This is a genomic window from Amycolatopsis sp. cg9 (genome assembly GCF_041346945.1).
GTDB lineage: Bacteria > Actinomycetota > Actinomycetes > Mycobacteriales > Pseudonocardiaceae > Amycolatopsis.
Map to the genome: position 1 here is coordinate 2194432 of NZ_CP166850.1, position 54235 is coordinate 2248666.

The window sequence follows — 54235 nt, forward strand, 5'->3', positions numbered from 1 at the left end:
GCGGGTGAACACCCGGCCGGCGTGCTGCGCGAGGTACTTGAGCAGCTCGAACTCCTTGTAGGTGAGCTCGAGGGTGCGCTTGCGCAGGCGCGCGGTGTAGGTCGCCTCGTCGATGACCAGCTCGCCGACCCGCAGCTCGGCGTCGACCTGCGCGGAACCGCCGTCGCGGGTGGTGACCAGCCGCAGCCGGGCGTCGACCTCGGCCGGGCCCGCGGTGGGCAGCAGGATGTCGTCGGTGCGCCACTCGGCGCTGACCGCCACCAGGCCGCCCTCGCCGACGACGGCGATGATCGGCGTGGCCGCCTCGTCTTCACCGGCGCCCTTGAGCAGCCGGCAGAGGCTCTTCGCCGAGGCCAGGTCGCTGCGGGCGTCCAGGACGATGACGTCCCGGTGGCCCGCGTCGAGCAGGGCCGTCACCTCGGGGGGCCGGACGCGTACGGTGTGCGGCAGCAGGTCCAGCGCGGGAAGCACCGAAGTGGCGTCGGCTTCCGCAGTCAGCACCAGAAGGTCCAGGCTCATGAGCCGCACCGCCTCCACAAATCGTCGCCGCTCGGTGGCGTTGTTCGGTGCTAAGTGAGAATAGCGGCTCGACCGCCCGGCACCTAACCCTTGCTGGATCGATCACACCTGGAGAAACCCCGGTGGACCCGACGAACAGGAGTACGGACGCGATGGTGAGCAGGCCCGTGACCCGGGACGACCGACCCGGACCGCCGCCGGACGCGCGGCGCCGCGGACGCCGGGCCCGACGCTGGGTGATCGCACTGGTGGTCCTGGTTTTGCTGCTGGTCGGCGCGGATTTCGGCGCCGCCGCGTACGCCGAGCACATGATCTCGCAGAAGGCGCGCACGCAGCTGCAGCTGACCGACGACCCGTCGGTGACGATCCACGGCTTCCCGTTCCTCACGCAGGCGCTCGGCGGTGACTACCGTCACATCAGCGTGTCCGCCGCCGGCCTCCCGGTCGCGGACAAGCTCCAGGACGTCGCGGTCAACGCCGAGCTGGAGAACGTCTCGGCCCCGCTGTCCGACCTCACGTCGGGCAACACGAAGTCGATCACCATCGGCGAGCTGACCGGTTCGGTCACCATCAAGGCCGCCGACCTGGCCCGCCTCTCGCCGCTGGACAAGATCAAGGACCTGCGGATCGAGCCGTCGAGCACCGACTACGTCGAGAACGGCGACTCCGGCCAGAGCGAGCCGACGCCGACCACCACGACCGGCGCCGACGGCCAGCCCGTCGACGAGTCGAGCACCGGTGTCCGCATTTCGGGACACCTTCAGTTCGCGGGCAAGGATCTGGAAATCTTCTGCTTCGCGATGATCGAAGCCGACGCGAAGGGCGGGACGATCAACTTCGTCCCCAAGCGGCTGCAGTTCGGGAACGACCAGGAGACCACGGTCGTCCCCGCGGCGGTGCAGAAGGCGCTGATGCCGAACTTCAAGGCGTCGATCAACACGAAGGACCTGCCGCTGTCGGTCACGCCGACCGGCGTGCGGGTGCAGAGCGGATCGGTCACGATCAAGGGCGAAGCGACCAATGTGTCCTTCGCGGACCTGAGCAAGTAGAGGAGCGGTGCGGTGACGGGGCTCTGGGTGCTCGTGGCGACGCTGGTGGCCGCCGCGGCCGTCGGCGTGCTGCTTCGAGCGCGCAACGGGCGCGTGCGCGAGGCGAAGCCCGCCGCGCGCGCACTGCCCGGCCCCGTCACCGCCGCCCTCGACCCGGCGTCCGCCGTGACGCTGGTCCAGATCTCCACCACCTTCTGCGCGCCCTGCCGGCACGCGAAGGCCGTCCTCGCCCCGCTCGCCGAGCGGACCGACGGCCTGCACCACGTCGAACTCGACGTCACGAACCAGCCGGAGGTCGCGCAGTCGCTGTCCGTGCTGCGGACGCCGACCACGATCGCGCTGACCCCGGACGGCCGGGAGCTGCTGCGCGTCGGCGGTGTCCCGAAAGGACCCGAGCTGCTGGCCGCTCTGCAGCCGCATCTCACGACTCGGACGTCCTGACCAGGGACCTTCCCGCCGATTGGGATTTCTCCCAGAGTGTGAACGTGGTTCCCACTCTGAGGGAGAGCTGGGTACGCTCGCACCCGTGACCAGGCTGAGCACCTTCCTCACGCAGCGACGCGCAGTAGACCTCTGCCGCGTCCGCAGCAGCCTGTGTCGCGCGTCGTCCGACCGGCGCTGAACCACGCCCGTCCCCGCCAGCCCTGATGCCGCTGACGCGTGCCGTTCGCACGTAATCTCCCTGCTCCAGCTGGAGGATCCATGTCCGCCGGACCGGCCGTCGACCCGCGAGGCCCGCGGTTCGCCGCCATCCTGACCACGATCGTGCTCGCGGTCGTGCTGGTCACCCAGTGGTGGCCGTTGCTGGCGATCCAGACCGTCGTGTTCGCCGTCGGCGCCTTCGTCGGGCTCAAGCCGGCGCCGTACTCGGTGCTCTACCGCACCTTCGTGGCCCCGCGCCTCGGCCCGACCGACGAGCGAGAGGACGCGGCCCCGCTGCGGTTCGCGCAGGCCGTCGGGTTCGTGTTCGCCTTGGTCGGCACGATCGGCTTCGCCGCGGGGATCACCCCGCTCGGCATCGTCGCGACGGCCTTCGCGCTCTTCGCGGCCTTCCTCAACGCGGCCTTCGACTTCTGCCTCGGCTGCGAAATGTTCTTGCTCATCAAGCGCTTCACCCCCGCCCGCGCGTCCTGAAAGTTCAACCCCAGAAAGAGAGTCCGTTCCATGAGCCGTGAAGACGTCCTGGTCACCACCCAGTGGGCCGAGGAGAACCTGGACACCCCCGGCGTCGTGTTCGCCGAGGTCGACGAGGACACCACCGCCTACGACGGGGGCCACATCCGGGGCGCGGTGAAGTTCGACTGGCGCAAGGACCTGCAGGACGGGGTGCGCCGCGACTTCGTCTCCAAGGAGGGCTTCGAGAAGCTCCTGTCGGAGAAGGGCATTTCGAACGACGACCGCGTGATCCTGTACGGCGGCAACAACAACTGGTTCGCCGCCTACGCGTACTGGTACTTCAAGCTGTACGGCCACGAGAACGTCCAGCTGCTCGACGGCGGGCGCAAGAAGTGGGAGCTCGACGGCCGTGAGCTGAACTCCGACGAGGTCAAGCGCCCCGCCACCGAGTACAAGGCGCAGGACCAGGACCTGACCCTGCGCGCGTTCCGCGACGAGGTCGTCCAGTCGATCGGGTCGAAGAACTTCGTCGACGTGCGGTCGCCCGACGAGTTCTCCGGCAAGCTGCTCGCCCCGGCGCACCTGCCGCAGGAGCAGTCCCAGGTTCCGGGGCACATCCCCGGCGCGTTGAACGTTCCGTGGGCGAAGGTCGCCAACGAAGACGGCACCTTCAAGTCCGAGGACGAGATCAAGGAGCTCTACAAGGACGAGGGCATCGACGAGGGCAAGGGCACCATCGCCTACTGCCGCATCGGCGAGCGCTCCTCGATCGCGTGGTTCGCGCTCCACGAGCTGCTGGGCTACGAGGACGTCAAGAACTACGACGGTTCATGGACGGAATACGGCTCGCTCGTCGGCGTGCCGGTCGAGTTGGGAGCCAAGTGATGGCGGTTGACGACAGCTGCGGCGCGCCGGTCCAGGAGGCCACGCCCGCGAACTACGACACGCGCGGCCAGGTCGTGCTGGCCGGCAAGGTGACGGGAGCGAACGGGCCGGTCGGTGGCGCGTTCGTCCGGCTCCTCGACGGCGGCGGCGACTTCACCGGCGAGGTGGTCTCCTCGGCCGACGGCGACTTCCGCTTCTACGCGGCGCCGGGCGACTGGACGGTCCGCGCCCTGCACCGCTCCGGCAACGGCGAGGCTTCGGTCACCGCCGAGGGCCCGGGCCTGCACCAGCTGGCGATCTCGGTCGCCTGAGTCCCGTAGTTCGTGACGGCCGCCTCGAGGAACTTCGAGTTCCTCGAGGCGGCCTTCACGGCTTTTCGGCCAGAACGCGGGCGGTGTGGTCCCGCAAGGACGGGCAGGTCTCGATCGGGTGGTCGCGGGGGCAGCGCAGGAAGTGCGTGAGGAACGTTTCCGCGATCGCCAGTTTGCGTTGCCGCTCGGCCAGTTCCGCGATGCGGTCGCGGACGGCCGCGCGCCAGTCGCCGTGCTCCGGGCCGCGCAGGACGGCGGCGATCTCGTCCAGGCTGAGCAAGCCGGTGTCCTGCAGCATTTTCGCCGCGGCCAGGCGGTGCAGCTCGTCGGGCCCGTAGTAGCGCTTCCCGCCGCGACGCGCCGCCGGCGTGACCAGGCCGCGTTCGTCCCAGTACCGCAGCGCGGACACCGAAACGCCCACGGTCGCCGCCGCTTCACCGATCGAAAGCATGCGGAGAGTTGACCTCAAGCCGGGTTGAGGTCGCAAGCTGTTTAGGTGACCCTAACCTCCCCGGCGACCCGCACCGGCCTGCTCACCGCCGTCTTCCTGGGCAGCTTCATGGCCCTGCTCGACGTCAGCGTGGTGAGCGTCGCGCTGCCGACCATGCAGCGGACGCTCGGCGCGAGCTTCAGCGGCCTGCAGTGGATCGTCGACGGCTACACCGTCGCGCTCACCGCCGTGATCCTCTCCGGCGGAACGCTCGGCGACCGCTACGGCCGCAAGCTCGGCTACCTCTGCGGCCTGGGCGTCTTCACCGTCGCGTCGGTCGGTTGCGCGCTGGCGCCGACGCTCGAATGGCTGATCGCCGCCCGGGTCGTCCAGGGCTTCGCGGCCTCCGCCGTGATCCCCGGCGCCGTCGCCCTGCTCGCGCACGCCTTCCCCGAACCCGCCGCCCGGGCGCGGGTGATGGGCCTGTGGGGCACGGTCGCCGGCTGCGCGCTCGTGCTCGGCCCGCTCGTCGGCGGCCCGCTGACCGATGCCTTCGGCTGGCCGTCGATCTTCCTGATCAACGTGCCGATCGGGCTCGTCGCGGTCCTCACCGGGCGTCGCGGGATCACCGAGTCGCGCGACCCGGCGCACGGCGCGCTCGACCTGACCGGGCAGGTGCTCGGCGCGCTGTGGATCGGCCTGCTGACGTTCGCCGTGATCGAAGCCGGCCGGCTCGGCGCGAGCCCGGCCGTGCTGGTCACCGGGGCCGTCGGGCTCGTCGCGCTGATCGCGTTCGTCGTGGTCGAACTGCGCGTGCCGCACCCGATGCTGCCGGTGCGGTTGTTCACGCGGACCCGCTTCTCGGTGGCCATCTTCGCCGCGTGGAGCCTCGGGTTCGCGGCCTACCCCGCCGTGTTCCTGATCGGCATCTACCTGCAGCAGGCGCGCGGCGCGACGGCGACCGAAGCGGGCGTCCAGCTGCTCCCGTACGTCCTGGCCAACGTCGTCGCCGCCTTCACCGCCGGCCGGCTCTCCGCCCGCTACGGCGCCGAGCGGCTGCTGCCGGTCAGCTACGCCGTCGCGGCGGCGGGCTCGTTCGCGTTCCTGCTCCTCGACGCCGCCACGCCGTACTGGCTGGTCGCGGTGGCCTTCGCGGTCGCCGGGGCCGGGGTCGGGCTGTCCGTGACGCCGTCGAACATCGTCGGCCTCGCCGGGCTGCCGGGGCACCGCAGCGGGATCGCGTCGGCGACGGTCAACGCCGCCCGCCAGACCGGCACCGCGCTCGGCGTCGCCGCGCTGGGCGCGCTGCTGGCCGCCGGTCCGACGCTGCCGAGCGGCCTGCACCTGGCCATGGCGGTGGCCGGGCTGGTCCTGCTGTCGGTGACCGTGCTCACCGCGGCGACCCTGCGCCGGGCCGGCTGAGGGCGGGCGGACTATCCTGCGAGGCGTGGAAATCCTGTTTACGACCCTGCTGGTGCTGGCGGGCATCGCGATCACCTGGTTCGCCGTGTACGTCGTCTACCGGCTGTACGCGGACCAGCGCTGACCCATGACCGCCAGCGGCGACGAAGCCATCGCGGCAGCGGAGAAGCGCGCGGAGAGCACCCGGGCGCGCAACCTCCCGCTGTGGGACGACCTGCCCATCCCCAACGACACCGCGAACCTGCGCGAGGGGGCGAACCTCAACGACGCCTGCCTCGCGCTGCTGCCGCTCGTCGGCGTGTGGCGCGGTGAGGGCGAGGTCGACTACCCGACCATCGACGGCCCGCGCAAGTTCGCGCAGCAGCTCACGATCTCGCACGACGGCCGGCCCTTCCTGATCCACGAGGCCCGGGCCTGGCTGCTCGACGACGAGGGCAACGTCATCCGCCCCGCCGCCCGCGAATCCGGGTTCTGGCGGCCGCAGGAGGACGACACCATCGAGCTGCTGCTCACGCACAACACCGGCATCGTCGAGCTGTACTACGGCAAGCCGCGCAACCAGACGTCCTGGGAGCTCGGCACCGACGCGGTGGTCCGCACGGCCACGGCGAAGGACGTCACCGCCGCCCAGCGGCTGTACGGCCTGATCGAGGGCTCCCTCGGCTACGTCGAGGAGCGCGCGATGGTCGGCCAGGAGATGCAGCCCCACAGCTCCGCCCTGCTGCACCGCGTCGTCGGCTGACGGCGTGCGCTGGCGGCGGTGTGGCGAGGACGCCGCCCTGCTCGACTGCGACTCGCTCGACCAGTTGCGGGCCGCGCACGCGACCGTGCTGGCCGCCCGCCCCGCGGGGGTCGTCGACCTCGTGCCCGGCGCGCGCAGCCTGCTCGTCGTCGGGGGCGTAGCCGAGGTGCGGGCGCTGCTGGACGGCGCCGACCTCACCCACCCGCCCGCCGGCGAGCCGCGCGAAGTCACCCTCGACGTCCACTACGACGGCGAGGACCTCGCCCTGATCGCTTCGGACGCCGGGATCTCCGCGGCCGCGGTCGTCGACCTGCACACGAAGGCCGTCTACACGGTCGCGTTCACCGGGTTCGCGCCCGGTTTCGGCTACCTGACCGGCCTGCCCGAACCCCTTCGCCAGCCGCGGCTGGAATCGCCGCGGACCCGCGTCCCGGCCGGCTCGGTCGGGCTGGCGGGCGAGTTCACCGGCGTCTACCCGCGCGAGTCGCCGGGCGGCTGGCGGCTGCTCGGGCACACGTCGGCGACGCTGTTCGACCCGCACGCGGATCCGCCGGCGCTGTTCGCTCCGGGTGACCGCGTGCGCTTCCGGAGCGTCCGGTGAGGCACCTGGAAGTCCTCGACCCGGGCCGGTACGCGCTGGTCGAGGACCTCGGCAGGACCGGCTACGCGCACCTCGGCGTCGCGCCTTCGGGCGCGCTGGACACGGCGTCGCTGCGGCTCGCGAACCGCCTGGCCGGCAACGCCGAAGCCGCCGCGGGGATCGAAGCCCTGCTCGGCGGCCTCTCGGTGCGGTTCTCCGCCGCGGCGACGGTCGCCGTCACCGGCCCGGCGGTCGGGGTCGTCGTCGACGGCCGCTCGTTCGGCTCCCACGTGCCGGTGCCGGTGCGCGCCGGGCAGACGCTGTCGATCGGCACGCCGGTGACCGGGCTGCGCTGCTACCTGGCGGTGTCCGGCGGCATCGCCGTCGAGCCGGTGCTGGGCAGCCGGTCGCGGGACGTCCTGTCCGGCATCGGCCCGGCGCCGCTGCGGGCCGGCGACGTGCTCCCGCTCGGCGCGCCGACGGGGGTCCCGGCGGGCGCGGACGTCGTCGTCCCCGTCCCGGCGCCGGGCGAACTCGTGGTGCCGGTGACCCTCGGCCCCCGCGACGACTGGCTCGACGACGCGGCCGGCGGGCTCTCGGCGTGGTGGACGGTCACCGCCGAATCGAACCGCGTCGGCCTGCGCCTCGACGGGCCGCCGCTGCGCCGGGCGATCGACGGCGAGCTGCCCAGCGAAGGCGTCGTCACCGGCTCGATCCAGGTGCCGCCGAACGGGCGGCCGGTGGTGTTCCTCGCCGACCACCCGACCACCGGCGGCTACCCCGTCGCGGCCGTCGTCCGCGCGGGCGCGCTGAACGCGCTCGCGCAGGCCCGGCCGGGCACCCGCGTCCGGTTCCGGATGTCCTGAAAGTCCGCTACCGCCAGGCGGGTGAGACCGCGATCACGGCGTGCACCCGTCCGGGTAGGGGCTGGAACCATGTCGCGCCGCCACCCGTCCTGATAGTCGTGGAACAGGTGACGATCAGCGGTGGCACGGGTTTCCTCGACGTGAACACGCGGGCGCGGGCGGAGCTCCCGCAGTCGCTGCGGATCGCGCTGGCGACCGGGCAGCTGCGCCGCCCGCTGGCCACCACGCTCGGCCCCGTCCTCGACCTGCTCGTCGACGGCGACTACCGCGTGAGCGGGCCGGAACGGCTCGCCGCGGACCAGGAGCTGACGCCGACCGACACGTGGCCGCCGTCCGACGAAGCCCGCGTCGGGTACTACCGGACCGCCATCCGCACCGGGCACCGGCCGGTCGCGGTGGTGCTGGCCGACGGCGAACGCGAGCTGATCATCGACGGCCACCACAAGATCGCCGCGTACCGCGCGGAAGCGGTCGCGCCGGCGATCGTGCGGATCACTCAGGCGTACTCGCCCTCGTAGGCCGCCACCAGCTCGGCGTACACCGCCGAAGAGTCGGGCAGGCGCTCGCCGTCCAAGGTGTGCACGCGGGTCAGCTTGCGCACGCTGGAGGCCATGAAGACGCCGTCGCCCTCGACGAGGTCGCGGACCGTCAGCGGCTCCACCTTGACCGCCCAGCCCGCCTTCTCGGCGCCGCGGAACAGCGCGGCCTGGGTGGTGCCCGGCAGGATGCCGATGCTCGACGGCGGCGTGTAGAGCGTCCGGCCCTTCGCCAGCACGACGGTCGACGTCGGCCCTTCGAAGACCGAACCGTCGGCGGCGGTGAAAATCACATCTTCGGCGCCGCGGCGGCCGGCTTCGCGCACCGCGGCCATGTTCATCGCGTAGGACAACGGCTTCGCGCCGAGCAGCAGCCAGGGCGCGCGCTCGGCGAGGTCCGGCGGGAAACCGCGGTCGAGGGTGACCGCGGCGACCCCTTCCGCGCGGGCCTTCAAGATCGACGGCGGCACCTCGGAGCCGAGCGCGAACCCGGTCGGTTCCGCGGCGGGGTCACCGTCGGATCCCCTGGTGTACACCAGTTTCAGCGTCATCTCGGGGCCGCCGGTCCACCTTTCGAGCACGGCCGAAACGACCTGCTCCCAGGCGGCGAGATCGGGCTCCGGCAGGTCGAGCATGGCCGCGGAACGGGCCAGCCGCTCGAGGTGCGGCCGCAGCTCACGGGGCTTCCCGCCGACGACCAAGATCGTCTCGAAGACGCCGTCGCCGCGCAGCAGCCCGAGGTCGTCGACCTTGATCTGGGCGGCGTCGGGGTCGGCCGGGGTTCCGTCGAGGAAGACGAGGACGCGCATGCGGCCACGGTACTCACCTAGGCTGGGCGGTATGCCGTACCGCTCGCCGCTGCTGGACGTGCCCGGATCGATCCCCTCACCCGACGACCACCCCGAAGCCGGCGTCCCCTGGCACTGGGGAGACCCGTTCGCCGAGCAGCGCACGGCCTCGCGCGGCGTGGTCGTGATCGACCGGTCGCACCGCGAGTTCCTCGCCGTCACCGGCGAAGAACGGCTGTCGTGGCTGCACCTGGTCATCTCGCAGCACGTGACCGGGCTCGCCGAGGGCTCCGGCACCGAGGCGCTGGTCCTCGACAGCCAGGGCCGCGTCGAGACGCACATGGTGGTCGCGCACGTCGACGGGACCGTGTACCTCGACACCGACCCGGGCACGAGCGTCACCAGCGCGCTCCCCAAGGGCGGCCCCCAGACGCTGCTCGAATACCTCGAAGCGATGAAGTTCTGGTCCAAGGTGGACATCCGCGACGCGACCGCCGAGCTCGCGCTGCTCACCGTGCTCGGCCCGGACGCCGAGCGCGTGCTGAGCGCGGTCGGCGCCGAGATCGGCCCGGAGCCGTACGCGGTGGCGGCGCTGCCGGGTGGCGGCTTCGTGCGGCGGATGCCGTGGCCGGGCCGCTCCAGCGTCGACCTGGCGGTCCCGCGCGCGGCGCTGCTCGACTGGTGGAAGCGGCTCACGGACGCGGGCGCGCGGGCGGCGGGCAGCTGGGTGTTCGACGCCCTGCGCGTCGAGTCGCTGCGGCCCCGGCTGGGCGTCGACACCGACGACCGCACGATCCCGCACGAGGTGGGCTGGGTCGGCTCGGCCGCGCACGTCGCGAAGGGCTGCTACCGCGGTCAGGAGACGGTGTCGAAGGTGCACAACGTCGGCCGCCCGCCGCGGAACCTGCTGCTGCTCCACCTCGACGGCTCGCCGGAGGTCACGCCGGAACCCGGCGACCCGCTGCTGCTCGACGGCCGGACGGTCGGCCGGATCGGCACGGTGATCCAGCACCACGAGCTCGGCCCGATCGCGTTGGCGCTGGTCAAGCGGTCGACGCCGGTGGGCGCGGAGCTGCTGGCGGGTTCGGAGGACAACCTCGTCCAGGCGGCGATCGACCCCGACTCGGTGCCGTCGGAACTCCCCGCCCCGGGACGTGCGGCAGCGGCGCAACTCCGTGGCTGAAGGAAAGCCCCTGACAGCGAGATCACGCTCAACCGGGATAAACTGCGCTGTGATCGAAGTGCGGCCCGGCGGCAGGCGGCGGATCGACCGCGTGCTCGGCCCGGGGTACCTCAGCGGCTTGGGCGAGTTGCCGTTGAAGGTGCTGCGCGAGCGGCGCGACGAAGCAGCGCAGGAAGAGACGGATCTGTCCTACCTGCGCCGGCTCCTCCACGCGCGGATCGACATCGTGCGCGCGGAGCAGACGCGGCGCAGTTCCGGCGGCGAAGCCAGCATCGTCGACCAGCTGGCGACGATCCTGGCCGACAACGCACTGGGCCCGGCCGCGGGTTCGGGCCGGCACCAGCAGCTGGAACCGTCCCGCGCGGGCGAGCACCGCAGGCACGCGGAAGCCCTGATCGGCGACACCGACCTGACCGACGTCGGGTCCCTCTCGGACGAGAAGCTCGCTTCCGCTTTGGACACCTACGCCAGCGAAGAGCTGTCGGTGTCGTCCTTCCGGCGCGAGGTCCAGGGCGTGATGGACACGTTGAACGCGGAGATCGCGAAGCGCTACCAGCAGGGATCGGCCACTGTGGACGAGCTGCTGGAGAGCGAGCGCGGACGCGGCGAGGCCCCGTGACCAACCCGGTCCTCGCCGAAGTCGTCCGTTCGGGGTTCGTCGAAAGCGCCCACCGCGGCGCCCTGGTGGTGACCGGCCCCGAAGGCGAAGCCCGCCTGGCGCTGGGCGACGTCACCTCGCCGGTGTTCCCGCGCTCGTCCAACAAGCCCCTGCAGGCGGTCGGCATGCTGCGCGCCGGCCTGGACTTCGACGGCGAGGACCTGGCACTGGCGTGCGCGTCGCACTCCGGCGAGCCGGGCCACGTGAAGCGGGTCCTCGAGCTGCTGGAAGCGGCCGGCCTGCGCGAAGACGACCTGGCCTGCCCACCGGACTTCCCGCTGCACGTCCCGAGCATGCGCGACGCGGCCGAGCCCCGCCGCGTGATGATGAACTGCTCCGGCAAGCACACGGCGATGCTGACCACCTGCCTCCGCGCGGGCTGGCCGACGTCGGGTTACGAGGCCCCGGACCACCCGCTGCAGCAGGAGATCGCCGCGACGGTGGCGGAGCTGACGGCCGAGCCGATCGCCCACACGGGAGTGGACGGCTGCGGTGCCCCGCTGTTCGCGTTCTCACTGACCGGACTGGCCCGCGCGTTCGGCCGGGTGGCGGCCGCACCCGACGGTCCTGCGCGGCAGGTGGCTTCGGCGATGCGCGCGCACCCGTGGCTGGTCGCCGGCACCGGCCGCGAGGACACGGACCTGATGTCCGCGGTGGACGGTCTGGTGTCGAAGGCGGGCGCGGAGGGCGTCCAGGCGTTCGCGCTCCCGGACGGCTTCGCGGTGGCGATCAAGATCGACGACGGCAACAAGCGAGCGTGCGCCCCCTTGGCGGTGGCGGCCCTGCGGTACCTGGGGGTCGACGTGTCCGGGCTGGACGCCCTCGCCCACGGCTCGATCCTGGGCGGCGGCCGCCCGGTCGGCGAGATCCGGGTGCCGGAACTGCGCGGCTAGTTCGAGCGCTCGCGGCCGGCCAGGTCGCCCCAGAACTCGCGCAGGTCCGAGAACAGCTCGGCCAGCTCCTCCACGTTGCCCGAGCGCAGCGCGTCGAGGATGTCGTGGACCTCGTCCGCCGTGTTGTCGGCCTCCAGGACCGCGTCCGTGAAGAGCTGGACCAGGCCGCCGTAGTCGAGTTCGATCACCGAGTCGGGGTGGAAGTTGTCGAGCCAGCGGCGCGTTTCGAAGAGCACCCGGCCCGGACCGGAGTCGCCGAAGGTCTGTTCCAGCAGCTCGCCGGCCTCGCGGGCGCGGTGCTGGGCGTCGGCGAGCGTCGCGCGCCAGGACAGTTCGCGCTTCGGGTCGTCGCGGCCGGTGCCGAGGACCAGGCGGCGGTCGTCCGGGTCGATCAGCACGAACCAGGGCAGCGGGACCGTCCACGTCGTCGACAGCGTGTGGGCCGCCGTCGTGCTCAGGTCCGCCATCGCCGACTTGGTGCGGGCGCGGATCGTCTCCTGGGTGAAACCGCCCTCGTCGAGGACGACGTTCTTCAGCGCCGGGTGCGCGTCACCCAGGAACGTGACCAGTGCGGCCGCCGAACGGGCGCGCAGTTCCAGCGGGCAGACCAGCGGCCCGGCTTCGGCCTTGCCGTCCGGGACGTCCTCCGGGTCGAGCACCAGGACGTCGGTCAGCAGGCTCGGCGCGGGACGGCCGTCGGCGAGCTCGGCGGGCAGCAACCGCCGCGGGGCGGCGACCTGTGACTTGAGCCACATGGCCTGCTCGCGCGCGCCCGCGTCCGTCCGCTGCAGCTTGGCCGCCGCGACGGCCGCGCGCAGCCGTTCGTCCGGCGGGTCGCCCAGGGCGAGCAGGGGTTCGTACACCCGCAGGTAGGCCACGAAGGGACGGAGCACGGGTAGATCGTGGCACGTCTACCTGCACCGATCGTCACCGACCGGCCGGTAACCGGTGTCCGCCCGACACTGTCACCACCGGCACACCGTGCCACGTCGCATCGAACCCCCCGGACACGGTACGGTGTGACCAGGAAAGAATTGTCGAGACGATGCGGGGCCGCCGATTCCCCCGGCCGCCCCGCCCCTGTGCGAGGGGGTCGAGCCATGGGGCGCGGCCGGGCTAAGGCCAAGCAGACGAAGGTGGCGCGCGAGCTCAAGTACAGCTCGCACGAGACCGACTTCGATGCTTTGCAGCGCGAGCTGTCGAGTAACTCCTCCAGCGGTCATCACGAGGAGTCCGACAGCGAAGATCAAGACCCGTACGACGACGGGTACGACGAGTACCGTCGTTGAGCACGCGTAACCGCGCGAGGGCGAAGCCGGGCAAAACCCGGCAACCGCCCTCGCGCGCTGCGTGCTGCCCAAGAACGGGCCTGCGAAGCGATGAAGGAGTGAACCGGTGGTCAGTCGAGTTGGAGTCGTCGGGGCGGGCCTGATGGGGTCCGGCATCGCCGAGGTGCACGCCAGGGCCGGGTTGGACGTCGTGGTCACCGAGGTGAACCAGCCGGCGCTCGACGCGGGCAAGGCGCGCATCGAGAAATCCCTGCAGCGCGGCGTCAAGAGCGGCAAGCTGTCCGCAGAGGACGCCGACGGGGCGCTCGGCCGGGTCCGGTTCACGACCGACATCGCCGAGTTCGCCGACCGCGAACTCGTCGTCGAGGCGATCCTCGAGCAGGAGCAGGCGAAGGTCGACGTCTTCCGCCAGCTGGACAAGATCGTCGAGGCCGAGGACGCGGTGTTCGCGTCCAACACGTCGTCGATCCCGATCATGAAGCTGGGCATGGCGACGAGCCGGCCGCAGCAGGTGGTCGGCATCCACTTCTTCAACCCGGTGCCGGTGCTGCCGCTGGTGGAGCTGGTGCCCTCGCTGCTGACCAGCGAGGAGACCGCCCGCCGCGCGGAGGAACACGCGACGACGGCGCTGGGCAAGACCGTGATCCGCTCGCAGGACCGCGCCGGGTTCATCGTGAACTCGCTGCTGGTGCCGTACCTGCTCTCGGCGATCCGCATGATCGAGTCGGGCTTCGCCTCGGCCGAGGACATCGACCGCGGCATGGAGCTGGGCACGGCCCACCCGATGGGCCCGCTGCGACTGTCCGACCTGATCGGGCTGGACACGATCAAGGCCATCGCGGACTCGATGTACGCGGAGTTCAAGGAGCCGCTGTACTCGTCGCCGCCGCTGCTGCTGCGCATGGTGGACGCGGGCCTGCTCGGCAAGAAGACCGGCCGCGGGTTCTACTCCTACAGCTGATCGAAGGTCACGGGCGCGCCGAAGGCCGCCCGGCGAGCGGCCCGGCGCAGCACCGCGAGGATGGCCGGCCCCAGCAGGACGATGGCGACGGCGTTGGTGATCGCGCGGCCGGTGTCCCAGCCGAGCGTCGACGTCAGCACGGTGTACACCGCGAACCGGTGGAGGTTCTCCAGCAGCGGCGAGCCGGGCACGAAGCCGAGCTGCGTGCTGCCCCCGGCGAGGAACGGCCACGACCACAGGCTCATGAGGAGCCCGAAGAAGTAGGCCGCGAACACGCCGTACACGACGAGCATCGCGATCTCGGCTTTGCCGCGCGCCCGTGGCAGCAACCCGGCCCCGAGCCCGATGAGCGACGAAGCGAGCATCTGGAACGGCAGCCACGGCCCGACCCCGGCGGTGAGCAGCGCGCTGGTGAACAGCGACGTCGAGCCGAGCACGAACCCGAAGCCGGGCCCGAAGACCCGGCCGGCGAGCACGAGCAGGAAGAAGACCAGCTCGATACCCCCGGTCCCGGCCCCGAGCGGCCGCAGCCCGGCGTTGACGGCGGAGAGCACGCCGAGGAGAGCGAGCGCTTTGGCGTCGATGCCGCCGCGGGACAGCTCGGCCAGGACGACGAGGATCAGCACCGGCAGGGTCGCCATGAAGACGAACGGCGCGTCGGCGGTGTGGGCGGCCGCGGTGGGCTGCGGGTTGGTGAAGAGGGGCCAGCAGAACATGGCCAGGCCGAGGAGGCTCGCGGTGGTGAGGACCAGCGCGGGCCGAGGGGTGAGCCGGATGGTGCGGGGCTTCGGGAGGAAGTCGGTCATGGCGCCGGCTCCGGGGCTCGGGTAGCCCGGCACGAGACGGCGCTCGTGGCCGACCGTGCTCGGGCGCGGCTCGGCGCTCCGGCAGCTCCGGCAGCTCCGGCAGCTCCGGCAGCTCCGGCAGCTCCGGCAGCTCCGGCAGCTCCGGCAGCTCCGGCAGCTCCGGCAGCTCCGGCAGCTCCGGCAGCTCCGGCAGCTCCGGCAGCTCCGGACGAGCGTGCGCCTACGGCCGACCGTGCTCGGGCGTGGCTCGGTGCTGCGATGGGCGCGACTGGGTGACCCGCCGCGCTGGATCGCGCGGGGGCCTGTGGTGCGGCGCCGCGCGGTGCGGCGGCCAGGACCGGCGACTCCGGGGCGACCCTCGTGACCGCGCTGGGGCGCGAGGCGCCGCCGCATCGACCGGGCGCCGAGCCGCCGCCGTGCGTACGTGGGTGGGCGGGGGTCGGCATCGGACCGTCCTGCGTTCTCATGCCAGGGCTTCCGCGACCTCGTCCACCGTCAGCCACCGCTCCGGTGCCAGGATCTTCGCCACCTGGGGAGCGAACGCCGGCGATGCGACGATGACCTCCTTCGTCGGGCCGTCCGCGACGATCTCGCCCTCGGCCATGACCACCACGCGGGTGACCACCGTGGCCACGAACTCGACGTCGTGGGTGGCCAGCAGCACCGCGCGGTCCTGCGAGGCCAGCTCTCGCAGGATCGCGGCGAAGCGCCGTTTCGCGTGGTAGTCCAGGCCGCGGGTGGGCTCGTCGAGGAGGACGACCGGGGGTGCCGCGGCCAGCTGGACCGCCAGCACCAGCGCCAGTCGCTGGCCTTCCGAGAGGTCGCCGGGGTGCGCTTCGCCGGCGATTCCCGGGGACAGGCGGTCCAGTAGCTGCCGGGTCGTTCCCGCCGCCACCTGCGATTCGGTGTCCGCCTGTGCGCACTCGGCGGCCACCGAATCGAGGTACAGCAGGTCCGCCGGTGTCTGCGGGACCAGCCCCACGCGCTGACGGGCCGCTCGTGGCTTGAGCGACGCGGGATCCGCGCCCCCGACGTCGACCTTCCCCGCCGACCTCGGGCCGCTGCCCTGCACCGCCCAGAGAAGCGACGACTTGCCGGAGCCGTTGCGTCCCATCAGCGCGATCACTTCCCCCGGCCCGGCACGCAGGTCCACCCCGCGCACCGCCGAGACATCTCCGTAGCGGACCACCACCCCTCTCACGTCCAGTGCTCGACCGGTCACCGAAAGACTACGACCCACCACCGACAATTTCCGGAGCCGTGATCGCAGGGGGCCCGCGAGACGCCGCGCGTCCCGGACCGACAGGGGCAGCGGGGACCAGCCCGCGAGCCGTCCCAGCTCGGCGATCGGGGGTGCGATCGACGACGTCGCCAGGATCTCCGCGGGCGGGCCGGAGCGCACCGAACCGTCGCCCGGGAGGTACAGCAGGCGGTCCGCGTACTGCGCGACGCGCTCCATCCGGTGCTCCGCGACGACCACCGTCGTGCCCAGGTCGTGCACCAGCCGGGTGATCGCCGCCAGCACGTCCTCGGCCGCGGTCGGGTCCAGGGCGGACGTCGGCTCGTCGAGCACGACGACGGACGGGTGGGCCGTCAGGACCGAGCCGATCGCGACCCGCTGCTGCTGGCCGCCCGAGAGCGTCCGAAGTGGACGGTTGCGGAGTTCCGCGATGCCCAGCAGGTCCAGAGTCTCCTCGACCCGCTTGCGCATGACGTCCGGCGGCACCGCCAGCTGCTCCATCGCGTACGCGAGCTCCTCCTCGACGGTGTCGGTCACGAACCCGGCCAGCGGGTCCTGCCCGACGACGCCGACGACCGAAGCCAGTTCACGCGGGGGATGCGCGGACGTGTCCAGTCCGGCCACGACCACCCGCCCCGCCAAGCGGCCGCCGGTGAAGTGCGGGACGAGCCCGTTCAGCGCGCCGAGCAACGTCGACTTGCCCGCCCCGGTCGGCCCCGCGACCAGGCACAACTCGCCTTCCTCGACCACCAGCGACACGTCCGAAAGCACCGGCCGCGAGGCGTCCGGGTAGGTCACCGTGACCCGCGAGAACTCGATCACCGGACGACCTCCGACAACGACGGCGGTGGCGGCGCGACGAACGCCGGCAGCACCGCGACCAGCACGGACAACGCGTGCACCCAGGAAACCTCCGGCCAGCGCAACGGGCTCAGCGACGGGAACAAGCGGCCGGGGTCGATCCGCGCGGTGGCGAACAGCAGCGCGCACGCACCGACCCCCGACGCGACGACCAGCGTCTCCGGCCACCGCCACGGGTCCGGCCGGTACGCCGTCCGCCGCACGCGCCGCCCGCCGAGGACGAAGCCGGCGACGGCCACGGCCAGGCCGCCCGCCAGCAGCGGGACGCCGAGCCACGACGACGTCCCGTCGAGCACGCCGTAGACGCCGACGCACACCCCGGCCAAGCCGGCCAGGACGCAGGTGGCGATCAGCGCGCGCAGGCCAGGACTCAGGTACGCCCGGCGCCCGTAGCCCCGGGAGTCCATCGCGGCCGCCAGCCGCAGTGACCGGTCCATCGCGTCCTCCAGCACCGGCACCACGATGCCCTTGACCGCCCGCGGCCCGCGAGTCCGGCCCGCCCGCAGCCGCCGCGCCCGCCGGACGCGTTGCACGCTTTCGACGAGCTGCGGCGCGACCGTCAGCGCCACCGTCACCGCCGTGCCCACCTCGTACAGCGCGCCCGGCACCGCCTTGAGCAGGCGCTTCGGGTTCGCCAACGCGTTCGCCGCGCCGACGCAGACCACCATCGTGGCCAGCCGCAGGCCGTCGTAGAAGCCGCCGAGCAGCTCCTCCGCCGACGTCGGTCCGAGCAGGGACAGCCCGGCGGCGAGCGGGATCCGCGGCAGCGAGAACAGCACGTGCCCGCCGTCGTCGCCGCCGACCAGGATCCGGAAGACCACGCGGGAGGCGACGATCAACGCGCCGACGTACGCGTACAGCCGGAACGCCAGCGCCCAGGGCGCGTCAGTCCGCCGGTTCGCGACGACGAACCCGGCGACGGTGATGATCAGGCCGAGCAGCAGCGGGTTCGTCGTGCGGCTGGCGGCGACGGCCAGCGCGAGCGCCCACGTCCACCAGGCGCCGGGGTGCAGCGCCCTACTCGCCACGGCGACGGCGGCGCGACGCGAGGAACACGCCCGCGCCACCGAGGACCAGGATCACGGCGGCACCGATCACGAAGCCCCACGGGAATTCGACGTCGCCGGCTTTCGAGACGTCCGGAGCGGCCGTCGCGGCCTGCCGCACCGGAGCCACCTTCGGCGGCGCCGGCAGGTCGTTCGCCGACTTCGGCCGCGCGAACGCCCAGCCCTCGAACCCACCGGGGGCCGGCTTCGCGGTCTGCGCGCCTTCCTGGCTCGACGTCCAGCTGCCGCCGGCGGAGGCGTGCCAGTAGCTCCAGTACGCCGTGGCCGACGGCATCCCCGCGCACGACTCGACGTCGGGTCCCGGCTGGCCCGCGATCCGGCAGGCCACGGCCAGGCCGTACTTCTGCGAACCGGCGACCTCGACGCCGGCGTCCTGCAGGGCCGCGATGCCGTTCGCCGGCGCGCCGGGGACGCAGCGGATCAGCGGCTGCGGGCCCAGGTCGCCGAAGTCGACGACCACCGTGACGCCGCCGCCCTCCGGGCAGGGCCCGTCCGTGCCCGCCGCCGACGCGGGCGCGGCGCCCACGAAGGCGGCGCCGAACAGGAGAGCGCAGACGACGGCGAAACGGGAGGCGATCATGCAGGCACTTTAGCCAGGACGGCACCCGCCGAAGGTGCGGTTCCGGCGCGACGAGCAACACACCTAGACTGCGGGCCGTGGGACAGCTCATCGCGGACGGACAGCTGCGCGTCGGCCTGATCGGCGCCGGCCCGTGGGCGAAGACGGTGCACGCGCCGGGCCTCGCGGATCACCCCGGCACGGCGCTGACCGCGGTCTGGGCCCGGCGGCCGGAGGCGGCGCAAACGCTTGCGGAGACGCACTGCGCGACCGCGGCCGCCAGCGTCGAGGAGCTGTTCGAGCAGGTCGACGCGGTCGCGCTCGCCGTCCCGCCGTCGATCCAGGCCGAGCTGGGCGTGCGCGCGGCCGAAGCCGGGAAGCACCTGATCCTCGAGAAGCCGATCGCCGCCGACCTCGAGGGCGCGCGACGGCTGGCCGACGCGGTCGCCGCCGCCGACGTCGCCGCGCTCGTCGTGCTGACCCTGCGGTACTCGACGCAGACCCAGGAGTGGCTCGCCGGCCTCGCCCAGGCGGGCGGCTGGGCGGGCGGTGGCGCGCGCTGGCTGTCCGGTGCGCTGCTCGGGGGTCAGTACGCGGCGTCGGAGTGGCGCCAGGACGACGGCGGCGCGCTGTTCGACATCGGCCCGCACGCGCTCGACCTCCTCGACGCCGCGCTCGGCCCGATCACCGGCGTCGTCGCCGCGCGGCGGAGCCCCGGCGACCTCTGGCACCTGATGCTCGCCCACGAAGACGGCGTGATCAGCACCGCCACGCTCTCGCTGCGGCTGCCGGTGCAGCCGACTGTCGTCGAACTCGCCGTCTGGGGTCAGCACGGCTACCGGACGCTCGGCCGCAAACCGGGCTCGGCGCAGGAGTCCTACACCGCGCTCCTGGACGACTTCGCGGCGATGATCGCCAGCGGCACGACGACCCACCCGTGCGACGTCCGGCGCGGCCTGCACCTGCAGACGCTGCTCGACCAGGCCCGCCGGCTCGCCGAGTAGTACACAGGCCCCTTTCGCGCGATTCCGTTGTGGAACAACGGTTTCCGCCACCATCCCCCATTTCTTCCACAGGGTTGTCCACAGTTTCCACTGTGGACAGTGCGCCTCCCGACCGAACCACGGCGGGAGGGACTCCGCCACCGGAAAGATCACCGAATAGTGCGGCTCGCTCGGACTGCCGAGTCGATCTTGCGATGCGAAGGTGATTTTGAGTGGAGGGGTTCCGAGAGAGGAGGCGCATGGAAGCCTTGCTTCGCGCCTTCTGGGGGATGATTCCGATTTCGGCGATCGCGCTGCCGTACGCGCTGGTCGGCTGGCCGCTGCTCGCGGCCCGGCGTCGCCGAAGACTCCCGGTCCGCTTCGCGACCGCGACGGCCGGCGTCGACTGCGCCGCGCTGCTCGTTGCCTTTCTGGTGTTTTGCCTGGTCATCATGCCGGTCGGCGGTTCTTCCGAGAGCACTCTCGACCTCGTTCCCGGCTCCGACATCACCGCGGCGTTCGCCGACGACGGTTCACTCTGGCAGGTGATCGGCAACGTCCTGCTGCTCTGCCCGCTCGGCGCGCTGCTGCCCCTCCGGATGCGGCGGCTGCGCACGCTCGCGCGCATCGCGCTGGCCGCGTTGCTCGCGTCCCTGCTGGTGGAAGGTACGCAATATCTGATCCACTCCGGCCGGGTCACCTCGACCGACGACGTCCTGCTGAACACCGCGGGCGCGACGCTCGGCGCGGCGCTGAGCCGTCGCGGGTGGCGCGCGCTGGACCCGCCGCCACCGGCGCCGGTCGCCATTCCGGCGCAGCGGCGGCGGATCTGCGAGTCGCCCACGCTCCGGATGCGCGTGCCGCGTTCGGTGTGGGACACGCGCTACGCCGCGATCGCCCACCCGGAGCGCCGGTAAACCGGTTGCGGCCGGTGCGAAACTGGGGGTGAAGAGCCCCTTCGAGTCGAGGAATGACCGCCTATGCCTGGCGCCGCGTTCGGCGTCGGCCCTCGCTAGGCCCGACGCCCAGCGACCTGCCCGCGTGCCGCGTCCGGCGGCCGCGGTTCCTTGGCGTGCTTTTCGAAAGGCTCGAATGTCTGCCATCCAGACCTATGTCCGCAAGACGGCGCCGCACGGCCGTGAGACCGAGCGGGTCGGCCCGTTCCTGGCGACCTACTCGCCCGGTACGGCGCACCCGATGCTCAACTACGCGATCCCGGACGACGGCGCGAAGCCGGCCGCGGCCGAGATCGACGCGCTCACCGCGGCGTACCGGCGGCGGGACCTGCTCCCGCGGCTGGAGTACTTCACCGACGTCGCCCCCGACCTGGAGAAACTGCTGGTCGAGGCGGGGTACGCGCTCGAACGGCGGGTGCCGCTGATGACCTGCGGCCCCGCCGAGCGGATCGACCGGCCCGTCCCGGCGGGGATCCGGCTGCGCGCACCGGAGTCCGGCGAGGACTTCCGGCGCCTGCGATCGGCGCAGAACACGGCGTTCGGCGAACCCGCCGAGATCGGTGCCGAAGAGGTCGAAAAGCTGCAGGCCGGCTCGGGTGTCCGGCACCTGCTGGCGGAGGACGTCGCCACCGGGGCGGTCGTCGGCGGCGGCCTCGCGCTCGAGGTCGTCGACGGCACCACCGAGGTGGCCGGGATCGCCGTGCTCGAGCCGTACCGCGGGCGCGGGATCGCCGCGGCGCTCACCGCGCGGCTCACCCGGGAAGTCCACGAGGCCGGTGCCCACACGGCGTTCCTCACCCCCGGTGACCTGGGGATCGGCAACGTCTACGCTCGCGTCGGCTACCGGCCGGCCGGGGAGTGCGTGCACCTGTCCTTGGGTTAATCGTCGAAGCGGCCGGAGCGGCCACGTTTCACGTCGCTCCGGCGCTTCTTCGACGCCAGGCGGCGCTCCTTGGAACCGCGGGACGGTTTCGTGGCGCGCCGCTTGGCGGGCGGCGGCGCTGACGCGTCGAGCAGCAGGTTCGCCAGCCGCCCGCGCGCCGCTTCGCGGTTTTGCAGCTGCGATCGGTGCTCGCTGGCCGCGATGGTCAGGACGCCGTCGACCAGCCGGGGCCCGAGCGCGGCCAGCACGCGGTCGCGCAGGTGCTCCGGGATCGACGGCGACGCGGCGACGTCGAACGACAGCTCGACGCGCGAGTCCGTGGTGTTGACGCCCTGGCCGCCCGGGCCCGACGAGCGCGAAAAGCGCTCGCTGAGCTCGGCCTCGGGGACGACGAACCGGGCGCCGACCACGACGTCCCCGGTGGCCACGGTCAGAACCGCGGGTGGTCGCCCGAGAGCACCGCGCGCGGGCCGTCGACGTCGCCGGCCGGCTGGACGTCACCCAGGATCCACGCCGGGACGTGCCGCGCGGTCAGCATGGCCAGCGCCCGGTCGACGTCTTCGGCGCCGACGATCGCGACCATGCCGACGCCCATGTTGAACGTCTTCTCCAGCTCGGCGCGCTCGACCTTGCCGCGCTGGCCGATCAGCGCGAACACCGGCGCCGGCGTCCAGGTGCCGCGCTCGAGGCGGGCGACCAGGCCGCGCGGCATGACGCGGGCGAGGTTGGCCTCGAGGCCGCCGCCGGTGATGTGCGCGAACGTCCGGACCTCGGTCTCGGCCGCGAGCGCCAGGCAGTCCTTCGCGTAGATCCGCGTCGGCTCCAGCATCTCCTCGCCGAGGGTGCGGCCGAACTCCTCGACGTGCCCGTCGAGCGGCATCCGCGCGATGTCGAGCAGCACGTGCCGGGCCAGGGAGTACCCGTTCGAGTGCAATCCGGACGAGCCGAGCGCCAGCACGACGTCGCCCGGGCGGACCTTGTCCGGCGAGAGCAGCTGCGACGCCTCGACCACGCCGACCCCGGTGGCCGACATGTCGTAGTCGTGCTCGCCCATCAGACCCGGGTGCTCCGCGGTCTCGCCGCCGAGCAGCGCGCAGCCGGCCTGGACGCAGCCCTCGGCGATGCCGCCGACCAGCGCGGCGATCTTCTCCGGGTGCACCTTGCCGACGGCGATGTAGTCCTGCAGGAACAGCGGCTCGGCACCGGTCACGACCAGGTCGTCGACGACCATGGCGACCAGGTCGATGCCGACCGTGTCGTGCTTGTCCAGCGCCTGCGCGACCGCGATCTTGGTGCCGACGCCGTCGGTCGAGGACGCGAGCACCGGCTCCTTCCACTTGTCGAGCTTGAGGGAGAAGAGCCCGGCGAAGCCGCCGACACCGCCCATGACCTCGGGCCGCGTGGCCCGCTCGGCGTGCGGCTTGAGCAGCTCGACGGCTTGGTCACCGGCGTCGATGCTGACGCCGGCGGCGGCGTACGTGGCGCTCGTGGACTCGCTCACGGTGGAAGGACTCCTCTGGAAGGAACTGCTAGGGACGCCGGACGGCGTCTTCGGCACCGTACCCGGCGGGGCTGACCGGGGTCGCCGCGCCATTGACCGAGTCGAGGCTTTCGAGCAGGTGCTTTCCGATCAGCGCGTCCTCCGGGAGCGCGATCGGGTACTCGCCGGAGAAGCACGCCGTGCACAGCCGCGACTTCGGCTGTTCCGTCGCCGCGACCAGGCCGTCCAGGGAAATGTAGCCCAGGGAGTCGGCTCCGATCGAGCGCCGGATGCCGTCGGTGTCGACACCGTTCGCGACCAGCTCGGCCCGCGACGCGAAGTCGATGCCGTAGAAGCACGGCCAGCGCACGGGCGGTGACGCGATCCGGACGTGCACCTCGAGCGCGCCGGCCTCCCGCAGCATCCGGACCAGCGCGCGCTGGGTGTTGCCGCGGACGATCGAGTCGTCCACCACGACCAGGCGCTTGCCGCGGATGACGTCGCGCAGCGGGTTCAGCTTGAGGCGGATGCCCAGCTGGCGGATGGTCTGCGACGGCTGGATGAACGTGCGCCCGACGTAGGCGTTCTTCACCAGGCCGGTGCCGTAGGGGATGCCGGAGCCCTGCGCGTAGCCGATCGCGGCCGGCGTGCCCGACTCCGGCACCGGCATCACGAGGTCGGCCTCGACCGGCTGCTCCTGCGCCAGGCGGCGGCCGATCTCGACGCGGGTGGCGTGCACGCCGCGGCCGGCGATCGTGGTGTCGGGGCGCGCGAGGTAGACGTACTCGAAGACGCAGCCCTTGGGGTCCGGGTTCGCGAACCGGGAGGACCGCAGGCCCTCGGCGTCGATGGCGATGAGCTCGCCGGGCTCGACCTCGCGGACGAAGGACGCGCCGACGATGTCGAGGCCCGCCGTCTCGCTCGAGACGACCCAGCCGCGCTCCAGCCGGCCGAGCACCAGCGGGTGCACGCCGTGCGGGTCACGGGCCGCGTACAGCGTGTTCTCGTCGGAGAACACCAGGCAGAAGGCGCCCTTCAGGGTGGGCAGCAGCTCCATGGCCGCGGCCTCGATGCCCTTGTCGGCGGCGTTCGCGGCGAGCAGGCCGCAGATGAGGTCCGAGTCGCTCGACGAGCCGGTCAGGCCCGCGTGCGGCTTGAGGCCCGCCTCGATGGTGCGTTCGCGCAGCTCGGCCGTGTTGACGAGGTTGCCGTTGTGCGCGAAGGAGAGGCCGCTGCCGGTCTCGGTGGTGCGGAAGATCGGCTGCGCGTTCTCCCAGATGGTCGCACCGGTGGTCGAGTACCGGCAGTGCCCGACGGCGATGTGGCCCTGCAGCGACTGCAGGATCTGCTCGTCGAACACCTGGCTGACCAGGCCGAGGTCCTTGAAGACCACGATCTGCGAGCCGTCGGAGACGGAGATGCCGGCGGCCTCCTGCCCGCGGTGCTGCAGGGCGTAGAGGCCGTAGTAGGTCAGCTTCGCGACTTCTTCCCCGGGAGCCCAGACGCCGAAGACGCCACACTCCTCACGGGGTTCCGGTTCGGGCTGGTCGGACACGACTTGCGGGTCGGAAACCACCGAGGAGCTCCTGGGAAGACGTGGTCAGGCCGGTTTCAGTGTAGACGGTGCGGACATGAGTCAGGCCCCGCCCGGAGTGGTTCTGACCACTTCGGACGGGGCCCGCAAACTTGGGGTTCTAGCACGCATCCGGCAACGCGAGGATCTCGGAGAGCACCTGTGCGCCTTCGCCGCGGCGGCGCCAAAGCCACCGCTCCGGCTCGAAGATGTTGTCTTCGGTGCCGGGCATCCGGGTCGCCTCCACGTCGTCCTCGGCGTTGAGCCGGACCACGTCCACCACGTCGTCGTGCACCCGCACGCCGACGACGGCGAGGACCTCGCCACGCTCGTCGGCGGGGTGGACGAACTGGTAACCGCGAGCCACCAGCTCCTGCAATCCGGTCTCGATGTCGAAGACGGGGGCGACGACCTCAGCCGAGGACATCGTCGAATTCACCGTCCTTGGCGCCCGCCAGGAAGGCCGCCATTTCCGCGCGCGTATACACGAGCGCCGGGCCGGTGGGGAAGCGCGAATTGCGCATCGCGATCTCGCCGTTGGACAGCGGCGCCACCTCGACGCAGTTGCCGTAAGCGCCACTGTAGCTCGCCTTGCGCCACTGGGCGCCGGAGAGCCGATCGGCCGGGATGCCGTTCTCGAATTGCTCTGCCACGTTCCCACCTCTCGAAGCGGATTTGCCCCGGGCGCCGCATCTGCATGTGCATTTGCCCGCGTATCGAAGGCTAGCACGTGTGCCTGCAACGGTAAATGCACGTGCAGAAGTTCTTGCAAAGTTCTCGGACGGTAAAGAATCACCTGGTCACGGTTAACCTATCGGGTGATAGGCAGCTTCCCTTTCGGGTTAACCACTACGAGTAGTTACCGGTCAGCGGAGCACCGCACGAGAGCGAACTCCGGAGAGTGACGACGAGAAGCGGCGGCGAGGGGTCAGATCTCGGCGCGGCGCTTCGCCAGCAGGGCGCGGCTCCGCTCCGGCGTTTCCGAGTCGACCGCCAGCATGTCGAGCGCGCGGCTGTACTTCTCGATCTCTTCGCGCTTCTCGATGTAGTGCGCACCGGTCATGTACTCGACGTACGCGATGTTCGGCAGTTCCGGCTCGCCGAACCGCAGCAGCGAAAACGCGTGTTCCGCGGACAGGCCGCTGCGCGTGTACGGCAGGACCTGGATCGACACGTGCGGCAGCGCGCTCATCTCGAGCAGGTATTCGATCTGCTGCTTGAGGACCTTGACCCCGCCGATGGGTCGGTGGAGCACCGATTCGTCGAGGACCATCCAGACGCGCGGCGCGTCCGGCCTGCTGAACATCTTCTGCCGGCGCATCCGCAGCGCGACGAGCTGGTCGACCCGCTCGTCGGCCATCTCCGAACGGCCGTGGCTGAAGATCGCGCGGGCGTACGGCTCGATCTGGAGCAGGCCCGAGACGTAGATCGGCTCCCAGATCTGGATTCGAGCGGCGGCTTCTTCGAGGCCGACGAGGTCGGTGAACCAGTTCGGCATGGTGTCGCCGAAGCGCCGCCACCAGCCCGGCTCGTTCGACTGCTTGACCATGTCGAGGAACGTCTGGCGTTCCGTCGAGTCCTCGACGCCGTACATCGTCAGCAGGTCGGTGACGTCGCGTTCCTTGAAGCCGACGCGGCCCAGCTCGAGCCGGCTGATCTTCGATTCGGACCCGCGGATGTTGTACCCGGCCTGCTGGCGGGTGATGCCGGCTTCCTCACGGAGCCGCCGCAGCTGCGAGCCCAGGATCATGCGGCGCGCCGTGGGGCCGATGTTCTGTTCTCCTGCGGACGCGTTCACCGCGTTCATTCCCGGACCTTCCGCGCTCACGTCACCAGGGGGTTCTAGCCCGACTACCGAAAGTACACGTTAACCCGTCCTGCGCAAAGAGGTGACCCGGTTTACCCCGTGCGCGCGTCGGCCTACTCTACGTAGAGTACGAGACTTTCGACACAGAACTTGCGAGGTTCAAGATGCCCGACGCCGCGACCCGGACCGAACGAGTTCCCGTGGGGGTCGACCCGACCCGAGCCAGCATCGCGCGCGTGTACGACGCCTTCCTGCTGGGGAAGGACAACTACGAGATCGACCGGGAGGTCCTGCACAAGGTGCAGAAGGCCGCCCCGGAGGCGCAGGACCTCGCGTTCGAGAACCGCGGCTTCCTCATCCGCGCCTGCCGTTTCCTCGCGAGCCAGACCGGCATCACCCAGTTCCTCGACCTCGGCTCGGGCCTGCCGACGGCGGAGAACACCCACCAGGTCGTCCAGCGGATCAACCCGGAGACCAAGGTCGTCTACGTCGACAACGACCCCGTGGTCCTCGCGCACGGCCGGGCGCTGCTGGAGGAGAACGAGCACACCCACTTCGTCGCCGAAGACATCTTCGAGCCCGCGCGGATCCTGCAGAACGAGGTCGTCCGCGAGCACATCGACTTCAGCCAGCCGCTGGTCCTGCTCCAGATGGGCACGCTGCACCACTTCAACGGCGACCCCGCCCGGCCGGCCGAGATCATGCGGGAGTACGTCGACGCGCTGCCGTCCGGCTCCTTCGTCGGGCTCAGCCACTTCTTCGACCCCGAGAACGACGACTCCGCGACCGCCCGCCGGATGGAGGACTTCTTCCTGCACAGCCCGATGGGCTCCGGCACCTTCCGGACGCAGAAGGAGATCGAAGAGCTGTTCCCCGGCCTCGACATGGTGCCCCCGGGCGTGGTCCGGTGCGCCGACTGGTGGCCGGACGGCCCGCGGCTCAAGGAGCTGAACGTCGCGCAGCGGACGATCGCCGGCGGCGTCGGCCGCAAGCCGTAGGGATCCCCGTCCGTCAGAGGCGGACGAGGGGGAGCCAATGGGAGAGGTCGGCCCGGGTGCCCGATGCGGACACCCGGCCGTCCGCCACCGCAGTGGTCCAGTCCAGTCCGCCGGTGGCCAGTTCCAGCCACGTGCGCGGATCGGTCTCGATCACGTTCGGCGGGGTGCCCCTGGTGTGCCGCGGGCCCTCCACGCACTGCACCGCCGCGAACGGCGGCACGCGGACTTCGACCGTGCGGCCCGGCGCGTCGGCCGCCAGCGCGCGCAGGCTGAGCCGGACCGCGGTGGCGAGCTCGGGGCGCGCCGGGTCCGGTGCATCGCCCTGCAGCCAAGGGAAAACCGCCAGCACCGCCGCACGTAACTGTCCGGGGTCGACCGAACGCGAAGAGGCCATGGGCAAACAGTAGAGTGGCGCACCAAGGATGAACCTCATTCAGCCGTCGGCCGACGCAAGTGTCGCCGCAGGACCGCAACCTGCGGTCCGTGGCGTCGGCCTGACCAGAATGAGGTTCAGTTTTCAGGCACACCCGAGAACATGGGGATGAGATGGCGCAGCGGGACGAGGCGGATCGGATGGTTTCGCAGCAGCCCACCGGAAGCGGGCCCGATCGCCCCGGCAAGCACAGCCGCGCGGCGCGGCGAAGCGGCCAGCAGGCCCGGCGTTCCGGCAAGCACGGCACGCCCGAGATCACCGCGGAGATGCGGGCGAACGCCCGCGCCAACCCCAACAGCTGGCTCTACGTCATCGACGAGGCCTTCGACCCGAACGGGCCGGTCCCGTCGTGGGCGGTCGTCGGCGCCTACCCGGTGAACGGCGTCGGCGACGTCGTCGCGGACTTCCACCCCAACGACCGCTACCGGCCTTCGCCGAAAGCGCTCGGCTTCCCGGACCCCGCGAACGACCTCGAGCAGCTGCTGCAGCTCGTCCGCACCGAGCACCGCCCGCCGTCGGACCTGCCGAAGGTCGTCCTCGACTCGACGCTGTTCGTCTACGCGATGTCGCCGGTGCAGCGCACGGTGATCGGGTTCCACAACACCGACGGCCGGGTGATGGTGCCGGCGTACACCCGCAAGGCCCTGGTGCCGAACGAGTGGCCGCACGCCCGCGCCGTGCTCGGCCGCGACATCGTCAGCCTGCTCGGCGGTCACCCGGTCGCGATCAACCCGCACGACCTGATCACGGCGGTCGTGCCGGCCGAGCACCTCCTGAAGGCGATCGCCGACGAACAGCGCTGACCTGCGGGTTTAACCCCATCGAGTGACCACCCGAGTCGCCAATCCGGTGACTCGGGTGCATCGTGAGGCTGGATAAGTCTCGCGAGAACGGTGGGGAGCATGAGGGTGAAACGTCGCGCATTGCTACCCCTCGCCGCCGCGGTGCTGCTCGTCGCCGGCCAGACGCCGGCGAAGGCCGAGGACGGTTACGCCGGAGCCGAGGAGCACTACGCGGGTTCGCAGATCGCCAAGGTCGAAGGCGTCGGCGCGGTTCCCGGCGTGCTGTACGGGTCCGACGACCAGCAGCTCGGGCACGACGTCAGCGGGCACCAGGGCCCGGTCGACTGGCCGGGCGCGGCGCGCTCCGGCGCCAAGTTCGTCTACGTCAAGGCGACCGAGGGCACCGGCTTCGTCAACCCGCAGTTCGCGCAGCAGTACAACGGCTCCTACGACGCGGGCCTGATCCGCGGCGCCTACCACTTCGCCCGGCCGGACATCTCCGACGGCGCGTCGCAGGCGCGGTACTTCCTCGCCCACGGCGGCGGCTGGTCGGCCGACGGCCGGACCCTGCCCGGCGCGCTCGACGCGGAGTACAACCCGTACGGCGAAACCTGCTACGGCAAGGACGCGGCGGGGATGGTCCGCTGGATCAGCGACTTCTCCGAGACCTACCGCGCGGCGACCGGCCGCTACCCGACGATCTACACCTCGACGAGCTGGTGGAAGCGCTGCACCGCCAACAACGGCGGGTTCGGCGACAACCCGCTCTGGATCGCCCGCTACAACACCTACATCGGCGAGCTGCCCGCCGGCTGGGGCGTCCACACGATCTGGCAGTTCGCCGACCGCGGCACCCTGCCCGGCGACCAGAACTGGTTCAACGGCTCGGCCGACCGGCTGCGCGCGCTCGCGCTGGGCTGAACGGCCCAGCACCCGCGGTAATAGGTGTTAACCAGTAACGAATTGAAGATCGACTTCCCGAGAAAATCACCCACGCGTATACCCAATTTCACGAAACTGAGTGACAAACCGCCACCTCGTCCTCAACAATCGTGCCCGGGCGGCTACCTGCACATAGCCGCCCTCAGCGAGGGTTCTGTGAAGGGATTCCATCATGTCCACTTCCCGAAGAGGGCGGCTGTTCGCCGCCCTGGTCGTCCCGGCCACGCTGCTCCTGCTCGGCAGCACGGCGCAGGCGGCGACGTTCTCCCCCGAGGCCGACCCGGTCGCCGCGATCAACGCGGACATCGCGCAGCACAACCACGAACTGGGGTCGCAGATCCGGCGCGTCGAAGGCGACAAGTCGACACCGGACACGCAGAAGGCGGCTCAGCAGCCGCAGCCCGCCCAGGCGATCCCCAACCAGGTGCTCGCCACCGTCGCCGGCATGGACGTCGCCAGCTACCAGGGCAACGTCGACTGGGCGAACTGGTGGAACCAGGGCAAGCGGTTCGTCTGGACCAAGGCCACGGAGAGCACCAGCTACACCAACCCGTACTTCGCGCAGCAGTACAACGGCTCCTACAACCAGGGCTTCATCCGCGGCGCGTACCACTTCGCCACGCCGAACACCGCGAGCGGCGCGGCGCAGGCCAGGTACTTCGTCGCCCACGGCGGCGGCTGGTCGAAGGACGGCAAGACCCTGCCGGGCGCGCTCGACATGGAGTACAACCCGTACGGCGCGACCTGCTACGGGCTGAGCAAGGCCGGGATGACGTCGTGGATCCTCGACTTCCACGACACCTACCACTCCCTCACCGGCCGGTACCCGGTGATCTACACGTCGACGAGCTGGTGGAGCAGCTGCGTGAGCGGTGACTTCTCCAGCACGGCCCCGCTGTGGGTCGCGCGGTACGCGTCGTCGGTGGGCACCCTGCCGTACAACTGGAGCTACTACACCGTCTGGCAGTACACCTCGAGCCCGCTCGACCAGGACACCTTCAACGGTGCCTACGACCGGCTCCAGGCACTCGCCAACGGCTGACCCGCACCACCCCGGCTCCCGGATCGTGACGACTTCGCGTCGGCACGGCCGGGAGCCGGTTTCATGCCGTACCGTCCGAGCTTGCAGAATGCTGCTCACACGTCCTGGGGAACCGCACGCGTCCACCGGACGTCGGAAAGCGGACGAACACCCAGCGCCCGGAAGGCATGAAAGATGACGTACCCGCCTCAGCCGGGCCAGCCCGGCCAGCCCGATCCGTACGGCCAGCAGCCGCAGTCCGGCGGCTTCCCGCAGCAGCCGTACCCGCAGCAGGGCGGGTGGGACCCCAACCAGCAGCAACAGCCGTACCCGACGCAGCAGTACCCGCAGGGCTGGGACCCGAGCCAGCAGCAGCAGGGTTACCCGTCGGGCGGCTTCCCGGCGAGCCCGCAGCCGCAGTGGGGCGACGCGGGTACCCAGCAGCAGTCGGCGTGGGCGGACCCGAACGCGCAGCAGTACGGCCAGCAGGCCTGGGACCCGAACCAGGGCGGCCAGATGTCCGGCTGGGACCCGGCGACCGGCGGCTACGCGCAGGGCTTCGGCGGACCGCCGGCCCCGCCGAAGAAGAGCAAGACCGGGATGTGGATCGCCGTCGGCGCCACCGTGGTCGTCGTGCTGGCGGCGCTGGGTGTCACCGGCTTCGTCGCGCCCGGGTTCTTCCTTTCGAAGGACGACAACACGAACGTCGCGGCGCCGCCGTCGTCGAGCACGTCCGCGAAGCCGACGGCGCCGAAGACGACCACGCCCAAGAAGACGACGACGCCGACCTCCAAGCCCCCGTCGGGCTCCGACGCTTCGGACGCCAAGGCGGTCCTGCAGGGCTTCATCGACAAGCTGAACGCGGACGACAAGGCCGGCGCGCTCGCGCTGGGCTGCTCCGACTCGAAGGACCTGCTCGACTCGTGGCTCGACACGTTCCTCAAGCCGCCGTTGAAGCTGACGCTCGGCGAGGTGCCGGACGACGAGTACCTGGTCGAGGGCCAGGTCACCGGGACGTCCGCCGGCAAGAACGTCAAGGGCACGCTGAGCGCGACGAACTTCGACGACAAGGGTTTCTGCGTCAGCACCATGCTGGTGTCCTGAACGCGTGAAGCTGTGGCGATCACCGCTGGCGTGGACGTTCTTCGCGTCGCTGGTGCTGTTGCTCGGGGTCGGCGGCTGGCTGCTGACCGACCCCGCCACCAGCCGCAGTGACGCGCTGAAGACGGGCGGCCTCGCCGGCGGTGCGATCGTGGCGCTGTACGCGCTGTGGCTCAACGACCGGCGCCGCCGGGTCGAGGAACGCCGCCAGGACATCGAGCGCCGCCGACACGAACTCGAGTCGCAGCGCGCGGAACAGGACCGCGAGCGGGTGGCGGACGAGCGGTTCGCGAAGGCGGTCGAGCTGCTCGGCCACGCCGCGGACCAGGTGCGGGTGGGCGCGCTGCACGCGCTGGCGGGGCTGGCGCGGAACCGTCCGGAGTACACGCAGACGGTGCTGGACGTGCTGTGCTCGTACCTGCGGCGGCCGTTCGAGCACCCGCGGTACGAAGAGGAGCTCGACCGCAAGGATCGCGACGGCACGCGGGGCACGCCCGAGCAGGAGCAGGAGCTGCAGGTGCGGCTCACCGCCCAGCGGCTGATCAAGGATCTGCTGCCGCCGGCGTCGTCGCCGGACGCGCTGGACTACGACCTCGACCTGACCGGCGCGGTCGTCGAATACCTCGATTTCTCCGGGCGCCGGATCGGCGGGATGCTGCTGCGGTACGCGGCCCTGTACAGCAGCACCAACTTCAGCGGCTGCCGGTTCACCGGGAAGGTGTACTTCACGGCCGCGGGCACCGGCCAGGGGCGGCTGATCGGGTACTTCCGGTGCCGGGGCGCGGTTTTCGAGAGTCACGCCTGGTTCAGCGGCACGCAGTTCGCCGAGCTGACGGACTTCACGGACACGACGTTCGCCGGGCCGACGACGTTCAAGGACGCCGAGTTCGGCAACGACGCGCTGTTCGGCGGGGTGCAGGCGACGGGGTCGCTTGACCTGCGGCGGGCCTGCTTCCGGGGGCAGACCGATCTGCGGTTCGCCTCGCTGCCGGCGGCGGTTTCGCTGTACAACACGCGGGTGCGGGCGGAGAAGGACGTGCAGCTGCCGTCGGCTTGGGACGTCGAGGAACTCCACGACGGGGACCTGCGGGTCGTCGCCAAGCGGGGCTGAGCGGAGGGCACCGGCCGGAGCCGGCGCCCTCCGGTGCTCAGTCGAACAGCGCCGGCAGGGCGCCTTCCCAGACCTCGCGCAGCTCGTCCAGCGTGAACTCCGTGATGCCCTGCAGCTCCAGCGTGCCCGACTCCGGGTCGACCACGCCGGTCTTGCGCCAGGGCAGGCCGCGGGCCGTGCACATCTCCGTGAAGCGCAGTTCCTCCGTGCGCGGGACCGCCACCAGTACGCGGCCGGCCGACTCGGAGAACAGCTGGACGAACGGGTCCTGGTCGGTGTCGAGGAAGACCCGGGCGCCGCACTGTCCGATCAGGACGGTTTCGACCAGCGTCTGGATCAGGCCGCCGTCGGACAGGTCGTGCGCCGCCGAGATCATGCCGTCGCGGGAGCCCGCCACCAGGATCTCGCCCAGCAGCTTCTCGCGGGCCAGGTCGACGCGCGGGGGAACACCGCCGAGGTGGCCGTGGAGCTCGCGGGCCCAGGCCGAGCCGTCCAGCTCGTCGTGCGTTTCGCCCAGCAGCAGCAGGGTTTCGCCGGCTTCCGCGCCGATGCCGGTCGGGATGCGGCGGGTGACGTCGTCGATCACGCCGAGGACGCCGATCACCGGGGTCGGCAGGATCGCCGTCGAACCGGTCTGGTTGAAGAAGCTCACGTTGCCGCCGGTCACCGGGATGCCGAGCTCGACGCAGCCGTCCGCGAGGCCGTGGACCGCCTGCTCGAACTGCCACATCACGCCCGGGTCGGTCGGGGCGCCGAAGTTCAGGCAGTCCGAGACCGCGACCGGGGTCGCGCCGCCCGTCGCCACGTTGCGGTACGCCTCCGCCAGCGCCAGCTGCGCGCCGCGGTACGGGTCGAGGTAGACGAACTTGCTGTTGCAGTCCGTCGCGACCGAGACGCCGCGGCCGGACGACTCGTCGATCCGGATCATGCCCGAGTCCGACGGCTGCGAGAGCACGGAGTTGCCGCGCACGTACCGGTCGTACTGCGAGGTCACCCATTCCTTCGACGCCTGGTTCGGCGACGAGATGAGCTTGAGGACGTCCGCGCGCAGTTCGTCCGGTGTGGACGGACGCGGCAGCTTCGCGGAGGTGTCCGCGACCAAGGCGTCCTGAGTGGACGGGCGCTCGATCGGCCGGTCGTACACCGGGCCCTGGTGCGCCACGGTGTGCGCCGGGACGTCGACGACGACCTCGTCGTTCCACGTGATGACGAGGTGCTCGCCGTCGGTGACCTCGCCGATGTCGGTGGCGATGACGTCCCACTTGCGGCAGACCGCCATGAACGCCTCGACGTTCTCCGGCGAGACGACCGCGCACATGCGCTCCTGCGACTCGCTGGAGAGCACCTCGGCGGGCGTCATCCCGTTGGCGCGCAACGGAACGCGGTCGAGGTGGATGTGCATGCCGCCGTCGCCGGCCGCGGCCAGCTCCGACGTCGCGCAGGACAGCCCGGCGCCGCCGAGGTCCTGGATGCCGACGACCAGCTTCTGCGCGAACAGCTCGAGGCAGCACTCGATGAGCACCTTCTCGGTGAACGGGTCGCCGACCTGGACGCTCGGGAGCTTCTTGCGGCCGCCCGACGATTCATCACCCGAGAAGGTGTCACTCGCCAGGACGGAAACGCCGCCGATGCCGTCGAGGCCGGTGCGCGCGCCGAACAGGATGATCTTGTTGCCGGTGCCGGACGCGAACGCCAGGTGCAGGTCCTCGACGCGCATCGCGCCGACGCACAGGGCGTTCACCAGCGGGTTGCCGGCGTAGGACGGGTCGAAGACGAGCTCGCCGCCGATGTTGGGCAGGCCGAGGCAGTTGCCGTAGCCGCCGACGCCGGCGACGACGCCGGGCAGCACGCGCTTGGTGTCGGGGGCGTCGGCCGGGCCGAAGCGCAGCGCGTCGGCGACCGCGAGGGGCCGCGCGCCCATCGCCATGATGTCGCGGACGATGCCGCCGACGCCGGTCGCGGCACCCTGGTACGGCTCCACATAGGACGGGTGGTTGTGGCTCTCCACCTTGAAGGTGACCGCCCAGCCCTCGCCGATGTCGACGACGCCCGCGTTTTCGCCGATGCCGGCCAGCATCTTGGCCTTCATCTCGTCGGTGGCGGTCTCCCCGAAGTACCGCAGGTGCTTCTTCGACGACTTGTAGGAGCAGTGCTCGCTCCACATCACCGAGTACATGGCCAGCTCGGCGTCGGTGGGCCGGCGGCCGAGGATTTCCCGGATGCGGGCGTACTCGTCGTCGGCAAGGCCCAATTCGCGATACGGCTGGGTGTGCTCCGGGGTCGCCCCGGCGCGCTCGGTGGTGTCAACGGTGCTGGTCACGGTGTCCGTGTCAGGGTTCGCCACGGCCGCCAGGATACGGGCCGCCCGGTGGCGCCCCGGACGGTGGGCCACCGAAATCGGACGGCCCCCGGCCGGTGTGAGCGGCGCAACACCCAAGCGCCCCAATGTGGCGTTCGGTGCGTCCAGCGCACCCAATGTGGCGTTCGGTGCGTTGGACGCAACCAACGCCACATTGGGGCGCTCCGGACCGGGCACCTGGCGTGGGCGGCGGGAAAATCGGTCGCCTTCGCCCGGGTGTCGGCTTAACGTCGAGAATCGTGCTTTCCGCCACATACCCCCTTCCGCCGCTGCGGCTGCCCGCACGGCCGAGCGCGAGCCGCTTCCTGCTCGCCGTCTTCCGGGCCCGGCTCGGGACGGTGCTGGGCGCGGCCGCGATCGGTGTCGTCTGGGCGCTTCCCGGTGCGCTGCTGCCGCTGGTCGTCGGCCAGGGCATCGGCGCCATCGGCGCGCACGACGGCGCCGCCGTCGGGCGCTGGGCGCTCGCGGCGGCCGTCCTCGGCCTGGTGCAGACGGTCTTCGGGACCTGGCTGCACTTCCTCAACTACGGCCTGTGGCTGCACGGCGCGGGCACGACGCAACGGGCCGTGTCGGCGCACACCACCCGCGTCGGCGCCGGGCTGCGCGAGCAGACGACCACCGGCAACCTCGTCGCCGTCAGCACCACCGACATCAACCACATCGGCAACACCGTCGAGATGACCGGGCGGGCGGTCGGCTCGCTGCTGGCGTTCGTCGTGGTCGCGGTGTGGCTGGTCTCGACGTCGCCGCTGCTGGGCGTGGTCGCGCTCGTCGGCGTGCCGGTCGCGGTGCTCGGCATCGGACCGCTGCTCGCGCCGCTGCAGAAGCGCAAGGCGAAGCAGCGTGAGCAGCGCGGGGACGTCAACGCGCTGGGCGCGGACATCGTGTCCGGCCTGCGGATCCTGCGCGGCATCGGCGGCGAGCGGCGGTTCTTCGCCCGCTTCCGCGAGACGAGCCAGCGGGTGCGGCGGGCCGGCATCGAGGTCGGCAAGGCCGAGGCGTGGCTGGCCGCGGCGGAGATCGCGCTGCCGGGCCTGGTCACCGTGGTGATCACCTGGCTCGGCGCGCGGCTGGCCGTGGCCGGCTCGATCGACGTCGGGCAGCTGGTGGCGTTCTACGGTGTTTCGGCGTTCCTGATCTGGCCGGTCACGGCCGCGACGGAGGCGGTCGGCTCGATCACGTCGGGGCTGGTCGCGTCGCGGAAGGTGGTGGCGCTGCTGCTGGCGATCCGCCCGAAGCTGGCGGACCCGGAGAACCCGGTGCCGCTGCCCGAAGGGCCGCTGGAGCTGGTGGACACCGAGTCCGGCGTCCGGGTCGCGCCCGGCCGCCTGACGGTCGTCGACTTCGGTGCCGACGGCGAAGCGGTGGCGGACCGGCTGGCCCGGTTCGCCGACCCGGCCGACGGCGAAGCGGTGCTGGTCGGCGGCGTCCGGGCGGACCACGTCGCGCTCGCGGAGCTGCGGCGGCGGGTCGTCTACGCACACAACCAGGACATCTGGTTCTCCGGTGTGCTGCGCGAGCAGCTGGCGCCGGCGCGGGAGACCGGCGTGGGCATCACCGAAGCGCTGTCCGCGGCCGACGCCGACGACATCGTGGCGGCGCTGCCCGACGGCGTCGACGAGGTGATCGGCGAGCGCGGGCGCGAGGTGTCCGGCGGCCAGCGGCAGCGGCTGAACCTGGCCCGCGCGCTGGCGGCCGACGCCGACGTGCTGGTGCTGGACGAGCCGACGTCGGCGGTCGACGCGCACACGGAGGCCCGCATCACCGAGCGCGTCGCGGCGCTTCGCCGCGGCAAGACGACGGTGGTGTTCAGCCAGAGTCCCTTGTGGACACACGTGGCGGACGAAGTCTTCACGGCGAAGGTGGTGACGGTGTGAAACGGCTCCCCACGGCGTCCCGGCGGGACGTCCGCCGCTGGGCGCTGCGGACGGCGGTGCTCCACAAACGCGAGTTCGGCCTGCTGCTGGGCTCGCTGGCGGTGGCCACCCTGATCGGGCTGGCCGGGCCGCAGCTGCTCGGCGCGCTGGTCGACGCCGTCGCGGCCGGCACCACCACCGGCCACGTCGACGTGCTCGCGGCGGCGTTCGTCGGGATCCTGGTCCTGCAGGCGCTGGCGCGGAAGGTCGCGCGGATGCGCGGCGCGGTGTTCGGCGAGCTGGTGCTGGCGAACACGCGCGAAGAGTTCGTCGGGACGGCCCTGCGGCTGCCGCTCGGCACCGTCGAAGCGGCGGGCACCGGCGACCTGCTCAGCCGGGCCACCACCGACCTCGGCCGGATCGACCACGCGGCGCGGTTCGCGGCGCCGGAGATCCTGGTCGCGGTGGTGACCGTGGTGTTCACGGTGGTCGCGATGGTGCTGACGTCGCCGCTACTGGCGCTGGGCCTGCTGGTCGCGGTGCCGCTGCTGGTGCCGGTGAACGTCTGGTACCAGCGGCGGATCCCGGCGGTCATGCAGTGGATGCTGGACCGCTGGGCGGACCTGACCACGAGCGTGCACGAGACGGCCGAGGGCGCGCGCACGGTGGAGGCGCTCGGCCTGACCGACCGGCGGGTCGGCGCGGCGTACGACGCGCTGGACCGCAGCATCTACGGCGAGCGCCGGATGCGGGCGCTGCAGCTGCGCTGGCTGCCGTCGCTCGAGATCAGCTACGTCGTGCCGATGGCGGTCATGCTGCCGCTCGGCCTGCTCGCCCACACGCGGGGCTGGGCCGGGCTCGGCGAGATCACCACGGTGCTGCTGTACATGCAGGCGATGGCGGCGCCGCTGAACGAGGCGCTGTTCTGGCTGGAGGATCTGCAGGTCGCGGCGGCCGCGGCGCGCCGGATCCGCGGCGTCCACTCGGTGGCTTCCGAGGGGGCGCCGAAGGTGACGGAGGTACCGCGCGGGCGTGACATCGACGTGCACGACGTCCGGTTCGCCTACACCGCCGACCGCGAAGTGCTGCACGGCATCGACCTGCGGGTGCCGCGCGGCGAGCGGCTGGCGATCGTCGGGCCGTCCGGCGCCGGCAAGTCGACGCTCGGCCGGCTGCTGGCGGGCATCGCGGCGCCGTCGTCGGGCTCGGTGCGGATCGGCGGCCAGGACGTCTCGGCGCTGGCCGACGACGTCCTGCGCGGCGAGGTGCTGCTGCTGACCCAGGAGCACCACGTGTTCTCCGGGACGCTGCGGCAGAACCTGGCGCTGCCGGCCCGGCGCTCGGGTGGCGACTGGCCGGACGAGGAACTGCTGGCCGCGCTGGCCTCGGCGGGCGCGTCGGACTGGGTCGCGTCGCTGCCGTCCGGGCTCGACACGAAGCTGGGTTCCGGCGAGCACCCGGTGCCGGCGGCGATCGCACAGCAGCTGGCGCTGGCGCGGGTGGTGCTGGCCGACCCGCACACGCTGGTGCTCGACGAAGCGACGTCCCTGCTGGACACGGGTTCGGCCCGGGACCTGGAGCGGTCGCTGAACAGCGTGCTGTCCGGGCGGACGGTCATCGCGATCGCCCACCGCCTGCACACGGCCGCGGCGGCCGACCGGGTCGCGGTGGTCGAGGACGGCCGCATCACGGAGCTGGGCCCGCACTCGGCCTTGCTGGCGGCGGGCGGTTCGTACGCCCGCTTGGTGGCGGCGGCTTCGTAGTCCGGAATGTCCGGACGCGGTGGCGTGTTGCTCCCCGGTGTCAACGGACGCTGGGGAGTGACATGTCGTCTTTCGTGATGACCGTGGCGGAACGCGAAGAGTTCCTGAGCGGGGCGCACATCGGGGTGCTGGCGGTGGAGCGCGCGGGCCGGGCCCCGCTGGCGGTCCCGGTTTGGTACGACTACTCGCCGGGCGGCGAGCTGCTGATCTGGATGGAGCGGGACACGGTCAAGGACCGCTCGATCCGCGCGGCGGGGCGGTTGAGCCTGGTGGCGCAGGACGAGACCCCGCCGTACCGGTACGTGACGGTCGAGGGGCCGGTGGTGGCGAACGACTCGCCGCCGACGCGGGAGCAGGCGCTGCGGATCGCGCACCGGTACTGGCCGGCGGAGCAGGCGACGGCCTATGTGGACGCGTCGCTCGGGGAGCGGTCGGTGCTGGTGCGGGTGCGGCCGGAGAAGTGGCTGTCGAACGACCAGAGCAAGACCTGAGGGCTCGCCGCCTCAACCGCGGAGCCGGTCCGGGCGTGTCAGCGGTGCCGGGGCACGCCCGGTCCGACCTGAGGGAGAAGCCGGATGACGTCGACACGCCTTGCCCTGCGAACCGGGGCGGTCGCCGCCGGAATCGTGATCACCGTGGCGGCCACGCCGGCCGCCGCGGCCGGCTGGCCGAACGACAGCTTCGACCTGTGCCCCACGACCTGCGCCATCGGCGGAACCATCGGCGGTGTCGCGTGGGGCAACCGGACCGCGGAGGTGCAGGGAAGCATGACCGACATCGAAGGTTCCGGCACGACCGTCTTCTTCGAGGCCTACTCCGGCTCGGTGAAGATCGACAGCACGACCCGGACCACGCCCGCCGACAAGACCGAGCCGTTCCACTTCACGATCGGGGACCCGGACCGCGTCGGCGGGTTCGACCGCCTCAAGATCCAGGTGTGCCAGGGGCGCAGCACACCCGCCTGGTGCAGCAGGCCGGTCAACGCGGACCGCGACGGGGTCGCCGAGGCGCTGAGCAGCCTCTGACCGCGACCAGCCGGGGCGCCACCGGCACCCCGGCTGCTTCGCGTCAGGCCTTGACCAGCGCGTCCACCGCGCTGAAGAACATGCCCAGCCCGTCGTCCGACGGCCCGGTCAGCGCGTCGATCGCGTGCTCCGGGTGCGGCATCAGCCCGACGACCCGGCCGTTCTCGCTGCGGATGCCCGCGATGTCGTTGCGCGAGCCGTTCGGGTTGCCACCCACGTACCGGAAGACCACGCGGCCCTCGGCCTCGAGCTCGTCCAAAGTGGACTGCTCGGCCATGTAGCAGCCGTCGATGTTCTTCATCGGGATGAGGATCTCGGCGCCTTCGTCGTACCGCGTCGTCCACGCCGTGCCGGTGTTCTCGACCCGGAGCCACTGGTCGCGGCAGATGAAGTGGAGGCCCTGGTTGCGGATCATCGCGCCCGGCAGGAGCCCGGCTTCGCACAGGATCTGGAAGCCGTTGCAGATGCCGAGGACCGGCATGCCGCCCCGCGCCGCCTCGATCACCGGGGTCATCACCGGGGCGAAGCGGGCGATCACGCCCGCGCGGAGGTAGTCGCCGTACGAGAAGCCGCCCGGGACGACGACCGCGTCGACGTCGTGCAGGTTCTCGTCCGCGTGCCACAGCGGGACGGCCTCGGCGCCGGCGTAGCGGACCGCGCGGGCCGCGTCGCCGTCGTCCAGGGTGCCCGGGAAGGTGATGACGCCGATGCGCGCGCTCACGCCTCCACCCGCTTGATGGTCCACTGCTCGATCACCGGGTTCGCGAGGAAGCCTTCGGCGATCTTCTCCAGCGTGGCGTCGTCGACCGTGTCGTCGACCTCGATCTCGAAGTGCTTGCCCTGGCGGATCTCCTTGATCCCGGTGAAGCCGAGGCGGCCGGCGGCGCCGAGCGCGGCCTGCCCCTGCGGGTCGAGGATTTCGGGCTTCGGCATGACGTCGACGACGACTCGGGCCACGGCAGGCTGCTCCTTATTCACGCAGGTCGTGGGTACCGGGCCAGCATAGTTGACACCGATTGCCGCACTCGCGCCCAGGTGGCGAGGGCCACCGGAAAACCTAGACTGGCCGAGGGCGCGGCGCTGCGCCATGATGAGTCGTTGACATCTCGCCAACAGGAGGCACCGTGGCCGTCCAGGAGTCCTTCGACTACGTCATCGTCGGCGCCGGCAGCGCGGGCTGCGTGCTCGCCAACCGGCTCACCGAGGACCCGTCGGCCCAGGTCCTGCTGCTCGAAGCGGGCAGCGAGGACACCGCGGACGAGATCCACATCCCCGCCGCGTTCCCCTCGCTGTTCAAGACCAAGTGGGACTGGAACTACGAGACCGTCGAGCAGAAGCACACCGGCAAGACGTCCTATTGGCCGCGCGGGAAGGTGCTCGGCGGCTGCTCGTCGATCAACGCGATGATCTACATCCGCGGCAACCGCGCCGACTACGACGGCTGGCGCGATTCCCACGGCGCCGAGGGCTGGGGCTGGGACGACGTCCTCCCGTACTTCAAGCGAGCCGAAGGCAACCAGCGGCTCGGCGGGCCGCTGCACGGCACCGACGGCCCGCTGCACGTCGAGGACCGGCGGTTCACCCACGAGCTGTCGCACGCCTGGGTCGACTCCGCCGTCTCGTGGGGCCTCAAGCGCACCGACGACTTCAACGGCGAGAGCCAGGAAGGCGCCGGCGTCTACCAGGTGACCTGCAAGAAGGGCCGCCGCTGGTCCACCGCGGACGCCTACCTGCGCCCGGCGCTCGAGCGGCCGAACCTCACCGTGAAGACGTCCTCGCCCGCGACCCGGATCGTCTTCGAAGGCACCCGCGCGGTCGGCGTGTCCTATTTGGACAACGGCGTGGAGCGCACCGCGCACGCGTCGGCCGAGGTCGTCCTCTCCGGCGGGGCGATCAATTCGCCGCAGCTGCTGATGGTTTCCGGCGTCGGTCCGGCCGAGCACCTGCGCGAGCACGGCATCGACGTCGTCGCGGCGCTGCCCGGCGTCGGCGAGAACCTGCACGACCACCCGGCCTGCGGGATCATCTGGTCCACGCGCGGCACCACCGACCTGGTCGACGCGGCGACCCCGCGCGGCCTCGTCCGCTACCAGCTGACCAAGCGCGGGCCGCTGGCGTCCAACATCGGCGAAGCGGGCGCGTTCTTCCCGACCGGCGACGGCCTGCCCGCACCGGACATGCAGATCCACGTGGCGCCGACGTTGTTCTACGACAACGGCTTGCGCGAACCGACGGTCCCGGGCTTCACGTCGGCGGCGACGCTGGTGGACGTCGCGAGCCGCGGCCGGCTGCGGCTGAAGTCGGCGAACCCGTTGTGGAAGCCGGAAATCGACCCGGCGTACTACGCGGAGCCGAAGGACATGGAGACGATGATCGCCGGGCTGCGCGCGCTGATCGACATCGGGAAGTCGGGGCCGCTCAAGCGGTTCCTCGACCAGCCGTTCCTGCCCGCGCGGCACGATCTGAGCGATTCCGAGCTGGCCGACCACATCCGCGAGAACACGCAGACGCTCTACCACCCGGTCGGGACCTGCTCGATCGGCACGGTCGTCGACCCGCAGCTGCGGGTGAACGGCGTCGAGGGCCTGCGCGTGGTCGACGCGTCCGTGATGCCCGTGGTGCCGCGGGGCAACACGAACGCGCCGACCGTCATGGTCGCGGAGAAGGCCGCGGATCTGATCCGGGGCCGCTAGCGCTTGCCGTGCAGGATGGTCACCAGCTTGGCGACCAGCGCGTCCGTCGATTCCTTGCGGGTGAACGACGTCAGCGTCAGCGGGGCCGTGAAGCGCTGACGGGCGATCGCCTTCGTGCGGGCGAACTCGCGCAGCCCCTCGGGGCCGTGGATGCGCCCGAAGCCCGAGTCGCCGACCCCGCCGAACGGCAGGGACGCGATGCCCGCGAACGACAGCGGCGCGTTGATCGCCGTCATGCCGGTGCGCAGCTTCTCGGCCAGCTCGACGCCGCGCGACTTCGAGAAGACCGTCGAGCCGAGGCCGTACTTCGTGCTGTTGGCCAGCTCGACCGCTTCGTCCATGTCGCGGACCTTCGCGATCGTCACCGTCGGGCCGAAGGTCTCCTCGGTGACCGCCTCGGAGTCCTCCGGGACGTCGACCAGCACCGTCGGCTGCGCGTAGCGGTCGCCGACCGCGTCCTCGCCGCCGAGGACCGCCTTGCCGCCGCGGGCCAGCGCGTCCTGGATGTGGCGCTTGATCACGCCCAGCTGGGACGGCATCGTCACCGGGCCGTACTGCGCGGCCTCGTCCGAACCCGCGCGGACGTCCTTGGACTTCTCGACGACCTTCGCGACGAACGCGTCGTGCACCTTCTCGTGGACGTACACGCGCTCGACGCCGATGCAGGTCTGACCGGAGTTGGAGAAGGCGCCCCACACGGTGGCGTCGGCCGCGGCGTCGAGGTCGGCGTCCGCGTCGACGAGCACCGGGTCCTTGCCGCCCGCCTCGATGACCACCGGGGTGAGCGTCTCGGCGGCAGCGGCCATGATGCGCTTGCCGGTCGCGGTCGAGCCGGTGAACGCGATCTTGTCGACGCCGGCGCCGACCAGCGCCGCGCCGGTCTCGCCGAAGCCGGTGACCAGCTGCAGCACCGGCTGCTCCGGGACGATCTCGGCGAACGCGTCGACCAGCCACTTCCCGACGCCGGGGGTGTACTCGCTCGGCTTGAAGACGACGGCGTTGCCCGCCGCGAGCGCGTACGCGATCGAGCCGAGCGGGGTGAACACCGGGTAGTTCCACGGGCCGATCACGCCGACGACGCCGAGCGGCTGGTACTCGACGGTGGCGGCCTGGTTCGACATCAGCAGCCCGGCCGAGCGCTTCTGCTTGCCGAGGATCTTCTTCGCGTGCTTGCCCGCCCAGGCGATGTGCTCGATGGCCAGGACGCTCTCGAGCTGCGCGTCGGCGATCGGCTTGCCGGTCTCGTCGCGGACCACCTGGCACAGCTGCGGCAGCCGGCGCGTCAGCACGCCCTTCCAGCTCTTCAGCCGCTCCGCGCGCCCGGCGAAGCCGAGGCCTTCCCACCACAGCGCCGCGACGCGCGCCCGCTCGACGGCCGCCTTCACGTCGTCCGCCGTGTGGATCGGGTAGGTTCCGACCACCTCGTCGGTCGCCGGGCTGAGCGAGTCGAAGGTTTCGCCGACCGACGTCGGCTTCGGCTGGACGGCAGTCATCGGCGTCTCCCGTGGGTCGAGGTTCAGCCCAGGTTACGACGTTACTGACACTGTGCCAATAGCTCGCGCGGGCTTCACCACCAGCATTCCACCGGCGATCGCCGCGGCAAAGACACCGAACAGCGGGGCGAGCCACAACGGCAGCACGCCGACCGCCAGCGAGCCCAGCCCGAACCCGCACGCCTGCACGGTGAAGCTCAGCGAGAACCCCGCTGACCTGCGGTTCTTCGGCAGGAGACGCTGGAGGTTGACCGACGTCGCGGCGACCAGCGGCCCGGTGCACCCGCCGATGACCGCGATCGAGGCGATCAGCCCGGGCCAGCCGAAATCGGCCGCGAGGGTGAGCCCGCCGGCCACGAACCCGGCGAGGAACAGCCGCGGGTCGCCGGTCTTGCCGCGCCACGCGTAGAGCGCGCTGCCCAGGATGCTCGCCCCGCTGAGCACGGCGATGACGACCGGCGCGGTCGTTCCCGGCGCGCCGAGGCGCTGCACCAGCGGCAGCGGCGCGACCTCGATCGTCGAGAGCAGCAGCCCGACGGTGAACGCGCAGCACAGCCACGGCAAGTAGGCGAGGAGCCGCGCGGGCGGGACGTCGACGGCGGACTCCACCCGATCGGGGACACCCGCGCGACGCGGGACGAGCGCGGCGGCGGCCACGCAGGCCACGGCCATGGCGGCCACCGGGACGACCGGGCCGGCCAGGTCGAGCACCGCGACCAGCGCCGGGCCGCCGATCAGCACGCCTTCGAGGAGCATCGCGTCGACGGAGATCGCGCGGGGCAGCAGCTCGTCGTCCACCGTGTCGGCCAGCAGCGTCCGGAAGCCGCCGGACAGCGCGCCGGCGGAGATCCCCGGCAGCACCACGAGCCCGACGAGCACGGGGGTGGGCGCGTCGGCGGCCAGTGCCAGTGCGGCGAACCCGGCGGCGGTGAAGAGCAGCAGCGCCGTCAGGCCGCGCGCGGGGCCGACGCGGTCGAGCAGCCGCCCGACCGGCACGGCGCCGGCCATCTCGGCGGCGACGAAGACCGACATGAGCACGCCACCCAGCCGGTACGAGCCGGTCGTGGCCGTCGTGAGCAAGGTGAACGCGAGCGGCGCCATGGTCGCCGGGAGCCGGGCGAACTGCACGCCTGCCGACCAGCGCCAGTAGGCGCGATGGGTGAACAACGACATGTCGGCACCCTCTCCGGCGGCGTTCGTGCGGCACACTCATTCGGGTGAGAGCGAATCGGCGATGATCGAGCTCGTCCTGACCGCGGCCGGGAGCCAACGCGTCCGGTTCGCGATTTCGCCGCTGGAAGAGGTGCTCGGCGCCGTCCAGACGCTGCTCGGCGTCCGCGCGCACCCCGCGCACCCGCCGTGGCTGTCCGATCTTCCCGACGTCCCCGAGCTGGCCGCGGTGCTGAGCGCGCGGCACTACATCACCGAGTTCCTGAGCCCGCCGCCCGACGGCCCGGAGACGACGGCTTCGGCTCAGCTGCGGGCCGTGCGCGCGACACCGCCGGCCCAGGTGGCGCTGGAGCTGGGGATGGTCGACGCGGACCTGTCGCTGCTGCCCGACGATCCGGCGACCGCGCGCGACCTGCTCGCCGACCAGCTCGAGACCGTGTGGCACGCGCTGCTCGCGCCGGAGTGGCCCCGCCTGCGCGAACTGCTGGCGGCGGACATCGCGTTCCGCACGCGGCAGCTGGGTTCGGGCGGCACCGCGTCGATGTTCGCGGAGCTGCACCCGCGCGTCCGGCTCTCGGGGACGTCGGTGCTGGTCGACGTCCGGGCCCGCGAGCGGCTGGAGATCGACTCGCGCGGGCTCCTGCTGATCCCGGCGGTGTTCGCGTGGCCGGGCGTCGGGGTGGTGACGGTGCCGCCGTGGCAGATTTCGGTGTTGTACCCGGCCCGCGGGGTCGCCTCCCTGTGGACGGCCGAGACGGCGGCACCGGAGGCCTTGTCGGAGATCCTCGGCCGCACGCGGGCACTCCTGCTGACGACGCTGGACCGCCCGGCGGCGACGACCGAGCTCGCCGCCCGGCACGGCCTGGCACCGGCGACGGTGTCGGCGCACTTGACGGCGTTGCGCGGCGCGGGGCTGCTGGCTTCGGAGCGGCGGGGACACCGGGTGCTGTACCGCCGGACGGAACTCGGCGACGCCTTGCTGGCGGGGAAGCTTTGACTAGGCTGGAATCGTCCACCTGCGAAGGAGAACCATCGATGCGTATCGTCCATTTCGGACACGCCTGCCTGCTCCTGGAGACCGGCGCCGAGCGGATCCTGATCGACCCCGGCGCGTTCTCCACCGGGTTCGAGGGTGAGCGGGAACTGTCCGCCGTGCTGGTCACGCACCAGCACTTCGACCACCTCGACGTCGAGAAGCTGCCGAAGATCCTGGAAGCCAACCCGGAGGCGAAGCTGATCGTCGATCCCGGGTCCGCCGAAGCCGTCCAGAAGCTGGGGGTTCCGTTCGACGTCGCCAACGTCGGGGACGCCTTCGCGGTCGGGGACACGTCCGTCAAGGCCGTCGGCGGGGAGCACGCCGTCATCCACTCCGACATTCCCGTCATCCCGAACATCGGGTACGTCTTCGACGACGGCGCCTTCTTCCACCCCGGTGACTCGTTCTTCGTGCCGGAGCAGAAGATCGACGTGCTGGGGCTGCCCACCGGGGCGCCGTGGCTGAAGGCCGGGGAAGCGGTCGACTACCTGCGGGCCGTCGCGCCGCGAGTGGCCGTGCCCATTCACGAGGCCGTGCTCGCCAACCCCGCCATGCACTACGGCCTGTTCGGCAACCTCGCGCCCGAAGGCACCGAGGTCAAGGTGCTCGACCGGGGCGAACCCGCGAAGTTCTAGGACACCCCCCACCGAGGGCTGCGCCCGCGGCCGGCATCGGAACCTGGCTCAGGCCGCGACGGTGCGCAGCGAGCCGTAGGTGGCGCCGAACGCGCGGTTCTCCAGCGCCACGTCGACGGCGTCGAGGAGCGCCTGCCGGAGGCCGGGGCGGGTGAGGTCCGCGGCTTCCACCCCCAGCCGGACCAGCCCGCCCCGGCGGGCCGCGCGCGCCGCCGCCAGCACCAGCGCGAAGCAGCGCACCGTCTCCGTGCGGTGCGACTGGCTCGTGAACTCACTCACGCGGGCGCGGCGCACCTCGCCGGTGACGAGGTCCCGCACCGCACCGAGGTCGGCGCACAGCCGGAAACCGTGCTCGGCCAACGCCTGCAGCGTGCCCTGCGACGCGACCCAGCGCGGCGGCGCGAAGCCGTCGACGTCGAGACCGGCGGTGTCCAGCAACGCCTTCGCCGCGATCAGCCGCAGCCGGGCCTCGTGCGCCGGCAGCGTCGCGAACTCCGCCTTCTTGCCCAGGTACACCGTGCGGTGGGTGGGCGCGACGGTGTGGTCGTAGCCGTGCAGCAGCACGGAATCGCCGCCGCGGGTGCGGGTGCGCACCCACTCCGTCACCGGGCCTTCGCCGGTGCGGGCGGCGTACAGCAGTGACAACGGCACTTTGCGGCGGTCGAGCTCGGCCGCGAGGTCGGCGCACCGGTGCAGCGTGCGCGGGGTGATTCCCGACAGCGAAACCAGCAAGCGAGCGTCCACGCCACCATTGGGACGCACGCGGCTGAAACTCCCGTGAACTGCGCAGAACGGGCCGGCGACCGTTGCCGGAAGCGTCAGCTGCCCTCGCGCAGCAGCTGCACGGCCATCGCGATCCGCCCGCGCAGGTCGGGGTCGGCGACCTGGCCGTCGGCGACGTCCGCGCGGGAAACCGGGATCCGGGCGCACGCCTCGTCGACGATCTTCGCGCCCGCGTAGGTCAGCACCTTGCGCAGCGAGTCGTGCGCGTCCCGGCCGCCGGTCGGCGCCGCGATCGAGGACGCGTTGATCCACGCCACCGGCTTGCCGTAGATCTCGCCGCCGCCGACCGTCCAGTCCAGGAGGTTCTTGAACGAGCCCGGCAGCCCGCCGGCGTACTCCGGCGTGCAGATCAGGATCGCGTCGGCTTCCTTGATCGCCTGCCGGAGCGAAGCGACCTCCGGGTGCAGCGGGTCGCGGTCGTCATCGGGGTTGAAGTGCGGCAGCTCGCCGAGGCCGGTGTAGGTCGTGCTCGTGGTGAGGGTCGCGACGGTCCCCAGCACCGCCGCATTGCCCGAGCCTGCTCGCAGGCTGCCGCAGATCAGCAGGATCACGCGGCCAGTCTGCCAGGGAAAGCCCGGTGATGCGGTGGTACGCCTCGATGTACCGGTCGCGGGTGGCGGTCACCACCGCCGGGGGCAGCGGCGGCAGCGCGGACACGCAGTCCCAGCCCGACGACGGGCCGACCAGCCAGTCGCGCACGTGCTGCTTGTCGAACGACGGCCGCGGGCGGCCCGGCCGGTGATCGCCGGCGAGCCAGTAGCGCGCGGAATCCGGGGTCAGCAGCTCGTCCGCGAGCACCAGCCCGCCGCTCGCCCCGATGCCGAACTCGAACTTCGTGTCCGCGAGCAGCAGGCCCTGCTCCGCGGCCCGCGCGGCGCCCCGGCGGTACAGCTCCAGCGACGCCTCGCGGACCTCTTCGGCGAGCGCGCGGCCGAGCACGGACGCGAAGGTGTCGAAGTCGATGTTCTCGTCCGGTTCGCCGGGCCGCGCCTTGGTGGACGGCGTGAAGATCGGCTCGGGCAGCCGGGCCGCCTCGGGCAGCCCGGCCGGCAGCCCGAGCCCGCAGACCGCGCCGGACCGGCGGTAGTCGGCGTACCCGCGGCCGGTCAGGTACCCGCGGACGACCGCCTCCACCGGCAGCATGTCGAGCCGCTCGACCAGCAGCCCGCGGCCGCGGAAGGCCGCGGGCACCAGCGGGCCGTCGGAGGCCACCAGGTGGTTCGGCAGGACGTCGGCGAGCTCGCGGAACCAGAACGCGCTCATCGCGGTGAGCACCCGGCCCTTGTCCGGGACGGGGGTGGGGAAGACGCGCTCGAAGGCCGAAATGCGGTCGGACGCGACGACCAGCAGGTGGTCGTCGCCCACGGCATGGAGGTCGCGGACCTTGCCGGTGGTGAGGGTGGGGAGGGGTGTCACGCACTGAACCCTAACCGGCACCCTCCGCCACCATGGATGATGCTGGCATGGCGTACGACTGGATCTCGGTGACCACCGACTACGGCCTGCGCGACGGCTTCGTGGCGGCTTGCCATGGCGTGATCGCGCGGCTCGCGCCCGCCGTGCGCGTGATCGACGTGACGCACGAAGTGCCGCCCCAGGACATCCGGCACGGGGCCATGGCGCTGGCCCAGACGGCGCCGTTCCTGCCGCCGTCGGTGCACGTCGCCGTCGTCGACCCCGGCGTGGGCACCACCCGGCTCGGCGTGGTCGTGGTCGCCGGGGAGGGGCTGCTGGTCGGGCCGGACAACGGCCTCCTGCTGCCGGCCGCGCACGCGCTGGGCGGGATCCGGGCGGCCTACGAGCTGGCCGAGCCGTCGCTGCGGCTGCCGGTCACGTCGGCGACGTTCCACGGGCGGGACGTCTTCGCCCCGGCGGCCGCGCACCTGGCGCTGGGGGTGGCACCTTCGGACTTCGGCGACCCGGTCACCGACCTGGTCCCGATGCCGGAACCGTTCGTCGCGGCCTTCCCCGGGAAGCTGGTGTCGGAGGTGCTGACCGTCGACCACTTCGGCAACGTCCAACTCGCCGCGACACCGGCCGACCTCGAGCTGTCCGGGTTGACCGGCGCGGTTTCCGTGCACAGCGAGCGGGTCGCGGTGACGACGGTGCTCGGGCGGACGTTCGCGGACGTCCCCGCCGGCGCGAGCGTGCTCTACACCGACTCGGCCGGACGGCTCGCGGTCGCCGTCAACGGCGGTTCGGCGGCCGCGGTGCTGGGGCTCGGGCCCGCCCAGGAGTGCACGATCACCTCGTCGCCCACGGCCAGCTGACCCGGGCGCAGCACCGCGGCCTTCATCCCGAAGACCACCCCGCCGTCGGCGTGCCGGCGGTAGGTCGCCAGCGTGCGGATCGGCTCCGGGCCGGCCTTCTCGCCGGTCTCCTGGTCGACCATCGGCACCGTGCAGCGCACGCATTGCTTGGCGTAGCCGAACTCCGCGGTGCCCACCGCCATCGCGCGGACTTCGTCTTCGGTGTGCGGCTCGAGCCAGCCGGAGACGACGACGTTGGGGCGGAAGCGGTCCATCGGCACGGGTTCGCCGCCGCGTTCGAGGATGCGGGCGTTCAGTCCGTCCAAAGAGGACTCCGAGGCGACGAGCAGCGCGTGCCCGTCGGCGAACGCGGCCGTGCCCGGGTGTTCGCCGCCGGTGACGCGCTCGTGGTCCGGCGCGACCCCGATCAGCACCGACGGCAGGCCGAGCAGGTCCGAGAACCATTCGGCTGCGGCCTTCCCCTGGTGGACACCCTCGCCCTGCCAGGAGAACGTCGAACCCGGGTGCCGGGGACCGTCGCGGCGGATGTCGAGTTCGAGCTCGCCGTGGCCCGGTGCGGACAGCGCGAGCCGGTCGCCGAGCACCCGCGGCCGGACCGCGGCCAGCACCGGGTAGCGGCGCTGGCTGCGGAAGTCGCCGTCCGGGGCGACGACCTGGAAGACCCGATCGTGCGCCAGCCCGGCGGGCCCGGCCTCGGCGGACGGCACCGAAGTACCGGCACACCCCTTGACCGGGTAGTACGTCAGCCGCGCGATCCTCGCCATGCCCGCAGGCTACCCGGGGGCCACCCGGAGGACGGACCGCATTTCCGGAGACGCCCGGCCGCGGTGGCCGGTGCCACGCTCTTGTCGCGCGAGTCAGGAGAGGATCGGTCGGTCACCATGCCTTCGGACCATGCTCGCCCACGGATCTCCGTGGTCATCCCCACGTACAACCGCTGCGAGATGCTGCGGACCACCCTCGAACACCTGACGCGGCAGCAGCTGCCGCCGGGGGAGTTCGAGGTGATCGTCGCGGACGACGGGTCGTCCGACGCGACGAGGGAGGTGGTCGAGTCCTTCGCGGACCGGCTGCGGGTGAAGTACCACTTCCAGGAGGACCTCGGGTTCCGGGCGGGCACCGCGCGCAACGCGGGGGCGGCGCTGGCCACCGCGCCCATCCTGTTCTTCCTGGACACCGGGCCGCTGTTCGGCACCGACCTCCTGCTCCGCCACCTCGCGGCGCACCGCGACGACCGGGAACGCCGGGCGGTCATCGGGTACGCGCACGGGTACAGCCCGGAGAAGGACACGTCCTGGGTCACCGAAGCCGTGGAGCGGCTCGGACCGGAAGAGACCGTCGCGCGCTACGCCGACGACCCGGATTTCCGGGACGTCCGGCACGAGCAGCTGATGGACGTCAAAGCCGGTACCGACCTCCTGCCGTGGCGGCTGTTCTGGACCATCAACTGCTCCATGCGCCTGGCCGACTTCCGGGCGGTCGGCGGCTTCGACGAGCGGTTCCACGGCTGGGGCGGGGAGGACACGGAGCTCGGCTTCCGGCTGTCCCGCCACGGCGTGCGGTTCGAGGTCTCCGAGGACGCCTGGGTGGTCGACCTGCCCCACGAGCGGGAGCAGTTCGACCTGTGGGAGCAGTTCGCCCAGAACATGCTCCACTTCCTGGCCCAGCACCGGGAGCCGGTCGTCGAGATCGGCTGGGCGCTGGCCGTCAAGCACCTCTTCATCAGCTACGAAGCGGACTACCGGGCTTTGGTGGAGTGGCAGGAGCGGGCGCGCGGCACGGATGTGGCGGCCGAGCTGGCCGAGGCCGTGCGGAACCTTCCCCCGGGCGCGAAGATCGCCGTTCTCGGCGCCGGCGGGGAGATCCCGGCCACCGTGCCGCCCGCGATCCTGCTGGACTTCGACGCCGCGCTGCTGGCGGAGGCGACCGCGTCGGGCCGGCACACCGGGCACCACACCATGGGTCTGCGCACGCCGTTGCCCGACCAGTCCGTGGACGTGGTGATCGTCACGTCGCGGATGGCCGGGCTGTGGGACCGGTGGCGGAGCGAACTGCTGGCCGAAGCCCGCCGCGTCGGCCGCGAAGTGCACGTACCGACCGGGTTCTGAGCGCGGGCACGCCCGCGCTCAGAGCACCTGGGACAGGAACCGCTGCAGGCGCGGGCTCTGCGGGTCGTCGAAGAGCCGGGCCGGCGGGCCCTGCTCCACGATCTTGCCCGCGTCCATGAACGCCACCTCGTCGGCCACGCTCCTGGCGAACCCCATCTCGTGCGTGACCACGATCAGCGTCAGGCCCCGCGAAGCCAGCCCGGCCATCAGGTTCAGCACGCCCTTGACCAGTTCCGGGTCGAGCGCGCTGGTGGCCTCGTCGAAGAGCATCACCTCGGGGTCCATGGCCAGCGCCCGCGCGATCGCGACGCGCTGCTGCTGACCGCCCGAAAGCGCGCTCGGGCGGTACGGCGCCTTGTCCGCGAGGCCGACGTCGGCGAGGCGGGCGCGGGCGATCTCCGCCGCTTCCTCCTTGCCGATCTTCTTCACGCTGCGCAGCGGCAGCACGATGTTGTCCAGCACGCTCCGGTGGCCGAAGAGGTTGAAGTGCTGGAACACCATGCCGACGCGCTGGCGCAGCGCGTCCGGGTCGGCCTTGATCACGGACTCGCCGTCGAGCAGCAGGTCGCCGGAATCGGGCTCCTGCAGGCGGTTCACGCACCGCAGGAGCGTCGACTTGCCGGAGCCGGACGGCCCGATGACGCACGTCGTCTTGCCGTTGGGCACCTTGAGGTCGACCCCGCGCAGCACTTCGAGCGTGCCGAAGCTGACGTGGATGTCGCGCAGCTCCACGCTGGACGAGCGCACCGCCGTCGTCACCACGTGCTCACCCTCCCTCCGGGACCGATCTCGACCGGGTCGCTGTCGTCCGGGTCGTCGACGCGCACCTTGCGGCCGGTCCGGAGCTTCTTGTCGATGTAGTTGACCAGGTGCGTCAGCGGCACGGTGATCACCAGGAAGAACACGCCCGCGGCGACCAGCGGCGAGAGGTTGCCGGTGTTGGCCGCGAGGTCCTGGCCGATCCGGAACAGCTCGCGCTGCCCGGACAGCAGCCCGAGCACGTAGACGAGGCTGGAGTCCTTGACCAGCGCGATGAACTGGTTCACCAGCGCGGGCAGCACCCGCCGGACGCCCTGCGGGATGATCACCAGCAGCATCGACTTGGTGTAGCTCATCCCGAGCGCCCGGCTGGCCTCCATCTGCCCCTTGTCCACGCTCTGGATGCCGGACCGGAAGATCTCGCCGATGTAGGCGGCGGCGATCAGGGACAGCGCCAGGATGCCCATCGGGTACGGGTTCGTGCCGACGACGTCCCGCGCGAGCGTGCCGAGCCCCTGGCCGATCAGCAGGATCGTCAGGATGGCCGGCAGCCCGCGGAAGATGTCGGTGTAGATCCGCGCGGGCCAGCGCAGCCACCACTTGGTGGACAGGCCCATGACGGCCAGCAGCATGCCGAGCACGGTGCCGATCAGCGCCGAGGACACCGACAGGACGAGCGTGTTCAGCAGACCGGTCTTCAGCAGGTCCGGCAGAACCTGCGAAATGTAGTCCCAGTCCAGGAACGTGTTGACAAAATCGTCCATTGTGGACTACTGCCCCGCCTTGAACTCCGCCGGCACCGGCGCGGTCGGCTCGAACTGGTCGTGCACCTTGACCCAGGTCCCGTCCGCGATGACCTTCTTGAGACCGTCGTTGATCTTGCCGATCAGGTCGTTGTTGCCCTTCTTGAAGGCGAACCCGTGCGGGATGGTCGTGGTGATCGCCTTGGTCACCTTGAGCTTCGCGTCGGCGTTGTTCTTCGCGTAGTCCTCGGCGGTGGCCTGGTCGAACACCGCGCCGTCGATCGCGCCGGTCTTGAGCGCGTTGAGGGCGGCCGCGTCGTTCGGGAACCGGACGGCCTGCGCGGTCGGCGCGTTCGAGCCGAGCCAGGTGTCCGAGACCGTGCCCTGGACGACGCCGATCCGCTTGCCCGCCAACGAGTTCTCGTCGGTGATGCCGGCGGTCTCCTTGGCCTCGATGCCGAGGGACTGGTAGTTGTACGGCGCGGAGAAGTCGACGGTCTTCTTGCGGGCTTCGGTCTGGGAGATCGCCGAGCTGCCGATGTCGAACGTGCCGTTGGCGACCTGGCCGAGCAGCGCCGAGAACTCCGTCGCGGCGAACTCCAGCTTCAGGCCTTCCTTGGCCGCGATCGCCTTGAGCAGCTCGTTGTCGAACCCGGTGTAGTTGCCGTTCTCCTGGTAGGCGTTCGGCTTCGAGTCGCTCAGCGTGCCGAC

General features: G+C 71.7%; 60 protein-coding genes (2 of these 60 running past the window's edge). 33 read left to right on the forward strand and 27 right to left on the reverse strand.

Annotated features, from left to right (window positions below):
* Positions 1 to 519, reverse strand: partial view of a winged-helix domain-containing protein gene (locus tag AB5J73_RS10185; protein ID WP_370969446.1) — the 5' portion only. Its footprint begins 225 nt before the window's first position; only the first 519 of its 744 coding nucleotides appear in the window; its start codon is at positions 517 to 519; its stop codon lies beyond the left edge, outside the window.
* A 152-nt stretch (positions 520 to 671) separates the two neighbouring features.
* On the opposite strand from AB5J73_RS10185, the gene AB5J73_RS10190 reads away from it, so the two are divergent.
* From AB5J73_RS10190 to AB5J73_RS10210, 5 genes are all read left to right on the forward strand, one after another.
* Entirely contained in the window at positions 672 to 1568 is an 897-nt protein-coding gene (locus AB5J73_RS10190) for a DUF2993 domain-containing protein (RefSeq protein WP_370969447.1), read from the forward strand.
* 12 nt (positions 1569 to 1580) lie between these two features.
* Positions 1581 to 2009 (forward strand): thioredoxin domain-containing protein, encoded by a 429-nt coding sequence (locus tag AB5J73_RS10195; protein ID WP_370969448.1) that lies wholly within the window; start codon positions 1581 to 1583, stop codon positions 2007 to 2009.
* Positions 2010 to 2270: 261 nt separating this feature from the next.
* On the forward strand, positions 2271 to 2702 hold the full coding sequence (locus tag AB5J73_RS10200; protein WP_370969449.1) for a DUF4395 domain-containing protein: 432 nt from the start codon (positions 2271 to 2273) through the stop codon (positions 2700 to 2702).
* 30 nt (positions 2703 to 2732) lie between these two features.
* Positions 2733 to 3569 (forward strand): sulfurtransferase, encoded by an 837-nt coding sequence (locus AB5J73_RS10205; RefSeq protein WP_160697590.1) that lies wholly within the window; start codon positions 2733 to 2735, stop codon positions 3567 to 3569.
* Positions 3569 to 3880 carry a DUF1416 domain-containing protein gene (locus AB5J73_RS10210; RefSeq protein WP_370969450.1) on the forward strand — a complete coding sequence of 104 codons (312 nt, stop codon included), beginning with the start codon at positions 3569 to 3571 and terminating at the stop codon, positions 3878 to 3880. Before AB5J73_RS10205 ends, AB5J73_RS10210 begins: the two co-directional genes overlap by 1 nt.
* A 55-nt stretch (positions 3881 to 3935) precedes the next feature.
* On the opposite strand, the gene AB5J73_RS10215 is transcribed toward AB5J73_RS10210, so the two are convergent.
* Entirely contained in the window at positions 3936 to 4331 is a 396-nt protein-coding gene (locus AB5J73_RS10215; protein ID WP_370969451.1) for a MerR family transcriptional regulator, read from the reverse strand.
* A 45-nt stretch (positions 4332 to 4376) separates the two neighbouring features.
* Between AB5J73_RS10215 and AB5J73_RS10220 the strand changes: the two genes are divergently transcribed.
* The 5 genes from AB5J73_RS10220 (at position 4377) to AB5J73_RS10240 (ending at position 8438) form a co-directional block, all read left to right on the forward strand.
* Complete coding sequence (locus tag AB5J73_RS10220) at positions 4377 to 5732, forward strand: DHA2 family efflux MFS transporter permease subunit (RefSeq protein WP_370969452.1); 1356 nt, start codon at positions 4377 to 4379, stop codon at positions 5730 to 5732.
* Positions 5733 to 5859: 127 nt separating this feature from the next.
* On the forward strand, positions 5860 to 6474 hold the full coding sequence (locus AB5J73_RS10225; protein WP_160697786.1) for an FABP family protein: 615 nt from the start codon (positions 5860 to 5862) through the stop codon (positions 6472 to 6474).
* 4 nt (positions 6475 to 6478) lie between these two features.
* On the forward strand, positions 6479 to 7075 hold the full coding sequence (locus AB5J73_RS10230; protein ID WP_370969453.1) for an allophanate hydrolase subunit 1: 597 nt from the start codon (positions 6479 to 6481) through the stop codon (positions 7073 to 7075).
* Positions 7072 to 7920, forward strand: coding sequence for a biotin-dependent carboxyltransferase family protein (locus AB5J73_RS10235; protein ID WP_370969454.1), 849 nt, complete (start codon positions 7072 to 7074; stop codon positions 7918 to 7920). Before AB5J73_RS10230 ends, AB5J73_RS10235 begins: the two co-directional genes overlap by 4 nt.
* 98 nt (positions 7921 to 8018) lie before the next feature.
* A complete protein-coding gene (locus AB5J73_RS10240; RefSeq protein ID WP_370969455.1) occupies positions 8019 to 8438 on the forward strand; it encodes a hypothetical protein in 420 nt (139 codons plus the stop codon).
* Here AB5J73_RS10240 and AB5J73_RS10245 read toward each other — a convergent pair.
* Positions 8417 to 9265 carry an aminodeoxychorismate lyase gene (locus AB5J73_RS10245; protein ID WP_370969456.1) on the reverse strand — a complete coding sequence of 283 codons (849 nt, stop codon included), beginning with the start codon at positions 9263 to 9265 and terminating at the stop codon, positions 8417 to 8419. The genes AB5J73_RS10240 and AB5J73_RS10245 overlap by 22 nt on opposite strands.
* 31 nt (positions 9266 to 9296) lie before the next feature.
* Here AB5J73_RS10245 and AB5J73_RS10250 point away from each other — a divergent pair, with 31 nt between their 5' ends.
* Genes AB5J73_RS10250 through AB5J73_RS10260 form a run of 3 tightly spaced genes read left to right on the forward strand, consistent with a single transcriptional unit; the run spans position 9297 to position 11978 of the window.
* Complete coding sequence (locus tag AB5J73_RS10250) at positions 9297 to 10427, forward strand: folate-binding protein YgfZ (RefSeq protein ID WP_370969457.1); 1131 nt, start codon at positions 9297 to 9299, stop codon at positions 10425 to 10427.
* Between the two features lie 49 nt (positions 10428 to 10476).
* Complete coding sequence (locus AB5J73_RS10255) at positions 10477 to 11046, forward strand: aerial mycelium formation protein (protein ID WP_370969458.1); 570 nt, start codon at positions 10477 to 10479, stop codon at positions 11044 to 11046.
* Positions 11043 to 11978, forward strand: a complete 936-nt coding sequence (locus AB5J73_RS10260) for an asparaginase (protein ID WP_370969459.1) — start codon at positions 11043 to 11045, stop codon at positions 11976 to 11978. Before AB5J73_RS10255 ends, AB5J73_RS10260 begins: the two co-directional genes overlap by 4 nt.
* Here AB5J73_RS10260 and AB5J73_RS10265 read toward each other — a convergent pair.
* Positions 11975 to 12871, reverse strand: coding sequence for a hypothetical protein (locus AB5J73_RS10265; RefSeq protein WP_370969460.1), 897 nt, complete (start codon positions 12869 to 12871; stop codon positions 11975 to 11977). The two genes, AB5J73_RS10260 and AB5J73_RS10265, sit on opposite strands and share 4 nt — an antisense overlap.
* Positions 12872 to 13078: 207 nt before the next feature.
* Here AB5J73_RS10265 and AB5J73_RS10270 point away from each other — a divergent pair, with 207 nt between their 5' ends.
* Both AB5J73_RS10270 and AB5J73_RS10275 read left to right on the forward strand, forming a co-directional pair.
* On the forward strand, positions 13079 to 13267 hold the full coding sequence (locus AB5J73_RS10270; RefSeq protein WP_125308707.1) for a DUF3073 domain-containing protein: 189 nt from the start codon (positions 13079 to 13081) through the stop codon (positions 13265 to 13267).
* Positions 13268 to 13373: 106 nt separating this feature from the next.
* The gene (locus AB5J73_RS10275) at positions 13374 to 14228 is read left to right on the forward strand and encodes a 3-hydroxybutyryl-CoA dehydrogenase (RefSeq protein WP_370969461.1); all 855 of its coding nucleotides are present in this window, start codon (positions 13374 to 13376) and stop codon (positions 14226 to 14228) included.
* On the opposite strand, the gene AB5J73_RS10280 is transcribed toward AB5J73_RS10275, so the two are convergent.
* From AB5J73_RS10280 to AB5J73_RS10295, 4 genes are all read right to left on the reverse strand, one after another.
* Positions 14219 to 15034, reverse strand: a complete 816-nt coding sequence (locus tag AB5J73_RS10280) for an ECF transporter S component (RefSeq protein WP_370969462.1) — start codon at positions 15032 to 15034, stop codon at positions 14219 to 14221. The genes AB5J73_RS10275 and AB5J73_RS10280 overlap by 10 nt on opposite strands.
* 463 nt (positions 15035 to 15497) lie before the next feature.
* The gene (locus tag AB5J73_RS10285; RefSeq protein WP_370969463.1) at positions 15498 to 17096 is read right to left on the reverse strand and encodes an ABC transporter ATP-binding protein; all 1599 of its coding nucleotides are present in this window, start codon (positions 17094 to 17096) and stop codon (positions 15498 to 15500) included.
* Positions 17093 to 18163 (reverse strand): CbiQ family ECF transporter T component, encoded by a 1071-nt coding sequence (locus AB5J73_RS10290; RefSeq protein WP_370969464.1) that lies wholly within the window; start codon positions 18161 to 18163, stop codon positions 17093 to 17095. The genes AB5J73_RS10285 and AB5J73_RS10290 overlap by 4 nt, the downstream gene beginning before the upstream one ends.
* Positions 18153 to 18782 (reverse strand): hypothetical protein, encoded by a 630-nt coding sequence (locus tag AB5J73_RS10295; protein ID WP_370969465.1) that lies wholly within the window; start codon positions 18780 to 18782, stop codon positions 18153 to 18155. The genes AB5J73_RS10290 and AB5J73_RS10295 overlap by 11 nt, the downstream gene beginning before the upstream one ends.
* A 77-nt stretch (positions 18783 to 18859) precedes the next feature.
* On the opposite strand from AB5J73_RS10295, the gene AB5J73_RS10300 reads away from it, so the two are divergent.
* From AB5J73_RS10300 to AB5J73_RS10310, 3 genes are all read left to right on the forward strand, one after another.
* Positions 18860 to 19765: a Gfo/Idh/MocA family protein gene (locus AB5J73_RS10300; protein WP_370969466.1), complete on the forward strand. Its 906-nt coding sequence runs from the start codon at positions 18860 to 18862 to the stop codon at positions 19763 to 19765.
* Positions 19766 to 20004: 239 nt separating this feature from the next.
* Positions 20005 to 20661 (forward strand): VanZ family protein, encoded by a 657-nt coding sequence (locus AB5J73_RS10305; RefSeq protein WP_370969467.1) that lies wholly within the window; start codon positions 20005 to 20007, stop codon positions 20659 to 20661.
* A gap of 175 nt (positions 20662 to 20836) precedes the next feature.
* Positions 20837 to 21583 carry a GNAT family N-acetyltransferase gene (locus tag AB5J73_RS10310; RefSeq protein WP_370969468.1) on the forward strand — a complete coding sequence of 249 codons (747 nt, stop codon included), beginning with the start codon at positions 20837 to 20839 and terminating at the stop codon, positions 21581 to 21583.
* On the opposite strand, the gene arfB is transcribed toward AB5J73_RS10310, so the two are convergent.
* From arfB to AB5J73_RS10340, 6 genes are all read right to left on the reverse strand, one after another.
* Positions 21580 to 22011 carry an alternative ribosome rescue aminoacyl-tRNA hydrolase ArfB gene (gene arfB, locus AB5J73_RS10315; RefSeq protein ID WP_370969469.1) on the reverse strand — a complete coding sequence of 144 codons (432 nt, stop codon included), beginning with the start codon at positions 22009 to 22011 and terminating at the stop codon, positions 21580 to 21582. The genes AB5J73_RS10310 and arfB overlap by 4 nt on opposite strands.
* Positions 22012 to 22013: 2 nt before the next feature.
* Complete coding sequence (gene purM / locus AB5J73_RS10320) at positions 22014 to 23084, reverse strand: phosphoribosylformylglycinamidine cyclo-ligase (protein WP_370969470.1); 1071 nt, start codon at positions 23082 to 23084, stop codon at positions 22014 to 22016.
* Between the two features lie 28 nt (positions 23085 to 23112).
* Complete coding sequence (gene purF, locus AB5J73_RS10325) at positions 23113 to 24639, reverse strand: amidophosphoribosyltransferase (RefSeq protein WP_370969471.1); 1527 nt, start codon at positions 24637 to 24639, stop codon at positions 23113 to 23115.
* Positions 24640 to 24757: 118 nt separating this feature from the next.
* The gene (locus AB5J73_RS10330; protein ID WP_370969472.1) at positions 24758 to 25063 is read right to left on the reverse strand and encodes a hypothetical protein; all 306 of its coding nucleotides are present in this window, start codon (positions 25061 to 25063) and stop codon (positions 24758 to 24760) included.
* The gene (locus AB5J73_RS10335; RefSeq protein WP_370969473.1) at positions 25050 to 25289 is read right to left on the reverse strand and encodes a DUF397 domain-containing protein; all 240 of its coding nucleotides are present in this window, start codon (positions 25287 to 25289) and stop codon (positions 25050 to 25052) included. Before AB5J73_RS10335 ends, AB5J73_RS10330 begins: the two co-directional genes overlap by 14 nt.
* A 275-nt stretch (positions 25290 to 25564) precedes the next feature.
* Entirely contained in the window at positions 25565 to 26443 is an 879-nt protein-coding gene (locus tag AB5J73_RS10340) for a helix-turn-helix domain-containing protein (RefSeq protein WP_370969474.1), read from the reverse strand.
* A gap of 200 nt (positions 26444 to 26643) precedes the next feature.
* Here AB5J73_RS10340 and AB5J73_RS10345 point away from each other — a divergent pair, with 200 nt between their 5' ends.
* Positions 26644 to 27441 carry an SAM-dependent methyltransferase gene (locus AB5J73_RS10345; RefSeq protein ID WP_370969475.1) on the forward strand — a complete coding sequence of 266 codons (798 nt, stop codon included), beginning with the start codon at positions 26644 to 26646 and terminating at the stop codon, positions 27439 to 27441.
* Between the two features lie 13 nt (positions 27442 to 27454).
* On the opposite strand, the gene AB5J73_RS10350 is transcribed toward AB5J73_RS10345, so the two are convergent.
* The gene (locus tag AB5J73_RS10350) at positions 27455 to 27835 is read right to left on the reverse strand and encodes a sterol carrier family protein (protein ID WP_370969476.1); all 381 of its coding nucleotides are present in this window, start codon (positions 27833 to 27835) and stop codon (positions 27455 to 27457) included.
* Positions 27836 to 27987: 152 nt separating this feature from the next.
* On the opposite strand from AB5J73_RS10350, the gene AB5J73_RS10355 reads away from it, so the two are divergent.
* The 5 genes from AB5J73_RS10355 to AB5J73_RS10375 all read left to right on the forward strand — a co-directional run bounded on the left by AB5J73_RS10355 (position 27988) and on the right by AB5J73_RS10375 (position 32831).
* Positions 27988 to 28677 (forward strand): type VII secretion system-associated protein, encoded by a 690-nt coding sequence (locus AB5J73_RS10355; protein ID WP_370969477.1) that lies wholly within the window; start codon positions 27988 to 27990, stop codon positions 28675 to 28677.
* Positions 28678 to 28776: 99 nt separating this feature from the next.
* Complete coding sequence (locus AB5J73_RS10360; protein WP_370969478.1) at positions 28777 to 29577, forward strand: lysozyme; 801 nt, start codon at positions 28777 to 28779, stop codon at positions 29575 to 29577.
* Positions 29578 to 29770: 193 nt separating this feature from the next.
* A complete protein-coding gene (locus AB5J73_RS10365) occupies positions 29771 to 30640 on the forward strand; it encodes a lysozyme (protein WP_370969479.1) in 870 nt (289 codons plus the stop codon).
* A 174-nt stretch (positions 30641 to 30814) separates the two neighbouring features.
* Positions 30815 to 31723: a hypothetical protein gene (locus AB5J73_RS10370; RefSeq protein ID WP_370969480.1), complete on the forward strand. Its 909-nt coding sequence runs from the start codon at positions 30815 to 30817 to the stop codon at positions 31721 to 31723.
* A 4-nt stretch (positions 31724 to 31727) separates the two neighbouring features.
* The gene (locus AB5J73_RS10375) at positions 31728 to 32831 is read left to right on the forward strand and encodes a pentapeptide repeat-containing protein (protein WP_370969481.1); all 1104 of its coding nucleotides are present in this window, start codon (positions 31728 to 31730) and stop codon (positions 32829 to 32831) included.
* A 37-nt stretch (positions 32832 to 32868) separates the two neighbouring features.
* Here the strand turns inward: AB5J73_RS10375 and purL are convergent, their stop codons facing one another.
* Positions 32869 to 35151, reverse strand: coding sequence for a phosphoribosylformylglycinamidine synthase subunit PurL (purL, locus tag AB5J73_RS10380; protein WP_370969482.1), 2283 nt, complete (start codon positions 35149 to 35151; stop codon positions 32869 to 32871).
* 278 nt (positions 35152 to 35429) lie between these two features.
* Here purL and AB5J73_RS10385 point away from each other — a divergent pair, with 278 nt between their 5' ends.
* The 4 genes from AB5J73_RS10385 to AB5J73_RS10400 all read left to right on the forward strand — a co-directional run bounded on the left by AB5J73_RS10385 (position 35430) and on the right by AB5J73_RS10400 (position 39834).
* On the forward strand, positions 35430 to 37067 hold the full coding sequence (locus AB5J73_RS10385) for an ABC transporter transmembrane domain-containing protein (protein ID WP_370969483.1): 1638 nt from the start codon (positions 35430 to 35432) through the stop codon (positions 37065 to 37067).
* Positions 37064 to 38809, forward strand: coding sequence for an ABC transporter ATP-binding protein (locus AB5J73_RS10390; protein ID WP_370969484.1), 1746 nt, complete (start codon positions 37064 to 37066; stop codon positions 38807 to 38809). Before AB5J73_RS10385 ends, AB5J73_RS10390 begins: the two co-directional genes overlap by 4 nt.
* Before the next feature lie 62 nt (positions 38810 to 38871).
* Positions 38872 to 39300: a pyridoxamine 5'-phosphate oxidase family protein gene (locus AB5J73_RS10395; protein WP_370969485.1), complete on the forward strand. Its 429-nt coding sequence runs from the start codon at positions 38872 to 38874 to the stop codon at positions 39298 to 39300.
* A gap of 84 nt (positions 39301 to 39384) precedes the next feature.
* A complete protein-coding gene (locus AB5J73_RS10400) occupies positions 39385 to 39834 on the forward strand; it encodes a hypothetical protein (protein WP_370969486.1) in 450 nt (149 codons plus the stop codon).
* A gap of 43 nt (positions 39835 to 39877) precedes the next feature.
* Here the strand turns inward: AB5J73_RS10400 and purQ are convergent, their stop codons facing one another.
* Positions 39878 to 40555, reverse strand: coding sequence for a phosphoribosylformylglycinamidine synthase subunit PurQ (gene purQ / locus AB5J73_RS10405; protein ID WP_370969487.1), 678 nt, complete (start codon positions 40553 to 40555; stop codon positions 39878 to 39880).
* Positions 40552 to 40791: a phosphoribosylformylglycinamidine synthase subunit PurS gene (gene purS / locus AB5J73_RS10410; protein WP_086861396.1), complete on the reverse strand. Its 240-nt coding sequence runs from the start codon at positions 40789 to 40791 to the stop codon at positions 40552 to 40554. The genes purQ and purS overlap by 4 nt, the downstream gene beginning before the upstream one ends.
* A 167-nt stretch (positions 40792 to 40958) precedes the next feature.
* On the opposite strand from purS, the gene AB5J73_RS10415 reads away from it, so the two are divergent.
* Positions 40959 to 42527 (forward strand): GMC family oxidoreductase, encoded by a 1569-nt coding sequence (locus AB5J73_RS10415; RefSeq protein WP_370969488.1) that lies wholly within the window; start codon positions 40959 to 40961, stop codon positions 42525 to 42527.
* On the opposite strand, the gene AB5J73_RS10420 is transcribed toward AB5J73_RS10415, so the two are convergent.
* Together AB5J73_RS10420 and AB5J73_RS10425 are read right to left on the reverse strand one after the other, a co-directional pair.
* Entirely contained in the window at positions 42524 to 44020 is a 1497-nt protein-coding gene (locus AB5J73_RS10420; protein WP_370969489.1) for an aldehyde dehydrogenase family protein, read from the reverse strand. The genes AB5J73_RS10415 and AB5J73_RS10420 overlap by 4 nt on opposite strands.
* A gap of 33 nt (positions 44021 to 44053) precedes the next feature.
* Positions 44054 to 45193, reverse strand: a complete 1140-nt coding sequence (locus tag AB5J73_RS10425) for an MFS transporter (protein ID WP_370969490.1) — start codon at positions 45191 to 45193, stop codon at positions 44054 to 44056.
* A gap of 61 nt (positions 45194 to 45254) precedes the next feature.
* Here AB5J73_RS10425 and AB5J73_RS10430 point away from each other — a divergent pair, with 61 nt between their 5' ends.
* Complete coding sequence (locus tag AB5J73_RS10430; protein ID WP_370969491.1) at positions 45255 to 46187, forward strand: DUF5937 family protein; 933 nt, start codon at positions 45255 to 45257, stop codon at positions 46185 to 46187.
* Positions 46188 to 46225: 38 nt separating this feature from the next.
* Positions 46226 to 46861 carry an MBL fold metallo-hydrolase gene (locus tag AB5J73_RS10435; protein WP_370969492.1) on the forward strand — a complete coding sequence of 212 codons (636 nt, stop codon included), beginning with the start codon at positions 46226 to 46228 and terminating at the stop codon, positions 46859 to 46861.
* Between the two features lie 48 nt (positions 46862 to 46909).
* Here AB5J73_RS10435 and AB5J73_RS10440 read toward each other — a convergent pair whose 3' ends face one another.
* The 3 genes from AB5J73_RS10440 to AB5J73_RS10450 form a co-directional block, all read right to left on the reverse strand.
* On the reverse strand, positions 46910 to 47605 hold the full coding sequence (locus AB5J73_RS10440) for a DUF2334 domain-containing protein (protein ID WP_370969493.1): 696 nt from the start codon (positions 47603 to 47605) through the stop codon (positions 46910 to 46912).
* 74 nt (positions 47606 to 47679) lie between these two features.
* Positions 47680 to 48144: an NADPH-dependent FMN reductase gene (locus AB5J73_RS10445; protein WP_370969494.1), complete on the reverse strand. Its 465-nt coding sequence runs from the start codon at positions 48142 to 48144 to the stop codon at positions 47680 to 47682.
* The gene (locus AB5J73_RS10450; RefSeq protein WP_370969495.1) at positions 48065 to 49060 is read right to left on the reverse strand and encodes a phosphoribosylaminoimidazolesuccinocarboxamide synthase; all 996 of its coding nucleotides are present in this window, start codon (positions 49058 to 49060) and stop codon (positions 48065 to 48067) included. Before AB5J73_RS10450 ends, AB5J73_RS10445 begins: the two co-directional genes overlap by 80 nt.
* Before the next feature lie 47 nt (positions 49061 to 49107).
* Here AB5J73_RS10450 and AB5J73_RS10455 point away from each other — a divergent pair, with 47 nt between their 5' ends.
* The gene (locus tag AB5J73_RS10455; RefSeq protein WP_370969496.1) at positions 49108 to 49914 is read left to right on the forward strand and encodes an S-adenosyl-l-methionine hydroxide adenosyltransferase family protein; all 807 of its coding nucleotides are present in this window, start codon (positions 49108 to 49110) and stop codon (positions 49912 to 49914) included.
* Here the strand turns inward: AB5J73_RS10455 and AB5J73_RS10460 are convergent.
* On the reverse strand, positions 49797 to 50678 hold the full coding sequence (locus AB5J73_RS10460) for an MOSC domain-containing protein (protein WP_370969497.1): 882 nt from the start codon (positions 50676 to 50678) through the stop codon (positions 49797 to 49799). The two genes, AB5J73_RS10455 and AB5J73_RS10460, sit on opposite strands and share 118 nt — an antisense overlap.
* A gap of 150 nt (positions 50679 to 50828) precedes the next feature.
* On the opposite strand from AB5J73_RS10460, the gene AB5J73_RS10465 reads away from it, so the two are divergent.
* Positions 50829 to 52022, forward strand: coding sequence for a glycosyltransferase (locus tag AB5J73_RS10465; protein WP_370969498.1), 1194 nt, complete (start codon positions 50829 to 50831; stop codon positions 52020 to 52022).
* 18 nt (positions 52023 to 52040) lie between these two features.
* On the opposite strand, the gene AB5J73_RS10470 is transcribed toward AB5J73_RS10465, so the two are convergent.
* The 3 genes in view from AB5J73_RS10470 to AB5J73_RS10480 are tightly spaced (at most 6 nt apart) and all read right to left on the reverse strand, a layout consistent with a single transcriptional unit that may run on beyond the window.
* The gene (locus tag AB5J73_RS10470) at positions 52041 to 52781 is read right to left on the reverse strand and encodes an amino acid ABC transporter ATP-binding protein (RefSeq protein ID WP_370973055.1); all 741 of its coding nucleotides are present in this window, start codon (positions 52779 to 52781) and stop codon (positions 52041 to 52043) included.
* Positions 52778 to 53545: an amino acid ABC transporter permease gene (locus AB5J73_RS10475; protein ID WP_370969499.1), complete on the reverse strand. Its 768-nt coding sequence runs from the start codon at positions 53543 to 53545 to the stop codon at positions 52778 to 52780. The genes AB5J73_RS10470 and AB5J73_RS10475 overlap by 4 nt, the downstream gene beginning before the upstream one ends.
* A gap of 6 nt (positions 53546 to 53551) precedes the next feature.
* On the reverse strand, positions 53552 to 54235 hold the 3' portion of the coding sequence (locus AB5J73_RS10480; RefSeq protein ID WP_370969500.1) for an ABC transporter substrate-binding protein. Its footprint extends 96 nt past the window's final position; the window shows 684 of its 780 coding nt (coding positions 97-780); its start codon lies off the right edge, out of view — the gene reads right to left on this strand; it ends in the stop codon at positions 53552 to 53554.

What these genes read in the sequence shown, in the direction of transcription:
- AB5J73_RS10190 (WP_370969447.1), top strand. Translation starts at nt 672, where the DNA reads ATGGTGAGCAGGCCCGTGACCCGGGACGACCGACCCGGACCGCCGCCG.
- AB5J73_RS10200 (WP_370969449.1), top strand. Translation starts at nt 2,271, where the DNA reads ATGTCCGCCGGACCGGCCGTCGACCCGCGAGGCCCGCGGTTCGCCGCC.
- AB5J73_RS10205 (WP_160697590.1), top strand. Translation starts at nt 2,733, where the DNA reads ATGAGCCGTGAAGACGTCCTGGTCACCACCCAGTGGGCCGAGGAGAAC.
- AB5J73_RS10210 (WP_370969450.1), top strand. Translation starts at nt 3,569, where the DNA reads ATGGCGGTTGACGACAGCTGCGGCGCGCCGGTCCAGGAGGCCACGCCC.
- AB5J73_RS10215 (WP_370969451.1), bottom strand. Translation starts at nt 4,331, where the DNA reads ATGCTTTCGATCGGTGAAGCGGCGGCGACCGTGGGCGTTTCGGTGTCC.
- AB5J73_RS10225 (WP_160697786.1), top strand. Translation starts at nt 5,860, where the DNA reads ATGACCGCCAGCGGCGACGAAGCCATCGCGGCAGCGGAGAAGCGCGCG.
- AB5J73_RS10245 (WP_370969456.1), bottom strand. Translation starts at nt 9,265, where the DNA reads ATGCGCGTCCTCGTCTTCCTCGACGGAACCCCGGCCGACCCCGACGCC.
- AB5J73_RS10250 (WP_370969457.1), top strand. Translation starts at nt 9,297, where the DNA reads ATGCCGTACCGCTCGCCGCTGCTGGACGTGCCCGGATCGATCCCCTCA.
- AB5J73_RS10270 (WP_125308707.1), top strand. Translation starts at nt 13,079, where the DNA reads ATGGGGCGCGGCCGGGCTAAGGCCAAGCAGACGAAGGTGGCGCGCGAG.
- AB5J73_RS10280 (WP_370969462.1), bottom strand. Translation starts at nt 15,034, where the DNA reads ATGACCGACTTCCTCCCGAAGCCCCGCACCATCCGGCTCACCCCTCGG.
- AB5J73_RS10295 (WP_370969465.1), bottom strand. Translation starts at nt 18,782, where the DNA reads ATGATCGCCTCCCGTTTCGCCGTCGTCTGCGCTCTCCTGTTCGGCGCC.
- AB5J73_RS10305 (WP_370969467.1), top strand. Translation starts at nt 20,005, where the DNA reads ATGGAAGCCTTGCTTCGCGCCTTCTGGGGGATGATTCCGATTTCGGCG.
- AB5J73_RS10310 (WP_370969468.1), top strand. Translation starts at nt 20,837, where the DNA reads ATGTCTGCCATCCAGACCTATGTCCGCAAGACGGCGCCGCACGGCCGT.
- AB5J73_RS10330 (WP_370969472.1), bottom strand. Translation starts at nt 25,063, where the DNA reads ATGTCCTCGGCTGAGGTCGTCGCCCCCGTCTTCGACATCGAGACCGGA.
- AB5J73_RS10340 (WP_370969474.1), bottom strand. Translation starts at nt 26,443, where the DNA reads ATGAACGCGGTGAACGCGTCCGCAGGAGAACAGAACATCGGCCCCACG.
- AB5J73_RS10350 (WP_370969476.1), bottom strand. Translation starts at nt 27,835, where the DNA reads ATGGCCTCTTCGCGTTCGGTCGACCCCGGACAGTTACGTGCGGCGGTG.
- AB5J73_RS10355 (WP_370969477.1), top strand. Translation starts at nt 27,988, where the DNA reads ATGGCGCAGCGGGACGAGGCGGATCGGATGGTTTCGCAGCAGCCCACC.
- AB5J73_RS10360 (WP_370969478.1), top strand. Translation starts at nt 28,777, where the DNA reads ATGAGGGTGAAACGTCGCGCATTGCTACCCCTCGCCGCCGCGGTGCTG.
- AB5J73_RS10365 (WP_370969479.1), top strand. Translation starts at nt 29,771, where the DNA reads ATGTCCACTTCCCGAAGAGGGCGGCTGTTCGCCGCCCTGGTCGTCCCG.
- AB5J73_RS10370 (WP_370969480.1), top strand. Translation starts at nt 30,815, where the DNA reads ATGACGTACCCGCCTCAGCCGGGCCAGCCCGGCCAGCCCGATCCGTAC.
- AB5J73_RS10395 (WP_370969485.1), top strand. Translation starts at nt 38,872, where the DNA reads ATGTCGTCTTTCGTGATGACCGTGGCGGAACGCGAAGAGTTCCTGAGC.
- AB5J73_RS10400 (WP_370969486.1), top strand. Translation starts at nt 39,385, where the DNA reads ATGACGTCGACACGCCTTGCCCTGCGAACCGGGGCGGTCGCCGCCGGA.
- AB5J73_RS10420 (WP_370969489.1), bottom strand. Translation starts at nt 44,020, where the DNA reads ATGACTGCCGTCCAGCCGAAGCCGACGTCGGTCGGCGAAACCTTCGAC.
- AB5J73_RS10425 (WP_370969490.1), bottom strand. Translation starts at nt 45,193, where the DNA reads ATGTCGTTGTTCACCCATCGCGCCTACTGGCGCTGGTCGGCAGGCGTG.
- AB5J73_RS10430 (WP_370969491.1), top strand. Translation starts at nt 45,255, where the DNA reads ATGATCGAGCTCGTCCTGACCGCGGCCGGGAGCCAACGCGTCCGGTTC.
- AB5J73_RS10435 (WP_370969492.1), top strand. Translation starts at nt 46,226, where the DNA reads ATGCGTATCGTCCATTTCGGACACGCCTGCCTGCTCCTGGAGACCGGC.
- AB5J73_RS10455 (WP_370969496.1), top strand. Translation starts at nt 49,108, where the DNA reads ATGGCGTACGACTGGATCTCGGTGACCACCGACTACGGCCTGCGCGAC.
- AB5J73_RS10460 (WP_370969497.1), bottom strand. Translation starts at nt 50,678, where the DNA reads ATGGCGAGGATCGCGCGGCTGACGTACTACCCGGTCAAGGGGTGTGCC.
- AB5J73_RS10475 (WP_370969499.1), bottom strand. Translation starts at nt 53,545, where the DNA reads ATGGACGATTTTGTCAACACGTTCCTGGACTGGGACTACATTTCGCAG.